General features: G+C 69.6%; 59 protein-coding genes and 1 tRNA gene (2 of these 60 running past the window's edge). 33 read left to right on the top strand and 27 right to left on the bottom strand.

The annotated features are described in order from the left end of the window. The 4 genes from gyrA to ACQE3C_RS02790 form a co-directional block, all read left to right on the top strand. Window positions 1-2278, top strand: partial view of a DNA gyrase subunit A gene (gene gyrA, locus ACQE3C_RS02805; RefSeq protein WP_434537682.1) — the 3' portion only. The gene continues 377 nt to the left of window position 1, outside the view; 2278 of the gene's 2655 nt are visible here — the last part of the coding sequence; the start codon falls outside the window, past its left edge; its stop codon occupies window positions 2276-2278. Beyond that, window positions 2271-3056, top strand: coding sequence for a DUF3566 domain-containing protein (locus tag ACQE3C_RS02800; RefSeq protein WP_434537681.1), 786 nt, complete (start codon window positions 2271-2273; stop codon window positions 3054-3056). The genes gyrA and ACQE3C_RS02800 overlap by 8 nt, the downstream gene beginning before the upstream one ends. Window positions 3057-3131: 75 nt before the next feature. Further along, window positions 3132-3205 (top strand) — tRNA-Ile (locus tag ACQE3C_RS02795). A gap of 117 nt (window positions 3206-3322) precedes the next feature. Continuing rightward, window positions 3323-4297 (top strand): helix-turn-helix domain-containing protein, encoded by a 975-nt coding sequence (locus ACQE3C_RS02790; RefSeq protein ID WP_434537680.1) that lies wholly within the window; start codon window positions 3323-3325, stop codon window positions 4295-4297. 141 nt (window positions 4298-4438) lie between these two features. Here ACQE3C_RS02790 and ACQE3C_RS02785 read toward each other — a convergent pair whose 3' ends face one another. The 13 genes from ACQE3C_RS02785 to ACQE3C_RS02725 form a co-directional block, all read right to left on the bottom strand. Beyond that, on the bottom strand, window positions 4439-4885 hold the full coding sequence (locus ACQE3C_RS02785; RefSeq protein ID WP_434537679.1) for a hypothetical protein: 447 nt from the start codon (window positions 4883-4885) through the stop codon (window positions 4439-4441). Between the two features lie 1333 nt (window positions 4886-6218). Continuing rightward, the gene (locus ACQE3C_RS02780; protein WP_434537678.1) at window positions 6219-6911 is read right to left on the bottom strand and encodes a hypothetical protein; all 693 of its coding nucleotides are present in this window, start codon (window positions 6909-6911) and stop codon (window positions 6219-6221) included. 6 nt (window positions 6912-6917) lie between these two features. Next, window positions 6918-7493 (bottom strand): hypothetical protein, encoded by a 576-nt coding sequence (locus ACQE3C_RS02775; protein ID WP_434537677.1) that lies wholly within the window; start codon window positions 7491-7493, stop codon window positions 6918-6920. Beyond that, window positions 7490-7843, bottom strand: coding sequence for a hypothetical protein (locus ACQE3C_RS02770; protein WP_434537676.1), 354 nt, complete (start codon window positions 7841-7843; stop codon window positions 7490-7492). Before ACQE3C_RS02770 ends, ACQE3C_RS02775 begins: the two co-directional genes overlap by 4 nt. Continuing rightward, entirely contained in the window at window positions 7840-8025 is a 186-nt protein-coding gene (locus ACQE3C_RS02765; RefSeq protein WP_434537675.1) for a hypothetical protein, read from the bottom strand. The genes ACQE3C_RS02770 and ACQE3C_RS02765 overlap by 4 nt, the downstream gene beginning before the upstream one ends. Before the next feature lie 188 nt (window positions 8026-8213). Next, on the bottom strand, window positions 8214-8516 hold the full coding sequence (locus tag ACQE3C_RS02760; RefSeq protein WP_434537674.1) for a WhiB family transcriptional regulator: 303 nt from the start codon (window positions 8514-8516) through the stop codon (window positions 8214-8216). Beyond that, window positions 8516-8779, bottom strand: coding sequence for a hypothetical protein (locus tag ACQE3C_RS02755; RefSeq protein ID WP_434537673.1), 264 nt, complete (start codon window positions 8777-8779; stop codon window positions 8516-8518). The genes ACQE3C_RS02760 and ACQE3C_RS02755 overlap by 1 nt, the downstream gene beginning before the upstream one ends. Window positions 8780-8913: 134 nt before the next feature. Next, entirely contained in the window at window positions 8914-10254 is a 1341-nt protein-coding gene (locus tag ACQE3C_RS02750; protein WP_434537672.1) for an AAA family ATPase, read from the bottom strand. Beyond that, window positions 10251-10568, bottom strand: coding sequence for a hypothetical protein (locus tag ACQE3C_RS02745; RefSeq protein WP_434537671.1), 318 nt, complete (start codon window positions 10566-10568; stop codon window positions 10251-10253). Before ACQE3C_RS02745 ends, ACQE3C_RS02750 begins: the two co-directional genes overlap by 4 nt. Further along, window positions 10565-10858 (bottom strand): hypothetical protein, encoded by a 294-nt coding sequence (locus ACQE3C_RS02740; protein WP_434537670.1) that lies wholly within the window; start codon window positions 10856-10858, stop codon window positions 10565-10567. The genes ACQE3C_RS02745 and ACQE3C_RS02740 overlap by 4 nt, the downstream gene beginning before the upstream one ends. A 115-nt stretch (window positions 10859-10973) precedes the next feature. Next, window positions 10974-11168: a helix-turn-helix domain-containing protein gene (locus tag ACQE3C_RS02735; RefSeq protein ID WP_434537669.1), complete on the bottom strand. Its 195-nt coding sequence runs from the start codon at window positions 11166-11168 to the stop codon at window positions 10974-10976. Between the two features lie 194 nt (window positions 11169-11362). Then, window positions 11363-11812, bottom strand: coding sequence for a hypothetical protein (locus ACQE3C_RS02730; RefSeq protein ID WP_434537668.1), 450 nt, complete (start codon window positions 11810-11812; stop codon window positions 11363-11365). Window positions 11813-11822: 10 nt separating this feature from the next. Next, a complete protein-coding gene (locus ACQE3C_RS02725) occupies window positions 11823-13265 on the bottom strand; it encodes a tyrosine-type recombinase/integrase (protein WP_434537667.1) in 1443 nt (480 codons plus the stop codon). Window positions 13266-13986: 721 nt separating this feature from the next. Between ACQE3C_RS02725 and ACQE3C_RS02720 the strand changes: the two genes are divergently transcribed. The 15 genes from ACQE3C_RS02720 to ACQE3C_RS02650 all read left to right on the top strand — a co-directional run bounded on the left by ACQE3C_RS02720 (window position 13987) and on the right by ACQE3C_RS02650 (window position 27407). Next, window positions 13987-14406 (top strand): hypothetical protein, encoded by a 420-nt coding sequence (locus ACQE3C_RS02720; protein WP_434537666.1) that lies wholly within the window; start codon window positions 13987-13989, stop codon window positions 14404-14406. 3 nt (window positions 14407-14409) lie between these two features. After that, on the top strand, window positions 14410-15663 hold the full coding sequence (locus ACQE3C_RS02715) for a phage tail sheath family protein (RefSeq protein ID WP_434537665.1): 1254 nt from the start codon (window positions 14410-14412) through the stop codon (window positions 15661-15663). A gap of 1 nt (window position 15664) precedes the next feature. Continuing rightward, on the top strand, window positions 15665-16129 hold the full coding sequence (locus tag ACQE3C_RS02710) for a phage tail protein (RefSeq protein WP_434537664.1): 465 nt from the start codon (window positions 15665-15667) through the stop codon (window positions 16127-16129). A gap of 646 nt (window positions 16130-16775) precedes the next feature. Continuing rightward, window positions 16776-17324, top strand: a complete 549-nt coding sequence (locus tag ACQE3C_RS02705; protein WP_434537663.1) for a hypothetical protein — start codon at window positions 16776-16778, stop codon at window positions 17322-17324. Window position 17325: 1 nt separating this feature from the next. Next, window positions 17326-18075, top strand: a complete 750-nt coding sequence (locus ACQE3C_RS02700) for a hypothetical protein (protein ID WP_434537662.1) — start codon at window positions 17326-17328, stop codon at window positions 18073-18075. Next, window positions 18072-19562, top strand: a complete 1491-nt coding sequence (locus tag ACQE3C_RS02695; protein WP_434537661.1) for a phage baseplate assembly protein V — start codon at window positions 18072-18074, stop codon at window positions 19560-19562. Before ACQE3C_RS02700 ends, ACQE3C_RS02695 begins: the two co-directional genes overlap by 4 nt. Further along, the gene (locus tag ACQE3C_RS02690) at window positions 19559-19903 is read left to right on the top strand and encodes a hypothetical protein (protein WP_434537660.1); all 345 of its coding nucleotides are present in this window, start codon (window positions 19559-19561) and stop codon (window positions 19901-19903) included. The genes ACQE3C_RS02695 and ACQE3C_RS02690 overlap by 4 nt, the downstream gene beginning before the upstream one ends. Further along, on the top strand, window positions 19900-20397 hold the full coding sequence (locus ACQE3C_RS02685; protein ID WP_434537659.1) for a GPW/gp25 family protein: 498 nt from the start codon (window positions 19900-19902) through the stop codon (window positions 20395-20397). Before ACQE3C_RS02690 ends, ACQE3C_RS02685 begins: the two co-directional genes overlap by 4 nt. Beyond that, on the top strand, window positions 20394-22967 hold the full coding sequence (locus ACQE3C_RS02680; protein WP_434537658.1) for a putative baseplate assembly protein: 2574 nt from the start codon (window positions 20394-20396) through the stop codon (window positions 22965-22967). The genes ACQE3C_RS02685 and ACQE3C_RS02680 overlap by 4 nt, the downstream gene beginning before the upstream one ends. Beyond that, complete coding sequence (locus ACQE3C_RS02675) at window positions 22960-23499, top strand: hypothetical protein (protein ID WP_434537657.1); 540 nt, start codon at window positions 22960-22962, stop codon at window positions 23497-23499. Before ACQE3C_RS02680 ends, ACQE3C_RS02675 begins: the two co-directional genes overlap by 8 nt. Beyond that, window positions 23496-24365, top strand: a complete 870-nt coding sequence (locus tag ACQE3C_RS02670) for an META domain-containing protein (RefSeq protein ID WP_434537656.1) — start codon at window positions 23496-23498, stop codon at window positions 24363-24365. Before ACQE3C_RS02675 ends, ACQE3C_RS02670 begins: the two co-directional genes overlap by 4 nt. Before the next feature lie 18 nt (window positions 24366-24383). Then, window positions 24384-25265 (top strand): hypothetical protein, encoded by an 882-nt coding sequence (locus ACQE3C_RS02665; protein WP_434537655.1) that lies wholly within the window; start codon window positions 24384-24386, stop codon window positions 25263-25265. Beyond that, window positions 25265-25723 (top strand): hypothetical protein, encoded by a 459-nt coding sequence (locus ACQE3C_RS02660; RefSeq protein WP_434537654.1) that lies wholly within the window; start codon window positions 25265-25267, stop codon window positions 25721-25723. Before ACQE3C_RS02665 ends, ACQE3C_RS02660 begins: the two co-directional genes overlap by 1 nt. Continuing rightward, entirely contained in the window at window positions 25689-26498 is an 810-nt protein-coding gene (locus tag ACQE3C_RS02655) for a hypothetical protein (RefSeq protein ID WP_434537653.1), read from the top strand. Before ACQE3C_RS02660 ends, ACQE3C_RS02655 begins: the two co-directional genes overlap by 35 nt. A gap of 75 nt (window positions 26499-26573) precedes the next feature. Beyond that, a complete protein-coding gene (locus ACQE3C_RS02650; RefSeq protein WP_434537652.1) occupies window positions 26574-27407 on the top strand; it encodes an alpha/beta fold hydrolase in 834 nt (277 codons plus the stop codon). Here the strand turns inward: ACQE3C_RS02650 and ACQE3C_RS02645 are convergent. Then, window positions 27396-28631 (bottom strand): MFS transporter, encoded by a 1236-nt coding sequence (locus ACQE3C_RS02645; protein ID WP_434537651.1) that lies wholly within the window; start codon window positions 28629-28631, stop codon window positions 27396-27398. The two genes, ACQE3C_RS02650 and ACQE3C_RS02645, sit on opposite strands and share 12 nt — an antisense overlap. A 90-nt stretch (window positions 28632-28721) precedes the next feature. Continuing rightward, a complete protein-coding gene (locus ACQE3C_RS02640) occupies window positions 28722-29477 on the bottom strand; it encodes a Rossmann-like domain-containing protein (protein WP_434537650.1) in 756 nt (251 codons plus the stop codon). Window positions 29478-29535: 58 nt separating this feature from the next. Between ACQE3C_RS02640 and ACQE3C_RS02635 the strand changes: the two genes are divergently transcribed. Continuing rightward, complete coding sequence (locus tag ACQE3C_RS02635; protein WP_434537649.1) at window positions 29536-29892, top strand: pyridoxamine 5'-phosphate oxidase; 357 nt, start codon at window positions 29536-29538, stop codon at window positions 29890-29892. On the opposite strand, the gene ACQE3C_RS02630 is transcribed toward ACQE3C_RS02635, so the two are convergent. Continuing rightward, on the bottom strand, window positions 29813-31756 hold the full coding sequence (locus tag ACQE3C_RS02630; protein ID WP_434537648.1) for a DUF2339 domain-containing protein: 1944 nt from the start codon (window positions 31754-31756) through the stop codon (window positions 29813-29815). The two genes, ACQE3C_RS02635 and ACQE3C_RS02630, sit on opposite strands and share 80 nt — an antisense overlap. Before the next feature lie 112 nt (window positions 31757-31868). Here ACQE3C_RS02630 and ACQE3C_RS02625 point away from each other — a divergent pair, with 112 nt between their 5' ends. From ACQE3C_RS02625 to ACQE3C_RS02615, 3 genes are all read left to right on the top strand, one after another. Next, window positions 31869-33566: an endonuclease III domain-containing protein gene (locus ACQE3C_RS02625; RefSeq protein WP_434537647.1), complete on the top strand. Its 1698-nt coding sequence runs from the start codon at window positions 31869-31871 to the stop codon at window positions 33564-33566. Between the two features lie 129 nt (window positions 33567-33695). Next, entirely contained in the window at window positions 33696-34355 is a 660-nt protein-coding gene (locus ACQE3C_RS02620) for a hypothetical protein (RefSeq protein WP_434537646.1), read from the top strand. 138 nt (window positions 34356-34493) lie between these two features. Further along, window positions 34494-35462, top strand: coding sequence for an LLM class flavin-dependent oxidoreductase (locus ACQE3C_RS02615; protein WP_434537645.1), 969 nt, complete (start codon window positions 34494-34496; stop codon window positions 35460-35462). Between the two features lie 55 nt (window positions 35463-35517). Here ACQE3C_RS02615 and ACQE3C_RS02610 read toward each other — a convergent pair whose 3' ends face one another. Further along, window positions 35518-36072: a hypothetical protein gene (locus ACQE3C_RS02610; RefSeq protein WP_434537644.1), complete on the bottom strand. Its 555-nt coding sequence runs from the start codon at window positions 36070-36072 to the stop codon at window positions 35518-35520. A gap of 153 nt (window positions 36073-36225) precedes the next feature. Here ACQE3C_RS02610 and ACQE3C_RS02605 point away from each other — a divergent pair, with 153 nt between their 5' ends. From ACQE3C_RS02605 to ACQE3C_RS02590, 4 genes are all read left to right on the top strand, one after another. Continuing rightward, a complete protein-coding gene (locus ACQE3C_RS02605; protein WP_434537643.1) occupies window positions 36226-36837 on the top strand; it encodes a hypothetical protein in 612 nt (203 codons plus the stop codon). A 401-nt stretch (window positions 36838-37238) separates the two neighbouring features. Continuing rightward, entirely contained in the window at window positions 37239-37553 is a 315-nt protein-coding gene (locus ACQE3C_RS02600; protein WP_434537642.1) for a hypothetical protein, read from the top strand. A gap of 47 nt (window positions 37554-37600) precedes the next feature. Then, a complete protein-coding gene (locus ACQE3C_RS02595) occupies window positions 37601-38197 on the top strand; it encodes a hypothetical protein (RefSeq protein ID WP_434537641.1) in 597 nt (198 codons plus the stop codon). Next, window positions 38190-38453 carry a hypothetical protein gene (locus tag ACQE3C_RS02590; RefSeq protein WP_434537640.1) on the top strand — a complete coding sequence of 88 codons (264 nt, stop codon included), beginning with the start codon at window positions 38190-38192 and terminating at the stop codon, window positions 38451-38453. The genes ACQE3C_RS02595 and ACQE3C_RS02590 overlap by 8 nt, the downstream gene beginning before the upstream one ends. A gap of 3 nt (window positions 38454-38456) precedes the next feature. Here ACQE3C_RS02590 and ACQE3C_RS02585 read toward each other — a convergent pair whose 3' ends face one another. The 4 genes from ACQE3C_RS02585 to ACQE3C_RS02570 form a co-directional block, all read right to left on the bottom strand. Next, the gene (locus tag ACQE3C_RS02585) at window positions 38457-39260 is read right to left on the bottom strand and encodes a MerR family transcriptional regulator (protein ID WP_434537639.1); all 804 of its coding nucleotides are present in this window, start codon (window positions 39258-39260) and stop codon (window positions 38457-38459) included. A 56-nt stretch (window positions 39261-39316) separates the two neighbouring features. Next, window positions 39317-39655 carry a hypothetical protein gene (locus ACQE3C_RS02580; RefSeq protein ID WP_434537638.1) on the bottom strand — a complete coding sequence of 113 codons (339 nt, stop codon included), beginning with the start codon at window positions 39653-39655 and terminating at the stop codon, window positions 39317-39319. 177 nt (window positions 39656-39832) lie between these two features. Next, window positions 39833-42325: a lamin tail domain-containing protein gene (locus ACQE3C_RS02575; RefSeq protein WP_434537637.1), complete on the bottom strand. Its 2493-nt coding sequence runs from the start codon at window positions 42323-42325 to the stop codon at window positions 39833-39835. Window positions 42326-42456: 131 nt separating this feature from the next. Next, the gene (locus tag ACQE3C_RS02570) at window positions 42457-42807 is read right to left on the bottom strand and encodes a metallopeptidase family protein (RefSeq protein ID WP_434537636.1); all 351 of its coding nucleotides are present in this window, start codon (window positions 42805-42807) and stop codon (window positions 42457-42459) included. 211 nt (window positions 42808-43018) lie between these two features. Between ACQE3C_RS02570 and ACQE3C_RS02565 the strand changes: the two genes are divergently transcribed. The 4 genes from ACQE3C_RS02565 (at window position 43019) to ACQE3C_RS02550 (ending at window position 46639) form a co-directional block, all read left to right on the top strand. After that, a complete protein-coding gene (locus tag ACQE3C_RS02565) occupies window positions 43019-43831 on the top strand; it encodes an FGGY family carbohydrate kinase (protein WP_434537635.1) in 813 nt (270 codons plus the stop codon). After that, entirely contained in the window at window positions 43828-44568 is a 741-nt protein-coding gene (locus tag ACQE3C_RS02560; RefSeq protein WP_434537634.1) for an FGGY-family carbohydrate kinase, read from the top strand. Before ACQE3C_RS02565 ends, ACQE3C_RS02560 begins: the two co-directional genes overlap by 4 nt. Before the next feature lie 39 nt (window positions 44569-44607). Beyond that, entirely contained in the window at window positions 44608-45669 is a 1062-nt protein-coding gene (locus ACQE3C_RS02555) for a galactitol-1-phosphate 5-dehydrogenase (protein ID WP_434537633.1), read from the top strand. 88 nt (window positions 45670-45757) lie between these two features. After that, on the top strand, window positions 45758-46639 hold the full coding sequence (locus ACQE3C_RS02550; RefSeq protein WP_434537632.1) for a sugar-binding transcriptional regulator: 882 nt from the start codon (window positions 45758-45760) through the stop codon (window positions 46637-46639). A 13-nt stretch (window positions 46640-46652) separates the two neighbouring features. On the opposite strand, the gene ACQE3C_RS02545 is transcribed toward ACQE3C_RS02550, so the two are convergent. Continuing rightward, window positions 46653-47294 (bottom strand): NAD(P)-dependent oxidoreductase, encoded by a 642-nt coding sequence (locus ACQE3C_RS02545; protein WP_434537631.1) that lies wholly within the window; start codon window positions 47292-47294, stop codon window positions 46653-46655. 192 nt (window positions 47295-47486) lie between these two features. Here ACQE3C_RS02545 and ACQE3C_RS02540 point away from each other — a divergent pair, with 192 nt between their 5' ends. After that, complete coding sequence (locus ACQE3C_RS02540; RefSeq protein WP_434537630.1) at window positions 47487-48452, top strand: DUF368 domain-containing protein; 966 nt, start codon at window positions 47487-47489, stop codon at window positions 48450-48452. A gap of 3 nt (window positions 48453-48455) precedes the next feature. Here the strand turns inward: ACQE3C_RS02540 and ACQE3C_RS02535 are convergent, their stop codons facing one another. From ACQE3C_RS02535 to ACQE3C_RS02515, 5 genes are all read right to left on the bottom strand, one after another. Next, the gene (locus tag ACQE3C_RS02535) at window positions 48456-49295 is read right to left on the bottom strand and encodes a pseudouridine synthase (protein WP_434537932.1); all 840 of its coding nucleotides are present in this window, start codon (window positions 49293-49295) and stop codon (window positions 48456-48458) included. 116 nt (window positions 49296-49411) lie between these two features. After that, entirely contained in the window at window positions 49412-50494 is a 1083-nt protein-coding gene (locus ACQE3C_RS02530; RefSeq protein ID WP_434537629.1) for a DUF2332 family protein, read from the bottom strand. Window positions 50495-50524: 30 nt separating this feature from the next. After that, the gene (locus tag ACQE3C_RS02525; protein ID WP_434537628.1) at window positions 50525-51151 is read right to left on the bottom strand and encodes an MBL fold metallo-hydrolase; all 627 of its coding nucleotides are present in this window, start codon (window positions 51149-51151) and stop codon (window positions 50525-50527) included. Next, entirely contained in the window at window positions 51148-52233 is a 1086-nt protein-coding gene (locus tag ACQE3C_RS02520; protein ID WP_434537627.1) for an S-(hydroxymethyl)mycothiol dehydrogenase, read from the bottom strand. Before ACQE3C_RS02520 ends, ACQE3C_RS02525 begins: the two co-directional genes overlap by 4 nt. 240 nt (window positions 52234-52473) lie before the next feature. Continuing rightward, a complete protein-coding gene (locus ACQE3C_RS02515; RefSeq protein ID WP_434537626.1) occupies window positions 52474-53472 on the bottom strand; it encodes a LacI family DNA-binding transcriptional regulator in 999 nt (332 codons plus the stop codon). Window positions 53473-53663: 191 nt separating this feature from the next. On the opposite strand from ACQE3C_RS02515, the gene ACQE3C_RS02510 reads away from it, so the two are divergent. Continuing rightward, window positions 53664-54684 carry the 5' portion of an ABC transporter substrate-binding protein gene (locus ACQE3C_RS02510; RefSeq protein ID WP_434537625.1) on the top strand. The gene runs 314 nt beyond the window's last position, so the window shows 1021 of its 1335 coding nt (coding positions 1-1021); its start codon is at window positions 53664-53666; the stop codon falls past the right edge of the window.

Below are 54684 nucleotides of genomic sequence, written 5' to 3'. Positions count from 1 at the left end.
CTTCGGCTCGCCCGGCAACGACCCGGCGGCCGCCATGCGGTACACCGAGTGCAAGATGGCGCCGATGGCCATGGAGATGGTGCGCGACATCGAGCAGGACACCGTCGACATGCAGCCGAACTACGACAACCGGGAAGAGGAACCCTCGGTGCTGCCGGCCCGGTTCCCCAACCTGCTGGTCAACGGTTCGACCGGTATCGCGGTGGGCATGGCCACCAACATCCCCACCCACAACCTGCGCGAGGTGGCCGAGGCCGTCCAGTGGTCGCTGGAGAACCCGGAGGCCAGCGCCGAAGAGCTGCTGGAGGCGGCGATCGCCCGCATCAAGGGCCCCGACTTCCCCGGCGGTGCGCAGATCGTCGGCCGCAAGGGCATCGAGGACGCCTACCGCACCGGGCGCGGCCTGGTCACCATGCGGGCGGTGATCAACATTGAGGAGGACGACAACGGTCGCACCAACCTGGTGGTCACCGAGTTGCCCTACATGTGCAACCCCGACAACCTGGCCCGCAAGATCGCCGACCTGGTCAACGCCGGCAAGATCGGCGGCATCTCCGAGATGCGCGACGACACCTCGGCGCGCACCGGCCAGCGGCTGGTCATCCAGCTCAAGCGTGACGCGCAGCCGCGCGTGGTGATGAACAACCTGTACAAGCACACCCAGCTGCAGGACACCTTCGGTTGCAACATGCTGGCGCTGGTCGACTCGGTGCCCCGGACGCTGCGGCTCGACCAGTTCATCAGCTACTGGATCGAGCACCAGCTCGAGGTCATCCGCCGCCGCACCGCCTACCGCCTGCGCGAGACCGAGAAGCAGGCCCACATCTACCGCGGCCTGGTCAAGGCGCTCGACGCGCTGGACGAGGTGATCGCGCTGATCCGCGGGTCGCGGACCACCGACATCGCCCGTGAGGGCCTGAAGGACCTGCTGGGGATCGACGACGAGCAGGCCAATGCCATCCTCGACATGCAGCTGCGGCGCCTGGCGGCCCTGGAGCGGCAGAAGATCGTCGACCGCCTGGCCGAGTTCGAGCGCCAGATCGCCGACTTCAAGGACATCCTGGCCCGTGAGGAGCGCCAGCGCCGGATCGTCAGCGAGGAACTGGCCGACATCGTCGAGCGCTACGGCGATGACCGGCGCACCAAGATCGTGGCCCCCGACGGTGATGTCAGCGAAGAGGACTTCATCCCCGACTTCGACATGGTGGTCACCATCACCCACGGCGGCTACGCCAAGCGCACCCGCACCGACCAGTACCGCGTGCAGAAGCGCGGCGGCAAGGGGGTGCGTGGGGCCGCGCTGCGGGCCGACGACGAGGTGCAGCACCTGTTCACCACCACCAACCACCACTGGATCCTGTTCTTCACCACAATGGGGCGGGTCTACCGCACCAAGGTGTGGCAGCTGCCCGAGGCCAACCGTGACGCCAAGGGCGGTCACGTGGCGGGCCTGCTGAGCTTCCTGCCCGATGAACGCATCGCCCAGGTCGTCACCATCCGCGACTACGAAGAGGCCGACTACCTGCTGCTCGCCACCCGCCGCGGGCTGGTGAAGAAGACCGCCCTGACCCAGTACGACTCGCCGCGCCAGGCCGGTGTGATCGCCATCAACTTCCGCGACGAGGACGACGAACTGGTCGGGGCCGGCATCTGCTCTGCCGAGGACGACGTCCTGCTGATCTCGCGCAAGGGCCAGGCGATCCGGTTCAGCGCCACCGACGAGCAGCTTCGTCCGATGGGACGCGCCACCTCGGGCGTGACCGGCATGAAGTTCCGCGACGACGACGAACTGCTCAGCATGGCCATCATCGATGCCGACATGCCCGAGGACGACCGGTTCGTGTTCACCGTCACCGACAACGGCTACGCCAAGCGCAGCGCGGTCAGTGAGTACCGTGAGCAGAACCGTGGCGGGCTGGGCATCAAGGCCATGAAGCTGAACGAGGACCGCGGCCGCCTGGTCGGCGGGCTGGTGGTCAGCGAGCAGGACGAGGTGATCGCGATCCGCCAGTCGGGCCAGATCACCCGGTCCGCGGTGGCCGAGGTGCCGAGCAAGGGCCGCACCACCATGGGCGTGCGGTTCGTCCGGGTCAACGACGGCGACGAGGTCACCGTCATCGCCCTGAACCCCGAGGCGGACGACGAAACCACCACCAGCGACGTGGACAACACCGAACTGGAAGGTACCGTTGACCAGAGCAATGACGTTGAGGAAGCCGTGGTCGACGACCAGGCCGACGACGTCGAGGACGAGGAACAGGAGACCGACGGTGAGTGAGACCCCCCGCGGATCGGGCAACGCCCAGGCCTCGCCATTCTCACGAGCAGCCTCCAGCGAGGACACCAACACCTTGTACCGCCCGGCGTCCTCGGCATCCGAGCGCTCGTCGGGGGCCCGGTTCAGCGCACCGACCCAGACGCCCACCGCCCCCGCCGGCAGCAGCACGGCCAGCGGCACTTCGGCCGGCGGTACCTCGAGCACCGGTTCGGCTAGGGCGCGGGCCGCTGCTTCGCAGGACACGCCCCCGTCGCGCCCGGCGGCCCGGCGGGCTGACGAGCCCACCGCGGTCCCGAGCCCGGCGAAGGCGAGCAAGACCCCCAGCTCGACCCCGGCCTCGGCGGCGAGCGCCGGTTCGGCGTCGAAGCCCCGAGGGGCCTCGTCCGCGGCCGCTTCCCCGGCCCGGCGGACCCGCAAGGCACGCCTGCGGCTGGCCCGGCTCGACCCGTGGTCGGTGATGAAGACCTCGTTCCTGTTCTCCATCGCCTTCGGCATCCTGCTGATGGTCGCGGTGTGGGTGCTGTGGGCGGTGCTGCAGTCCTCAGGCACCTTCGAGGCGATCAACCGCGCGGTCAACGACCTGCTGGCCACCCCGAACTCGGCCAGCACCTTCGACCTGGGCCGGTTCATCACCGGTGACCGGGTGCTCGGCTTCACGGCCCTGATCGCGGCCGTCGACGTGGTGATCTTCACCGCGCTGGCCACCCTGTTCAGCTTCCTGTACAACCTGTCCGCGACCGTGCTGGGTGGCCTCGAAGTCACCCTGGCCGAGGACTGAGACCCCCGATTTGGGCGTTCGTCGCGTGGTCCGCTAGAGTCTTTTCTTGCGGTCAGGCGTGTGAACGCCCAGCCCGGGCCTATAGCTCAGACGGTTAGAGCGCTGCCCTGATAAGGCAGAGGTCACTGGTTCAAGTCCAGTTAGGCCCACAAACGAAGTAGCCTCCCACTAGGGGGAACGCTTCACTCCCGCCGAAGTGTGCGGGATATGCGCGGGATGAGCCCCCGGTTTGGCGGTGTTTCCACCACTTGGATGGAGACAGACCCATGATCACCACACATAGCAGCCAGCCCCACGCAATGCGTGAGGTGAAGCTTGCCGGGCTCGGCTTCACCGCCACCATGAGCGACTGGGCCGGCGAGTTCGCAGACGACTACGACTGGGCCGCGATCCGTGAGGCCTACAACCGGGAGTTGGACGCCAGGGCACCCGAGGGGGTGCACTGGGGCTGGTCGGAGCACGCGCCATGGTGCTACGCGCCGGTCAGCGTCCAGTACGACACCATTGCCGAGGCCTGGGCCGCTGCCATCGCTCCGGGCGGTGAGGGCGGCATCGACTTCGAGGCCATCGCGGTCGAGCATGAGTTCAGCCTCCCGATACACCCGTTCGCGGTGGCGCTGGGGCACCGGGTTCGGGATCGGCGGCAGGCGGCGGGCATGACCGGTCGCCAGCTTGCCGACCTGCTGGGGGCCACCGAGGAACGGCTCGTGGCGTGCGAGGCGGGCCGGGTGGGGTTCCTGCTCACGGAGGCTGTCGACGCCGCGGCCGCGCTCGGCACCGGCATTGTGGAGTTGATGGCCGAGGCCGAACGGTCGGCGCTCGTCCGTCCCGAGGCGGCGCCAGCCCACGGGGTGCGCACGGGCGGGCCAGTCTCGGCGGGCGGACCTGTGCGACCGGTGCCGCACTGCCCGAGGTGGTGCACCCGAGTGGCGGCCCATGCCGCCGAGGCCGTCGGGGATGAGTCGTTCTTGCATGCCAGCGATGAACTGTCGGGGGTGGCCGGCTGCGTGGTCATGGTCGCCTGCACCGAGCCGTTCGACCCCGGCGAGCGGGGCGATGACAGCCATGTCTACACCGACCTGGACCCCGATGGGATCGATGCCGATGGTGCGCGTGCGGTCGCTGCTGCGCTGGTCCATGCGGCGCAGCTGCTGGAGCAGGCCCCCAGGGTGTCACTGGCCACCCCGATCGAGATGGGCCGGGTGTTCGAGGTCGGTGGGCCGGTTCGGGTCGGTCCCTGACTCGTCAGTCCCAACAGCACACCCCCGGGGCCCAGTGGGTCTCGGGGGTGTTGCGTCCCGCTTGCAAGTCTTCTCAGAGGTATGTCGCGGGTCTCGGGCGACTTCACGGACGAACGTTGACTCGGACTGCTCAACGTCGGGTCAGTGATTGCGGGCTCGGTGTGCGTTGACGCGACAGGCTGTTGAGCAATACACAGCATCTGAGCGACCCGTAACACTCTTGCCACAGACCGGACAGGCTCGGGCTGGTTCACCGCCCTGTAACGCGTCTAGCCGTTGTCTCAGCTTGCGTAGCTCCGCTTCCCCAGTTCGGAGCTCATGCATCAGGTCAGCAACATACTCGGGCTCCAAGCCAATCACGGCCGCCTGAACGTCTATGTCGTCGGCCAGGTGCGAACTTGCCTGAACTGCCATCCGAGTCAGCGTCTCTGCGGGGGTTGCCAAGTCGACCATGTTGCGGGTCCTGATGCCGTGCTCGGTGGCCACCCGAGTTACCTGAGTCTCGGTGATCGAAAGACGCTTGGCAATCTCCACGCGGGCGCAGCCCTCGGCTGCTAATCGGGCAATGTCCTTGGCCTGCTGTTCCATGTAACGATTATAACAGTAACGGTTGAATGTCGCTTCGGACCTGGATCGTCTTTCACGTGTCTCACCGCGAGACACCTGGAAAGTATGTTCTCCGCGCGGCACAGGACGCTGAGTGGTCCGTCGATGCCCCCGTTCACCACGGCCACATGGTGGGCTGCGGTGAGGTCGGTGCAGGTGGGGGGGTAGACCCCTTGATGCCACTCTCGCGACCCTCCGGCGGGACCGAGTTGCACTCTCTCGTCGCGACGGTCGAGCTGGATAAAATCCAGCCTCCAGGGGCTGGTCACTCCTCGGGTGTTCCATCGGTTGCCGCACAGCCCTGAGGGTGTCGCTTGAGTCGACACCCCTAACGACGCGGGCAGTTCCCAAGGTGGGCGGCGCCCGTGAAGGCGTCCCAGACGCCGCAGGAGGCCACGAGTCGTCGTTGACCTTGCGGACGAGGTTGGCGCGGGACAGGTTGCCCTCGGCGCGGGCCTCGGTCAGCGCGGCCTCGAACTCGTCATCACTTGCTTCGGCCATGGCGTAGATGTCGTCGCGCTCTTGACCATTTGGGACGAGACCGACTGGGGACGACAACGTCTGATCCAGAAATTGTCGATGGTTGGGCCCGCTGTAGTTACAGCGGATGGCGCGACTGGTCAGCTTGTCGGGATGCTGTCGCAGGCAGGGATGTCCACCAGGGCGATTCGCGAGACCGGCGAGCTCGTGCCCGAGACCCTGGACGAGTTCCGCGGCCGCGCCCTCCATGAGGCCGAGCTCAGTTGTCCAGCAGTTGCGAGTACTGGATCTCGTCGGTGTCGGGCCCGGCGGCACCCTGGGGCCCGTCGATGGTGGGGATGCGCAGGTCGATCAGTACTCGTGTCATGGGCTCCTTGCCTTGTGGTCGTGTGGCACGGTGACGTGGCGCACGATGCCGGTGGGCACGTGCTCGGATACGGCCCAGCACCCCGGCCTGACCTCGGGGGTGGCCTTGCCGTCGACCAGGGCCACAGTGAACGGCTGGGGCAGCACGACCCAGTCCGGGCCGGCCACGCGGCGCTCAGGGGTCGTAGAAAAATCCAGCCTGTCGGAACGGGACACTGCCGGTGGCTAGTTTCCTCCCTCCCTGGGTAGGGGTACCCCCATCGCGTACGCGCGCGCGAGGCGTTCCAGGTGCCGGGTTCGGAGCCGTGGGGCCCCGCACTGGGCTTGCAGTGCGGGGCCCCGGTGCCCGTGGCCCCTGTGGGCTACGGGCTGTGGGCTGGTGCGCAGGCAGGGTCTGTGCCGCCGGAGTCGGTGGCGGCTCTCCTGCCTTCGCTGTGTCCGTGCGTTGACGCACCAGCCCGGGTCCGTGTCAGCCGGGGTTGATCGGGTTCAGGTGCAGGTCGTTGGCCACCGCAAGCCATCGCTCGTGGCGCCGGCCGGGGACTTCCTGCCCGAGTCGTCGGAGTGGTTTGGTGACGGCCACCCCCCAGTCGTACTCCTCGGTGTCGGGATGGGTGTATTCACTCTTGTAGACCAGCGGCGCCAGGCGGAACACTCCCGACAGTGCCTTGCGGACACCGAGGACGGCATCGAGGGTGCGGGCGTGCTGCGTCTTGAACTCCTTCCAGGCATCGCGTGGCTCCACCGGCAGGTCGAGGAACATCTCGGCGGTCGCGGTGGGCGGGACACCCATGGCGACGACCTCGCGGGCCTTGTCCGCGGCCGCGTCGAACGCGGGGCGCAGCCGGTCCAGCACGACCTCGTCGAGCTGGCCGACCAGTTGATCGCACAGCTCGTTGTAGGCCTGTTTCCGGAGCTGGGACACGTGGTCACCCAGGTGGGCGTTGTGTGCCATCAGGGAATCGAGCGTCCAGCGCCGCAGCTCGTCGGGGGTGGCTTCGATCACCCTGATGGGCTCCGGCTCGAGCCCGGCCTGAGCCTCGTCGGTCCATGCCTTGACGCGCTGGATCTGGTCCAGGCAGGGCAGTTCGATGCCGTGGGTGTTCTTCAGGTCGATGGCGAAGGTGTGCAGGCTCACCAGCCCGGCGGCGATCTGTACCATGGCCGATCACTTCCACTTCAAGATGGAGGCGATCTTGTCGTAGAGCGGATCGCGGGTCGCTGCAGTGAGGCGGTTCTGGGCTGGCGCTGCAGGGGTGGCCCGCTGCTTGGGTGCCTCGTCGCTGCCTTCCAGTGCGGTGGTCAGGTTGTCCCTGACATTGCGGGTCGCCTCGACCAGTGCGGTCTCGTCTGCGTTCTTGTGGAAGGCGACCAGCGCCTCGACAATGTCGGTGAGTGCGGTCAACATGGCCGCGGCGACGTCGCTCGAGCCTCCTTCGGCCGCCTCCAGCGCCTTGCGCAGCTCGGTGGCCGTCGTGGCACTGGGGCCCTTGCGTGACGCCCCGGCGGTGTGCCGGCGGCTCTGGGTGGTGCTCATGGTGGTTTCCTCTCGGGTGCCAGCTGTGCTGGGTTCGGTTGCCGACGCGGTCTGGTCGGTCTGGTTAAGGAAGGCAGCTACCTGGGCCTTCTGTTCGGGGTGCGCACGGAAGTCGCCCGTGAGCTGGTCGAGGGTGCCCAACCCGCGCTGGGCGGCTTGGTGCAGGAGGCGGTACCGGGCTGCGCCCTGGTTTCGCTGGTCGGTCACTGGAGGTGCTCCTTTCGGGGGGCGCGTCGTGTGCGGGCCTGTTCGTGCTCGCGGGCGCACCTGGGGCAGCCCTTGCCGCGGGGGTCGACCCCGTGCTGGGGATGATCGCGGCAGACCCACCGGGTGGCCTGCCTGCCTGCCGCGGGCACCACCTCGATCTCGACCTCGGCGAGCTGCGGGACGATGACGTGCTTGTCGACCAAGTACTTGCCGCAGGTGTCACAGCGCTTGGCGGGGTGGCCCTGGTCGTTGACGTAGTAGGTCAGGCGGGACTCGTCCGGGGTGGGGCAGCCGTTCCAGTGCTCCAGCGGTCGCGGATCGATGGGCACGCCAGTGATGGGTACGTTCATCGGTCCTGCCCCCGGTCGGGGTCGAGCAGCTTCTCGATGAAGTCGGCGGCGGCGTCCTCGCAGCCGGGGAAGGCTTCGAAGCTGGTGCCGTCGGCGATGCCGAAGCCTGCCTTGTCGGCCTGCTGGAAGACCCAGACGAGCAGGCCCTGAATTGCGGGCGGGGATGGGGTGGTGGTGGACATGATCCTCCTGTTGGTGGTGGTTGGTCTGGGGGCTACTTGCGGCGGCTTCGTGCCTTGGCGCGGTGGGTTGGCCATCCGGGGCCCCGCGGGTGTGGTCGCACGGGGATCGGTGCAAGCTGCTTCGTGGTCACGGGGTGCCCCTCTGGTGGGTGATCGGGTTTCGAGTAGGAGGGTGAAGGTTCTGGTCATCAGAACAGTGCTTCGGCGTCGTCGGTGGTTGCGGCCAGGTGCTTGGCCCGCAACCTGCTGCGGGTGGCCTTCGGCATGTTCGTCAGGTCGTGGCCACCCCAGACCCCGTGGGTGGCCTTAGTGGTCAGCCCCTCGTCGAGGCACTCCCGCAGCGCTGGACAGCCACGGCAGCGCCGCTGGGCAAGGGCCCGTTCGTCGGGGTCCTCGCTGGTCCAGTAGCCCGAGGTGTCCGGATCCCCGCATGGTGGCCGGTGGCCGGCAGCGGCAAGGGAGACCAGGCGCAGGATCAGTTCGCTGTTCATCACGCCTCCCTGACCAGAAGGACCACGTCATGGTGGCCGCGACACCTGCCACCACAGCCGATCGAGTCGATCTGGCTGCGGGCCTGCTGGGCATCGGCAGCATGTTGGTGGAGGGTGACTGTCGGCACCTTGCACCACGCGATGGTGGCGTAGTGCCCCTCACCCATCACCCAGGCAGCGGTCGGGATCATGCAGCGCACCAACTTGTTGAACGTGCGGTGCTTCGAGCTGCACCGATGGCGGCGGTAGGTCTTGGTGGGCATCTCGACTCCCTGGGTCGGTGCGATTACTGGGCTCGGGGGCAGGCCTGAGATGGACCCTCGATAGGTCGACCCCGGGGTCTGCCCTTCGATGGGTCCAGCCGGTATCGCCGACAGTGCGATGGATTGGCTCTCGATCACCGGGGGCCTCCTGATGGGGTTCCTTCTGCCTGCTCTGGGGAGTTGGTTGGAGTGGTGTTCTGAGGTAGCCCACCTACCCCCTCCCCCCTATAGGGGGTCGGGCTAGGTGGGTTGACGTCACCCGGGGCTAGGTCGGGGTACGTCGGGCTAGGTTGGACATAACCCCTAGTCAGCCCGGGAATTTCGTCATTTTGCGCGTCCGGGCTAGGTGGGAGCTGACCTAGCCCGGGGCTAGGTCGAGCGATTCGGTAGCACTTGGCCCCTCGCTTGCCTTCCTCAACGACGAGCAGACCGCGCTCGACAGCCTCGGCCAGAGCCTTCCTGGCATCCCCGTTCTGGGCAGGGAAACCGTCGGTCTTCAGTCGGCGTCCGACCTCGGATCCATTCGCTTCCGGCATCAGGGTCACAACATTCACGACGGCGTCCACCAGTGACTCGAACTTGTCGCTGGCAGCGGCCTGCCTGCGTGAGCCGGTCCCGCTGAGGGAGAGCCGGCGGGTTGCCTCGTCGAAGTCCAGCCGGTCCTCGTCCACCTCGACGTCGCGACCGAAGGCGGAGAAGAAGCGGGCAGGGTCGGTCTCGTCGGGTCGCACGAGCCGCCACAGCGAGTCTGCCCAGTCCTCCAGCGCGGTCGAGCCGCGGCTACGCTCCCCGTTCCAGCCTGCGTGGTTGGTGAGGAACAGGTCGACGGCGCCGACCTCGGCACGGGCGAACACGTCCAGGTCGGTGAGGAACTTCGTCACCTGCCCGGCATCGTTCTGGTTGTCGCCGGTGAACGCGCGGCCGAACGGGTCAACGATCAGCGTCTCGACCTGCCGGGAGCGCAGCGCCTCGGCAAGGCTGGCCCTGTCGTCCGGGTCGGCCAGCGGGTTGGATCGGCCGCGCAGGTTCACTGTCACCAGTCGCTCCCGGTCCACGTCGAGTTCGTCGAGCCAGCGGGCCAACTGGGCGGCGCTGACCTCGTAGTTCAGGAACCCGATGGCGCCCTCGACGGGTCGGACCGGGAACCGGTCGAGGAAGTCCTCCCCGGTGAACAGACAGCGAGCGAGGTTGCCCAGCGTGGTGGTCTTGCCGACCTTGCGCTGGGCGGTGATGAGCGTGGAACCCTCCCATGGCGCCAGACCCGTGATGCGGTCGCGTGGTGGGCGTGGGCGATGCAACACCTCGCTGAGGGTGGCCACGTCGATCGGCGTCGGGGCGGGTCGGGCCTCAAGATCCAGCAGTTCCCGTGCCCTGCGGTCGATCCTCAGTTGTCGCAGGCGCTGGTCGAGCTGGTCCTGGAAGGCCCGGCTCTCCTGCGCGAGGTCCTCGAGGATCTCGTCGACCTGCGCGCTCATCGGTCCTCACCCCCAACCCAGAGGGCGGCCTGGCTGCGGCAGGCCTCGGCGGTCTCGCGGCACCGACGGTCGAGTTCGGCGAGCTCGGCAGCAGTGGCGCGGCCGGTGAAGTCTCCGGGGCGTGGACGGGCGTCCTCGAAGGCCCGGGCCCGGCGGAGCCAGTAGCTCGCGGTGGCGCTGGTCATGGCGTCGGCCAGCACTCGGCGCCCGAAGTCCTCGACCCAGTTCGGCGGGGTGTTGGAGTGGAACCAGCGTGCCACCAGCGGGTCGGGGACGACCATGGCGGAGGTGCGCGGCATCGTCGTGGCGGTCATGCCCCCACCTCCAGCGCCGCGCACGCCGCGCACAGTCCACCGCACAGCAGCAGCCAGGGGGTGGGCTGGGTGACCAGCAGATGGAAGCCGGGGCCCTCGGGCACGTAGGTGCCACACCTGTCGCAGCAGCGGTCCTCGCGGCTGCCGCTGCGGGTGGATCGTCCGGTCAGCGGCGCCACCATCACGTCATCCGGGCCGAGCAGCCCGGCCAGGTGGGCAGCGTGGCGCAGCGCGTCAGCGACCATCCCCCGCAGCCATGCCGAGGGTTCGTGGTCCGGGCCGAGGGACACGGTCCCGTCGTGTGGGGCACCGGGAGCAGGTTCGGGTAGACTGGGCTTCAGAGCCGCGAAACTCTTGCGGGTGCCCCGATCCTCGCCAGGTCGGGGCACTTTTCGTTCCGTCACGTCACGCCACCTGCCGGATGAGGGCAGCCACATCGGCTGTGCGCAGGCGCAGGGTGCGGGTGCGGCCGATCTGGTAGCAGGGCAGCTCGCCTGCCTGCGTGAGCCTCTTGAGTGTGCGTACGCTGGCGGTGGTGACCTGTGCGGCCTGCGGGTAGGTGAGGTAGCGGCCGAATTCGGATTCGAGTTCGTCACGCAAGGAAGTGGTTGTGGCCCTGTGGACCTGGCCCTTTTCGGGCATGGCTGCGTTCCCCCTCTTCGGGTCTCACGCAGCCCACTACGTTTGGTACTTAACCCTGTACCGGGTCCGCATCGCGCGGTAGAGCAAAACTATGTTCTGATGGTCAGCGTAGCAGGACTAGGGAGGCTCACGCGGCAAGACATGCGGAGTCGTCATGTGTTCTCAATGTCGCGCACATCGATCACGGGCACTCGTCCGCTGCGACGCCTCTGGTTGGAGAGGGCTGTTCGGAGGCGGCCACCATTGATGGTGTGGGTCATACCGCAGCGACATGTCACATTGAAGTCAGCGCCGAGTGAGACCAGGGGGCCCTCGCCTGAGGCGGGGTCCATCATCGGCGACCACACGAGGTAGTCCACCAGCACGAGAGCCAGGGTCTCCCCCCGTCGACCCCCACGGTTGTTGCAGATGACCCGTGCGGTCTGCTCCACCCCATCTGGTGGCCCCTCACCCTTGCGGGCACGGTCGTACAGGACTCGTCCAGTCTCGGGGTCAAAAGACCTGGGGAGGTCGGTGGTGGGGACGCTCCTGGGGGTGCCGCTTGACAAGATGGAGACGACCTTGTCGTAGAGCGGATCGCTGGGTGTTTCGTTCGTGGTCATGGGGATGTCCTCACATCTCAAGTGCGCGAGCAAGTACGTGTGGTGGCAGCTCTGGGACGGTGGCCGCCAACTGGGCGTCGGTCAGGCCCGCCAGGGTGTCCCGCAGCTGCTCGGGAGTCATCGCGGCCAGGAGCCGGGGGTGGATGGCGGGGGTACCGGCTGGTGCGGTGGCGGGTCGCTGCCAGCCGGCCAGTTCTGACACCTTCACCGCATGGGGCCAGACGTGGTCGAGGTCGAGGTGCGCGTACGTGCCGACCACCATGGGCAGGGTGTGCCCGAGCAGCATCTCGACGGACGCGAAGTCGAGGCCCGTGGAGTTCCAGACCCCGCGGGCCCAGTGCCGCAGGTCGTACAGGCGCAGGGTGGGCCTTCCGATGGCCAGACGTGCTGCTGCGAAGCCGCTTGCCTGCCGCTGGCGGGCGCTGCGGCCCGGCTCTTGCCTGTTGCTGGGGTAGGTGCCCATGACCTGCTGGGTGGTCGCGTAGGGCACGCCGGGGTTGGTTGAGGGGAAGATCAGCCCGCCCTCGCCGGGGTCGGCATGCTCGGCCTCGTGGCGGTCGAGCACGCTGGCCAGGTGGGGCGGCAGTGGGACTGTGCGGATGCTGTCTTCGGTCTTGGTGTCGCCCAGGGCGCGAGTGCCGTCCTCCCCGGTGCTCACGCCCTTGTGGATGGACAGCAGGTAGCGGGGCAGGCCAGCCGTGTCGGCCTCGCGGCGTATGTCCTTGCGGGTGAGGGCGAAGGCCTCGCCGGGGCGCAGCCCGCAGAATGCGACCAGCGAGACGAGGAACTGCCAGCGGTCGGGCATGGCCCTGGTGAGGGCGTCGATGTCCTCGGGGCGCAGGTTCACGACCAGTTGGGAGCGGACCTGCTTGGGGGTGGCGCGGGCCCGGCGTGAGGCGTTGGCCACCTGGCAGGGGTTGGAGTCGACCAGGCCCCGGCTCACCGCGTCCTTGAATACCGACTTGGCGAACAGGTAGGCGTGCTGCCGGGCGGTGAGCTTGTCGGCGTTGGCCCTCCACCACTGGTCGAGGTCATCCCGGGTGATCTTGACGAGCGGTCGCTCGGCGAGTCCGGCGAGGCGACCGCGCAGGTAGCCGCGGTACTCGGTGGCGGTCTTCGGGGCCAGCGGTCGGCCGGTGCCGGTGGTGCGGTTCGAGATCCAATTCTCGGCGTACTCGCCAAAGGTGGTCGCGTCCTTCACTGCCTCGGCCTCGGCCTGCTTGGCCTGGGCGCGGCGCTCGGCGGGTGGCGTCCACTCGCGGGCGTCGATCAGCGCTTTCTCGTCCTTGAGCCACTGCACGGCCTCTTTGCGGCTGGCGAACAGGTTGTCGGGGTAGTGCCGGGAGCGCTTGCCGCCGACGCCACCACGCTCGTACTCGGCGCGCCAGGCACCCGAGGCCGTGACCCTCACCGTGCCGATGGGCGGCCGGTCGTCTTCCTTGCGTTTCGCCATGTGTCCCCCTCCAGGATGTGCGGGATATGCGCGGGATGAAGTGTCCAGTTCTGCCCGTTTTGCCCTCTGTGTCATGCTACCCTAGGGACACAACAACACACCGAAACACCTAGCCAAGATGGGGTTTCACCTAGTCATCCCGCGTTTGGCCCGCCGATTTGGGCGTGAGTCGCAGACCTGGTTCAAGTCCAGTTAGGCCCACAAGTGAGACCCCGCCGTTGAGGCGGGGTTTTTTCATATGCGGTGGGGTTCCCCGGGCCGCCATTCCCAGCTGCCAGGCCCCCGTCCTCAGCTGTCGGGCCCCGTCCTCAGCTGCCGGGCCCCCATTCCCAGGTCGCCTCGCGCTCTCCCCACCCGCCGCGCCCCTCGTGTGTCCGCCGCGCCCCTCGTGTGTTCGTCCCGCACCCCCTTCCGTCCGCGGCGCCCCTCCTCCGTGCATGGCGCCCCTCGTAAACCCGGGCCGGAGGGGGGCGCCGTGCACGTGAGAGGGGCGTGATGGACACAAGGGGGGTCGGGAGTGTCCGGACATGTGGCCGGAACACCCCGCGTCCGCCGCCTGTGCGCATCCGAAGAAGTTTCATAATCATGTTTCAGGTGAAGTCGGCCCGGGTTATGATCGGGAACATCCCCTGCCCGAGGACGGTCCCGATGACCACCTGCTCGACCTCGTCACCCACAGTGCGCGACACCACCCGCACCCCGGCCCCGCTGCGGAGCAGCGATGATGGCGCGTAGGGCGCTGGATTCGCTGCGCGCCACGATCACCGACGCGGTGTCACCCGCCGTCGTCGGTCTCGCCGATGCCCCGAACGATGGGATCGAACCGGCAGTCCTGCTGACGCCCGTCGCCCTGCGACGAGTCGGACGATCGCGTCGCCACGGGGCCCTGCTCGATCTGGAACTGACGGTCGCGGTGCTCACCCGGGGGCCGGATGCCCTCGACCACCTCGAGAGCCTGCTCGTCCTGGCCGAGACCACCGGCCTCACCGCCACGCCAGCCGACAGCGCTGGCGACCAGCCGGGGCTCGGGCTGACCCTCACCCTGCCGGTCACCGTCCCCCTCGATGAACCGACCGGGCCGCCCGTCGAGACCGTCGTCGTCGAGCTGCAACCCACCACCAGCCCTCCCGAAGGGAACTGAGCCATGGTCAACTATCGAGCCCCCGGCGTCTACGTCCAGGAAGTGCCCAGCGGCACCCGCATGTTCGGTCGGGCCGGCACCAGCAGCGCCGGGTTCGTCGGGGTCGCCCCCAACCCCGAGGCCCCCCGCGACACGGTCGAGACGATCGACAACTGGAGCCAGTTCGTCCGCATCTTCATCGGCGAGGCCACCGAGGGCACCCACCTGAGCACCGCGGTGCACGGCTACTTCGCCAATGGCGGCAGCCGCGCCTATGTCGTCAACATCGGCCAGGCCAGCAGCCTCACCGGCACCGCCGCCCACCCCACCGGCCTCACCCTGCTCGAGGCCATCGACGACGTCGCGATCGTGGCTGCCCCCGGCTACACCGACCCGGGTTCGCATGACGCGCTGATCGCCCACTGCGAGCACCCGCTGCGACAGGACCGGGTGGCCATCCTCGACCTGGCCGACGTCGACGACCCCGGCCAACTGCTCGAGGTGGGCACCGTCGGCGTGCCCACCGTGGCGCCCACCACGGCGAGCAGCGAGGACGAGACCGACACGCCCGCGCCGGGCCCCGCTCCGGCGGCACCGGCCTCCCGTGGGCGTCGGCCGAGGAACTCCCAGGATGGCTACGCCGCCGCCTACCACCCCTGGCTGGTGGTCGATGACCCGGTCACCGGCGGGCGGACCACCGCACCCCCCTCGGGGCACATGGCCGGGGTGTGGGCGCGCACCGACGCCACCCGCGGAGTGCACAAGGCACCGGCGAATACCGGCATCGCCGGGGCACTCGACCTGGTCCGCCGGGTCAGCAAGGGAGACCAGGAACTGCTGAACCCGGCCGGCATCAACTGCATCCGCTTCTTCCCCGGCGAGGGAATCCTGGTCTGGGGCGCCCGCACCCTGGCCGCCGAGTCCAGCGAGTTCCGCTACATCAACGTGCGCCGGCTCACCAACATGATCAAGGAGTCGGTGCTCGACGGCACCCGCTGGGCCGTCTTCGAACCCAACCACCACCCGCTGTGGGCCGCCCTGCGCCGCGACATCAACGCCTTCCTCACCAATGTCTGGCGCGATGGTGCCCTGGTCGGGCGCACCCCGCAGGAGGCCTTCTTCGTCAAGTGCGATGAAGAGACCAACCCGCCCGAGGTCCGCGACGCCGGCATGGTCGTCACCGTGATCGGCATCGCCCCGGTCAAACCGGCCGAGTTCGTCGTCTTCCAGCTCATGCAGTCGGCCGAGTCGGCCACCAACGAGACCCCAGGAGCCTGAGATGTCCGTGCAACCCGGTGCGCGTCAGGACCCCTACCGCGCCTACAACTTCAAGTTCGAGATCAACGGCACAGTGCAGGCCCACTTCGTCAAGATCGAGGGCTTGGGCTTCACGATCCAACGCATCCTCTTCCGCGCCGGCGGGGAGCACGCCGAGGTGCGCTCGGTGCCCGGCCGGGTCGAGTACAACCCGGTGACGCTGCGCTACGGGCTGACCGATTCCGCAGACCTGATGACCTGGCTGTTCGCCACGGTCGAGGGGCGGGTGCAGCGCCAGAACGTCTCGATCGCGATGCTGGACGACACCGGCTCACGCGAGGTTCGCCGGTGGAACCTGCTCGGCTCCTGGCCCTGCGGCCTCGACTGCGCCACCCTGGACGCGCTGGGCAACGAACTGGCCATCGAGTCGCTGACCCTGGCCTATGACCGCCTGGAGTTGGACAGTGCCGCGGCCCCGGTGGCGTAGCCGCCTCGCGCGCCTGCTGCGCACCTGGGCCGAGACCGTCGATCCGGTCCCGACCGGCTTCGACCTGTCCGGGGCGCCACCCTTCTGGGCCGAACGAGTCCGCGCGGCGGCCCGGCAGCAGGGTGGGCTCAGCCGAGTCTCCGTCGGCCGCGACCCGGTCAGTGGCCCAGACCCGACGGCGGACGACCGCGAGCCGCTGCCCGCCGGGCCCGGGCTCGAGCCCCCGGGTCCCCAGTTCGTGGGTTCCCAGACGCCCGATCCGTCCTGGAACTCCGAGTCTTCAGGGTCCCGCTCCTCGGGGTCCCGCTCCTCGGTGTGGCGTCCGCGGAGTGGTCCGCTGGTGTTCGGCCGACCGCGCAGGGGTGGTCCGCTGCGCCGCACCGCACCCGACCATCCAGTCACACCCCACCCCGGCATGGCATCGGGGAGCGAGGCCGTCGCCGAGGGCTCCTGGCCGCCCGACGCCTGGTCGAGTGAGGCCTCCACTCGCGACGCCCGGGCTCGTGACCCCGGGGCTCGCGACGCCTCCACTCGCGATCCCCGGGCGCGGGGCACCGGCCGTCCACCGTCCGTGCCACCTGAGCCGAGCCCATCGTCCGGGCTCGGGCTGGGCGCTGCCCGCCAGGGAGCGGTGCCCCCTCAGCCGGTGCCCCCTCAGTCGACTGGACGAGCAGCTGCGGCCGCCGACCCGTCTCGCCGGCCCGTCGCCAACCCGCCCAACCCCGCCACTACCCCCGCTGCTGCCTCCAACGCCACCGCCGCCACTGCCCCCGATGCGCCCCCGCGCGGTCCGTTCGTCCGCCCCGCCACGGGCCGCTCGGCCCGGCTGGTGCCGCCCGGGTCCCGCCTGCATCCGGTGACCGAGGCGGCCGGCCACCGCGGCACCGAGACCGGGGCACCGCTCGAGGTGCCGATGTCACGACTCGCGAGTGGCGGGCACCCCCTCGTCCCCCCGGCGTTGATCGCTGGTCGGCACCTGCCCGACCCACGCCTGCCCGACCCCCGGCGCGCGGGGGAGGGCCCCGCTGCGGGGCACCCGGCCCCCGTCGCCCAGACCCCGACCGCGCCGGCGGCGCTCACCGGCTGGTGGCCCGAGCTGCCGGCCACCCCGGTGCCCACCATCGCTGCCGGCCCGCCACTGGAACCGTCCCTGCGCCGGCTGGAGCGACTGAACAGCGAACAGGCGGCGACCTGACATGGAACGCGTCGCCTTCCTCATCGAGGACACCGGCCAGCACATCACCTGCCTGCTCAACCCCGAGACGGTGGTGATGACCCGCACCGCCGGCGTCGCGTCCCGCCAGGTCTCCGGCGGGCGACTCACCGGCGCCGGGCTGGCCGACGACCCGCTGATGTTCACCGGCGGTGGTCGCACCGAACTGAAGCTCGACCTGCTCTTCGACGTCGACCTCGCCCCCGCCCACCTCACCGTCCGCGACGTGCGGCAGATGACCCGGGCGATCTGGGCCCTGGCCGAGAACTCCGCCGAGGTCGAACGCCAGTTCCGCCCACCCCTGGTGATGCTGCTGTGGGGGTCGGCCTGGTCGATTCCCGGCATCATCACCGAGGTCGCGGAACGTTTCGACAGGTTCGCCACCGACGGCTCACCGCTGCGGTCCTGGCTGCGGCTCACCCTCGTCCGGGTCGGCACCGCCGCCGACCGCGAGGGCGGGGAGGCCTGGGAACTGCAACAGCGACTGCCACCGGTCGACCTGGCCGCGCCGCCGGTCGGCACGCTGGGCATCGCCGGCGACGGTGCCCCGGCAGACCCGACCACCGGCGCACCGACCGGGGCCACCATCGACCCGGCCCAGCTGGGGCTGCTGTCGCGGCGGGCCTTCGGCACCGAACTGCTGTGGAAGCAACTGTTGCACTACAACGGCGTCGAGGACCCCCTCGAGGTCAGCGGACCACTCGCCGTGCCGCCCCTGGGGGAGACGCCATGAAGCAGGTGCAGGGGCTTCCCGAACTCATCATCACCCTGGCCGGGCGTCGGCTCAGCACCGCCGAGGCCGCCCGGGTGGTCACCCTGCGCGTGCACTCGGTGCTCGCGCAACCGGCCCAGTGCCTGATCGCCTGGGCGACCGACGAGTTGGGCATCGACCCCGCCACCGGCGACTCGCTGCGCGTCGAGATCGGCGGCCACCACAGCCCGCTGTTCGTCGGCGAGGTCACCGTGGCCGAGTACAGCCTGCGCGCCGACACCGGGCAACAGGTGCGGGTGCGCGCCTATGACGCACTGCACCGGTTGCGCAAACGCCAGTTCACCCGCCTGCACCCGGGGGTCGGCCTGCCCGACCTGGTCGCCACGCTGGCCAACGGCTGCGGCCTGACCGTCGACGCCCCGAACTTTGACCTGGGTGACGTCTACCAACTCGCCCGCTCCGACCTCGACCTGCTGGTCAGCCAGGCCGCCCGCCTCGGGCTCCACCCGGTGGTCCGGGAGGGACAACTCCGGTTGGTCACCCTGGCCGGTGAGGGCACGGCGGTGCGGGTGGAATACGGCACCACCCTGCACTCGGCCGAGATCGAGGTCAGCCAGGAGCCCGCCTTCCGCAGCGCCGCCTCCACCTGGTGGCGGGCGGCCGATGCCGCGGCCGACCAGCACACCGCCAGCGATGCCCGCGCCACCCCGGGCGTCAGCGCCGACCCCGACCCGGCCCGGGTCGGCGGCGGTGGGGCGCTGCTGCGCGCCGATGACCTGGGCACGCCGCACGAGCTGGCCCAGGCCGAACTCGACGTCCGCCGGATGGGCGAGGTCACCGCGGTACTGGTCGTCGAGGGCAACCCTGCACTGCATGCCGGCGGCCGGGTCGAGGTGCAGGGCGTGCGCCCCTCGCTGTGTGGCAGCTACGCGATCGCCGAGGTGACCCACGAGATCAGCAGCACCGGTTTCCAGACCACGGTGGGCACGCTCCCGCCACCGCCACCCCCGACCCGCCCACCCGACCAGGTCACCCTCGGCATCGTCGACGACGTCACCGACCCCGAGGACCACGGCCGGGTCCGGGTCCGGCTGCCCGCCTACCCCGACCTGGTCAGCGGCTGGGCGCCGGTGCTGCTGCCGGCCATGGGCGCCGACAAGGGCATCATCGCGCTGCCCGAGGTGGCTGACACCGTGCTGGTGCTGCTGCCCGGCCACGACCCGGCCCAGGCGATCGTGCTGGGCGGGCTGCCCGGAACCCTCACCCCGCCCGCCGCACCCGGCGGCGAGCGGGGCCAGTCGATTATCCTGCGCACCCGCGACGGGCAGCAGGTCACCCTCGACGGGCCCGAGCACAGCCTGAGCCTGACCGACGGCGCCGGCTCCCGCATCGACCTGGGCCCGAACCTGCTGCGCATCACCGCGGCCACCGACCTGCTCATCGAGGCACCCGGACGAGCACTGCGCATCAGGGCGAAGAGTGTCGACTTCGAGGAGGCCCCCGCATGACCAGCACCGTGAAACTGCTCGTCCTGCCCGGCATGCTGCGCTGCGGCCACGACGGGGTGGTGGCCAACACCCACGCCCAGCACTGGGTGCGCATCGGCGGGGCACCGGTGCTGGTCGCCACCGACCCCGAGGGCCGCTCGATCTCGATGTGCCCCAACATCAGCACCAACACCAAGCAGTGCACCTCGACGCAGGTCGTCACCACCGGCTACTCCACCTGGCTGCGCATCGACGACAGGCGCATCTGCCTGGCCACGGTCGAGGGCTGGACCGACGGGGTACCGCCCTCGAAGTACACCGTGCGCGACCCCGGGCAAGAGTTCGTGGGGGCAGACCGATGACCGCCCGGCACCGCGCACCAGCCTTCATCGTCGGGGGCTTCGACGCCGGGGGCTTCGAGGACGGCCTGCCCGGGCTGCGGCTCGACCCGCTGCGCCGGCTGGCCACGGTCACCGACGCGGCCTCGGTGCGCCAGGCCCTGTTGCTGCTGCTCAGCACCCGCCCCGGCGAGCGGGTGAACCGCGCCTCCTACGGCTGCCACCTGTTCCGGCTCGCCTTCGAACCGGCCGACGACACCACGGCCGGTCTGGCCATCCACTACGTCTCCCGGGCGGTGGAGACCTGGGAGCCGCGGGTCACCGTGCTCGACATCGACGCGGGCGTGCCCGAGGACGACCCCGCCGTGCTGGAGGTACGGATGCGCTACCGGATCAAGGCCACCCAGGGCGAGGACGAGGTTGCCGTCGCCGTGCCGATCCTCGATGCCCGGCGCCGGCCAGATGCCGGGGGCCGGCCAGATGCCGGGGGCCGGCCAGAAACGGGGGGCCGGCGATGAGCATCCCGGTTCCCAATCTGGACGACCGCGACTTCAGCGACCTGGTCGCCGAGGCGATCGCGCGCGTTCGCCAGGTCGACCCGGAATGGACCGACCTGTCGGTGCACGACCCCGGGGTGGTGCTCATCGAGGCCTTCGCCCACCTCACCGACATCCTGTTGTACCGGCTGAACCGGGTGCCCGACCGGCTCTACGCCACCTTCCTCAACCTGCTCGGCGCCACCGTCGGGCCACCGGGGGCCGCCACGGTCACCCTCGACTTCAGCCGGGTCGCGCCCGGCGGGCCGCAGCTGCGGATACCCCGCGGCACCCGGGTCACCTGCCCGCCCGCGGCGCCGGGGGTGCCGCTGCCGGTCTTCGTCACCCTCGCCGACGCGGTGCTGGCCGAGGGCCAGGGCAGCGTGCAGGTGGAGGCCGCCGACGTCGTCCTGCACGACGCGGTCGCCCTGGGGGTCGGCACCGGCGGCCCGGCGCAGAGCTTCGTGCTGCCCGAGGCGCCGGTGGTGGGCAGCCCCGGCGTCGGGATCGGCGTGCAGGTGCCCGCCTCGGAAACCCTCACCAGCGGGCAGGCGGTCGTCGTCGACGGGCTGGCCTTCCTCGGCTTCCGCGAAGTCAACGTGTTTGCCGATGCCCGCCCCGGTGAGGGCGTCTACGTGCTCGACCGCAGCGCCGGAATCCTCACCTTCGGTGATGGCGCCCGGGGGGCACGGGTGCCCGGCGCCGGCATGCAGGTGAGGGCCTGGTACCGCACCGGCGGTGGTGCCCGGGGCAATGTCGCCGCCGGTGCGCTGAGCGTGCTGCGCGACCCGATCACGGGCGTCAAGGTCACCAACCCGGCACCGGCCAGCGGTGGACGCGACGCCGAACCGCTGGCCGCGGCGCTGCGGCGTGGCCCGCAGGAGTTCCAGGCCCGCGACCGGGCCGTCACCGCGCGCGACTACGAGGTGCTCGCCACCCGCCACGGCGGCGTCGAACGCGCCAGCGCCGTCACCCGCCGCGAGGCCTGGGCCTTCGCCGAACCGGGCGAGGTCGAGGTGGTACTGGTGCCGCACGTGCCGCTCGACCAACGCCCCGAGGGGCGGGTCACCCTGGCCGCGCTGGCTGCCCATGCCCGCGAACAGGTCCGGGCCGAGGTCGCCAACCACCTGGCCGGCCGTGCGGCGATCGGGGCGGTGCCCGTGGTCGGCTGGTGCCAGTACAAGCAGGTCACCGTCGACGCCCGGGTCGTCGTCCGTCCCGACGAGAACCCCGAGGCGGTGCGCTCCCGGATTCTCGCGCGGCTCGCCGACACCATCACCCCCATGCCCAACCCGGCGGTCGACACCGGCGCCGGCTTCGGGCACCCGCTGCGGGTCTCGAACCTCTACCGCGCCCTGGAACAGGCCGAGCCCGGGGTGCGCTACGTCGAGCGGCTGCGCCTCGAACTGGCCGAGGTGCCCGACACCGACGCGAGCGACCTCGTCCGTGCCGAGGGGCAGCCCGACACCTGGTTCGTCGGCCAGGGCCCCACCGTCTTCCGGACGACGAATGCCGGCGACGGCTGGGAGGCCTGCGCCACCTTCGCCGACGAGACCGTGCAGGCCATCGCCCCCTGGCCCGCGACCTCGGCCGGCGGGGACGCCGCGCGGCCTCGTCCGGGGTTCGTGGCGGTGGCGACCGACGCTGGGGACGGCGGACGCATCCACGTCAGCACCGACCTGGGCGGCAGCTGGCAGCAGGTCGCCGAACTGGGCTTCGGCATCGCCGCGCTGGCCTGGCTCGACCGGGCCGGGGTTGCCACCGTGCTGGCCGCCGGTGAGAAGGGTCTCTACGAGATTCCGCTCAGCCCGGGCGCGGTGCCGGTGCAGAACCTGGTCGACGCCCAGCAACCCGACCGCGGTTTCCAGGCGATGGCGACCTTCGTCGACCTGCGCGGACGAGTGGGTGTCGCCGTGGCCGCCGAGGCTGCCGGCGGCCTCTGGCTCTCGGCCACCGGGGGAGCCCCCGAATCGTTCCGGATGGTGCGGGCCGCCGGGGAGGAGATCCGCTCGCTCAGCGTCCAGTACGACGGGGCGACGGTGTTCCTGTGGGCACCGCGGGCCGCCCCCGAGGGGGAGGGCAGCGGCTGCATTCGGCTGGCGATCGACGAGCTGGGCCGGGTGGACGCACCGACCCTGGCCGGCCGCTGGGAGGAGCTGTCCGCCGGCTGGACCGGTGGCAGCTGTTGGGGCGTGCAGGTGGTCGGCGGCCTCGCCCACGCGGCGAGCCAGAGCAGCGGGGTGCTCACCCTGCAACTGGGCACCCCGGGCGCGACCTGGCAGCAGCCCGACGTCAACTGCGGCCTGCCGCTGCGCGACCGGCGCCGGTTCAAGCCGATCTCGTCGGTCTCGGGGGTGCTGGGCGAGGACGGCGAACCGTACCTGCTGGCCGCCGGCGCCGGGGGAGTGCACCGCTCCCGGTCGCCGGGCACCGGTGAGGCGATGACGTGGCAGTCGTGCGCCTCGCGAGTGGTGGACGACGTGGTGACCATTCCCCCGTCGTGGCTGTTCTGCTCCGGTGAGCACCGGGTGGAGGTGGTCCACGATGGCTAGGACGACGCTGTTGGGCTGCCTGCCCGAGGTCTTCACCTCGGCCTGCCTGCCGGGCAGCCCGCTGGCCGCGCTGGTCGCCGCCGCCGACGGCATGCACCAACCGATCAGTGACGTGCTCGACAGCCTGGACGCCCAGGTGGACCCCTTCCGGGCCTCGGAACCGATGGTCGCCCACCTGGCCGGTTGGGTCGACCTCGACTGGCTCACCCTGCCCGAACCGGGCGCCTCGGCCCGCTCGTCGCTGCCGCTGGGCAGCGCCCCGCTGCGCGACCTGATTGCCGCCTCGGCCGAGTTGGCGGCCCTGCGGGGGACCGCCGCCGGTCTCGTCCGATTTCTTGAACTGGCCACCCGGACGAGCGGCTTCGTCGTCGAGGACGCCGGTCTGTTCCACGTCAGGGTGCTCGTCCCCGAGGCCGCCCGGGCGCAGGCCGCGACCGTCACCCGGATCGTGGCCACCATCAAACCCGGGCACGTCACCGCAGAGGTCGTGCTGCCTGACCAGCCCGACCCGGACGAGGGAGGTGTGACATGAGCATCACGTTGACGATGACCCATGCAACGGTGACCGTCGTGGACGGGACGGCGGTGCTGACCGCCTCGGTCACGAACGACGGTGGGGCCCCGGCCCGGATCGTGCTCGGTGCCTTCGGGCCCACCGACCAGGCCACCGATGCTGGTGCCCCCGCGGGCCCGGCACTGTCGGCGGCCGGCTGGACCGACATCGATCGACCCCTGCGCGAGGTGCCGGCCGGGGCCTCGGAGCAGTACCGGGTCACCTTCACCCCTCCGGAGGGCACCCCACCCGGTTCCCACCCGGTGCGATTCATCGCCTACTCGGCCGACCAGGCCCCCGAGGAGCACGCCGACCGGGCCAGGCAGGTCGACGTCATCGTCCCCGCAGTGCCCGTCGTGGCGCCGCCGCCGAAGAAGCCGTGGTGGCCGTGGGCCGCGGCGGCTCTGGCGCTGCTGCTGGTCGTCGGGGCAGTGGCCTTCCTCGTCCTGCGGGGGGAGCCGGTGCCCGCCGACACGCCGTCGCCACCGCCACCCTCGAGCCCGGTGGAATCGCCCCTGCCGCTCAACGGCACCCCGTGGACCCTGACCCAGTTCGAGGACGGCACCCTGCCCGTGGCCGGCACGAAGGTCAGCCTGGTCTTCCAGCCCGGGCGGGTGTCGGGACGAGCGTGCAACAGCTTCCAGGGGCCGGTCACCATCAGCGGCGACAAGATCACCGTCGGTGCGCTGACCAGCACCCTGATGTTCTGCGTCGCGGAGGGCGTGATGGACCAGGAGCGACGGGTCTTCTCGACCCTCGGGGATGCCACCACCGTCACCGTGGTGGGTTCGACACTGACGCTGCGCACCGACGACGGCCGGTCGCTCACCTTTGCGGCACCCTGACCCCACGAGGAGATCGAGATGAGCACCATCACGCTGACCCTGACCGCCACGACGGTCACCCTGGTCGACGGCCGGGCGACGCTGACCGCCTCGGTCACCAACGAGGCGCCGGTGACGGCCAAGGTCGTGCTGGGTGCCTTCGGGCTGCCCGGCACGCCCCCTGCGACCGGGGCTGCCGGGTGGGCCACCATCGACCGCCCGTCGCGTGACATCGCCGCCGGCGCCACCGACCAGTTCACCGTGACCTTCGAACCGGTCACCGAACCGGCGGCCGGCAGCCACCCGGTGCGGTTCATCGCCTACTCGGCCGACCAGGCGCCGGAGGAGAATGCCGACCAGGCCCGGCAGGTCGACGTCATCGTCCCGGCCGCCCCGGTGCCGGTGGTGGCGAAGCGGACGCCATGGTGGCCGATCGCGGCGGCCGTCGCGCTGTTGCTGGTCGTGGGGGTGGCGGCCTGGTGGCTGCTGCGCCCCGATGCCGGCCCGGCCACCCCGCCGGTGACGCCACCGGTGACGCCGTCGCTGAGCCCGTCCCCGTCGGAGCCGCCCAGCACGCCCGCCCCGCCCTGCAAGGAGCCGCTGGTGCCGCGGTTGACCCGACCGACCGACCTGGTCTGCGTCACCAAGGTGAGCGCGGCGCAGGTCATCATCGACAACGACCCCGACACCCAGGCCCAGCGGCGGGCGGGGGGTGGCCCCTATGGCCCGGACACCTGCAAGGTCGGCTGGGTGTGGCGTGACGCCTTCCCCGGCGACCACGTCTGCGTGACCGGGGAGACCCGCGCCCGCACCGCCGCCGAGAACAAGGCCGCCACCCAGAAGATCGCCACCCTGGTCGGCACTAAGGGGCCGGTCGTGACCAAGATCGGCACCCAGATCGCGACCAAGGTCGAGACCTGATGGACCGCAAACCGGTGATCGTGCTGGTCTGCCTGGCCGTGCTGGTGGTGGTGCTGGCGATCATCGGCGCGGTGGCCGTGGCGCGCAGCCCGACTGGCGGGGTGCGCGAGTCGTGGTTCGGGTCGCCCCAGGGCGGCCGCCTCGACCCGGCCGACCTGCGGGTGGCATCGGGCGCGTGTGACGTGTCGGGGCTGGTGCTGACCTTCACCGGGGCCTGCACCCTGGCCGTCACCCCGGTCGACGGCGGCCTGCCGTGGGCCGATGCGGTGCGCCGGGTGCGGCTGCAGGCGAGCACCGGCCGGGTCGTCGTCGCGGTGCAGGTGCAGGACCGGACGATGAGGACCACCCTCGACCCCGGGGAGGACATCCGGCTCGTCTTCACCCGCGATGGTGGGCCGCTCTCGCTGGGCTGTCTCGCGGTCGGTGGCTGCAGCGCCGCGCTGGCCCAGGACCCGTGAGGCGGTGGTGACGGTGCTCGGGGAGGTGCGGCGGCCATTCCTGTTCCTGGCCGGGTTCGCCCTGCTGCTGGTGGTCCTGGTCGAGGTCGGGGCCGGGCCCTCGCTGGGCGGTGGGGCGGCCGGACCGATCGGCGATGCCGCGGCCGGGGTACCCGGGCTGGAGCCGGAGATGCTCGAGGACGTGTCGACCGAGGTGCCCCGCGGCAATGGCATCCCCTACCTGGTGCTGGTGGACGGGTTCCTGCTGTTCTCGGTGGTGATGCTGACCGTCAGCGTGCTGGTCAGCCAGCGCGCGTACGGGCGGGTGCAGGGGGTCATCACGCTGGTGTTTTCGTTCCTGTGGTTGCTGATGACGCTGGTGATGGCGCTGGTGGCGTTCGTGCTGCTGATGGTGATGGTGGGGCTGTTCCTGGCTCCGCCATTCGGGACGATCGCGTACCTGGCGATCTGGGGGTACTTCCCGCGCGGTGACTCGGCGGTGGTGCTGGGGTTGTTGCTGTTCCTGAAACTGGTCTTCCTGGGGTGTCTGGTGCTGGCCCAGCAACGGTTCCTGCGGGTGGTGCCGCTGATGGCCCATGTGGCGGTGTCGTTCCTGCTGCAGGTGCTGCTGGGTCTGGTGCACGGATTCCTGCCGTCGGTGGTGGTCAGCATCGGAGACCAGTTGTGGGCGCTGGTGATCGCGATCGTGGCGGCGGTGGGGTCGATCATCACCCTGGTGGCATCGCTCCCGGCGGTGGTGAATGCGGCCCGGGTCTCGGCGTCGCGGCGACAGTGAGCGTTGAACTCCTTCCGGCCAGCCCTGCGGGTGGCTAGGGTCGGGTCATAGTTCTTCACCGAAGAGGAGGCTGTCATGCCGCACGTGACCATCCCTGGCGAGACCGACCTGCAGTTGTACTACGAGGACTCCGGCGGCGATGGCCGCCCGGTCGTGCTGATCCATGGCTGGCCGCTGTCGGCCGAGGCCTGGGCCGCCCAGGTGCCCGCCCTCACCGGGGCCGGCCACCGCGTGATCGCCTATGACCGCCGCGGGTTCGGCCGCTCGTCCAAGCCTGACGGCGGCTATGACTACGACACCATGGCCGACGACCTCGACGCGCTGCTCACCCACCTCGACCTCACCGACGCGGTGCTGGTCGGATTCTCGATGGGCGGCGGCGAGGTGGCGCGCTACATCGGCAACCACGGCGAGTCACGGCTGGCCGGGGCGGTGCTGGCCGCCGCCATCACCCCGGCGCTGTGCATCACCGATGACAATCCCGACGGCGGCATGCCGATGGAGGGCTTCACCGGCCTGCGCGACGAGTGCGCCGCCGACCGGGAGGGGTTCCTGAAGAAGTTCATGACCTGGTTCTTCTCCAACCCCAATGACCTGGCCATTTCGGACGAGCAGTTCGCCGAGGTGCTCACGATCACCGAACAGGGCTCCGACCGTGCGCTGCAGGACACGATCATCGCCTGGGCGACCGACTTCCGTGACGACGTGGCGAAGTTCAGTGTGCCGACCCTGGTCATCCACGGCGACTCCGACAACAACGTGCCGTTCCCTCCCTCGGGTCGCCGGGCCCACGAGATGATCGCCGGTTCCCAACTGGTGGTGGTCGAGGGCGGCCCGCACGGCATCAATGTTTCGCACACCGACCAGTTCAACGCGGCGCTGCTGGAGTTCCTCGCCTCACTCGACTGAGCGCCGGGCCCGCGACCGGGCCAGCGCCACCCCGACGAACCCGACCGCGAACAGCGCCAGCTGGGTCGCCCACGCCAACCGGAAGTTCCTGGCCGAGTAACCCCCGGCCAGGTCCAGGGCGAGCCCGAACACGGCCATGCCGGTCACCCCGAAGATGAAGGCGCCCATGATGACCACCCCGGCGGCGGTGCCCATCCGGGTCGGGTCGTTCTGGGTGCGCGCGACCTCGATGCCGACATTCGACCCGGCCGCATTGGCCGACATCGCCACCATCCACAACACCAGCGCCCACAGCGGCGGGCGTTCGAAGCACAGCACCAGCACCAGGGTGGCCACGTTCGCCGCCGCGACCACCAACGAGAACCACGACAGGTTCGTCGGGAAGCGCGGGGCCAGTGCCCCCACCAGCGGTCCGAACAGCAGCCCGGCGACCACCAGCACCGTGAACAGCCCCGAGATCACCGTGGGTGACAGACCCACCCCACCCTCCAGGTAGGGGTAGCCCCACATCATCGCGAAGACCACCCCGGGGAACCCGGCCACCGCGTGCAGGAAGAATCCGAGCCGGGTGGCCGGGGTGCGCCAGACCTGGCGGGCGGTGCTGATGAATCCGAAGTCCCCGTCCGAGGCGGTGTGCACCCGCTGCCCGTCGGGCCGGTTGCGCACGACGCCCCAGGCCAGCACGCAGGCCCCCAGCGACACGACCGCCAGCAGGGTGAACGCCGGGGTCCAGCCCCGGCTGCGCAGGAAGGCCGCGAACGGAATCGTCGAGAGCAACTGCCCGGCCTGGCCGAGCATGCTGGTCAGCTGCACCAGCATCGGCACCCGCACCGCCGAGAACCAGAACGGCAGCAGCTTGATCACGCTGGTGAAGGTCATCGAGTCGCCGGTGCCGATCAGCACTCGCGCCACGATCGCCGGCACCAGCGACGACGAATGGGCCAGCGAGATCTGGCCCAGCGCCATGATCAGCGCGCCGGTGCCGATCACCACCCGTGAGCCGAACCGGTCGGCAAGCAGCCCGGCGGGCACCTGCATCACCGCATAGGTGAGCAGTTGCACCACCACGAACATGCTGAGCACCGTGGCCAGTACGCCGAACCGTTCGGTGGCGGCGAAACCGGCCACGCCGAACGACGAGCGCTGCCAGATCGCCGAGATGTACGCCAAGCCCGCAGCGCCGAAGACGATCCGGCTCATGGCGGAGTTCTTGGCGTAGGGCACCCCCAAAACCCTAGATGAAACCCGGACGAGGCCGTCGGCCTCGTCCGAGTGCCGACCCCGGGTGCGGGTCTGCGGCGGGGACGTGCTGGGTCAGCGGCGCAGGCTGAACACCTGCACCGCCGCCGAACCGTGCTCGCGCACGCCGAGCGCGGCCAGGCGAAGGTACTCGTCCGGGTCGACGACCACCGACCCGTGGATGGCGCGTACGCACTGCGGGTAGACGCCCAGCGCCGGCACGGTCGAGGGGCCGACCAGCGCCACCTCGGCGTGGCGTGACAGTTCGAGCAGCCGGGGCAGGGTCTTGTTGACCAGCGTCGACCCGGTGATCGCGACCAGCCGGCTGGTCGGCAGCACGTACTCGGCGGCGGTGTCGGGCAGGTCGTCGCCGCGGGGCAGGCGTTCGAGCACGGTGATGTCACCGCCCAAACCCTCGGTGTTGGTGAAGTGCCCGACGATGGCCGTCGGCACCCGGCCCAGCTCGGGGCCGCGGCTGGTGAAGAACTTGGTGTGCTCGCCGAACTCGACCCCGGGCAGCTGCCGGACCACCTCGGGTGAGCTGTACCAGGCATTCATCGCGGCCACGCCCAGGCTGGCCAGGCGCAGGTCCCACGAGGTGGCGTGGGCGGCGACCTCGCGCAGGGTCCGGCCGCGGATCCGCCAGGCATCCAGGTCGGCCCGCGGGCCGCCCTCATAGGTCATCGCGACCCCGACCGCGCCCTGCTCGCTGCGCACCGCGGCCCAGCGGTTGACCACGGCGTCGACGACCTCGATGCCCTCGGGGATGCCGTCGACGAGGGCCTCATAGAGGGCCCACGGATTGTTGGATTCTTCATGGTGGTGTGCCATCGCGGCGAACCTAGCAGCCCCGCCCCGGCACGGGAGGGGCGTGTGGTGAAGTGGGGCCATGAGCATCGAAGTTCAGTTGGACGAGTTGGCCGCGGTCGTGGCTCGGTTCGGTTCAGCCGTGCTGGTCACCCTGCCGGCGGGGCAGCATGCCCGGTTGGCCACCGTCGACCCGGTCGTCGAGGGCCACACCGTCGTGGTACGCGGGGCGCGGGCCTCGGCGCTGGCCAACGTCGAGACCAATCCCAGGGTGACGATCTACTGGCCGGCGGTCGAGCACCACGGCTTCGCGCTGATTGTCGACGGCACCGGCCTCGCGCAGGGGCCGGACCTGCGGGTCACACCCGACCACGCGGTGCTGCATCGTCCCCGGGAGCACGCCGACGGGCCGCCCGCTCCAGTGCCCGGGCGTAGCTGACGCCCAGGCCGAGCAGCAGCAGGCCGACGACCACGAAGGCCGCTCCCCGCCAGATGCCGCTCAGGGCGGCCAGGTCGTAGAGGAACAGTTTCGCGACCGCCACCCCGGCCAGGCCGAGGGCCAGTTTCACGCCCAGGTCGGCGTGCTCGGCGCGGGTGAGACCCCGGACGAGGAGGACTGCGGCGGCCAGCATCCAGATGATGGTGCCGATGGCGTGGCCCGAGGTGAACCCGGCGTCGGGGTTGTCGATGCGGTGGCCCATCGCCGCGCCGGTGGCGACGGCGGCCATCATCAGCCCCAGCAGCCCGACCAGCACGGCGATGACCAGCAGCGGGCGCAGGGCCGACTGGGTGCGGGGCAGTCGGGTGGTGGCCCACAGGGCGAGCCCCGCCAGCGCCGCGGCGAGCAGCCCGGCCAGCAGCAGCGGCAGCCACGACCGGCCCAGCACGGCCGGGCGCGAGAAGCTCGCCATCGCCAGCGGCAGCATCACCAGCAGGGCCACGGTGGTGAGCAGCGCCGCCCAGCCGGCCAGCGGTTCGGCGCGCAGCCACCCGGCCAGCAGGCACACCAGGGCGGCCACGCCGAGCAGCCCCGCCACCCAGTAGGCGCTCGGCCAGGGCAGCACGAGCACCAACAGCGCCAGCGCCAGGACAGGGGTCGACAGCACGGCCCAACCGAAGCCGTCGCCGCTCGTCCGGTCGCGGGGGGCGAGCACGAAGGCGAGTAGGCCCACGACGGCGGCCATGCCGAGCAGCGCCGCCGCCGTCCAGGACTCGTGGATCGTGGCGACCATCAACCAGGGCAAGCCGCTCGCGATCACGATGAACATGCCGGCGCCCGAGGCCCGGCCGCGGCGGGCCTCGGCGATCGCCACGCCCGGGCCGGCCGCCCACAGCATCGCCGAGACGACGGTGACCAGCCACAGCTCCTGGCCCGGGCGGGCGTCGAAGCCGGCGACCAGCTGGGCCAAGGTGGCGATGCTGAAGCTGGTGATGCCGAGCCGCTTCCAGGTGTGCACGTGCACCGGCGCGAGCCCGATCGTGACCAGCACCACGAAGGCGCCGGCCGAACTGGGCTCGCCGGTCAGCGGCAGCGCCAGCAGGCCGATGCAGACCACCTGCAGCGCGGCCATCAGCTGGCTCTGCCAACGCACCGCGGTGATGATGCCGATCACGGCGACGATGCCGGCCAGCAGCAGCCCGGCCCACAACGGCACCCAGCGGTAGAGCTGGGTGATCGCCAGCACGACCAGGTACAGACCGGCGTGGCCGGTGGCAGCCAGGGCGACCGCGCTGGTGGTCGCTCGTCCGGCCCGGTGCAGGCGGTGGCGCAGCAGCCAGGCCGCGGCGATGAGCCCGACCGACAGCGCCGTGCCCAGGCCGACCCGCAGCGTCGGGGTGAACCAGTTCTGCTGCACGGCCAGCACCAGCAGCAGCGTCAGCCCGACCAGGGTGACCAGTGCCCCGGCGATGCCGAGCACCCGTACGATCGTCGACTCGCGCTGCCACCACGCGGCCAGGGCGCTCGGTGGACGAGGGGGTGCGGTGGGCTGTGGGCGGAAGGCCGGATGGATCGGGGCGACGGGGTGGGGGCCCCGGGTCGGGGCCGGGAGCGGGAGCTGGAGCGGGGGTGTGGACGGGGGCGGGTAGGGCAGCGGCCGCGGTTGTGGGTGGCCCAACGGTGGCGCGGCGGGCCCGGGGTGCAGTGGCGGTGCGGCGACCGGCGTCGGTTGGCCGGCGGCGTGTGGACGAGCCAGCTGCTGCTCCAGGCCGTCGAGGCCCTGGCCGACCCGGTCGATGGTCCGCATGGCGGTGGCCAGCTCGGCCTTCAGCCGGCGGATCTCCTCCAGCGGTGAGTTGCTCATGCGATTCATCATCGCCGTCGTGGGGGTCGGCGGGACGGTGCCTCGCCAGCTGACTGGGTGGAGAGGTGGGGGTGGTCGCATGTCGTGGCGGGTTCGCGGCTACATTGCTGCCATGGTCACTGATGACCCACGGCGCGGTGACAAGTTGACCGTCTGGGACATGATGGCGCGCGCGGCGGCGGAACTGCGAGAACCGTTCAGCCGCCAGGATGTGCTGGCCTGGTTCGCGCGTCGGTATCCCGAGGTGCCCCAGGGCACGGTGAGCGCCCAATTGCAGTTCGCCACCTCGAATGCTCCTGAGGAGAGCCGCGGCTACTTCGCGTCCCGGACGCCTCTGGTGACCCGCATCGGTCGAGGCAGGTACGTGCGGTACCGGGGCGACCCAGCCACGGACTCCCAGCCCTCGTCAGTGGGTGACATCGATGAGCAGGACCCGGCACCCTCGCCCCTGCCCTCGTCCCGGGAAGGCGCCACCCCGATGGCGCCGGGGCTGCGGGACGACCAGTTCGACATCGTGCTGGTCTCGTGTGGGCGGGCGAAGCGGCCCACGCCGAGTCGGGCCGCTGACCTGTACACGTCGTGGGGTTTCGCCCATCGACGGACGCTCGCCGAAGCCCTCGGTCGGCAATGGTTCATCCTTTCGGCAGACCATGGCCTGGTCATGCCGGACGAGTGGCTTGCGCCCTACGACGTGGCCCTGGCCGGGTGCTCGTCGGAGTATCGGCGCGAGTGGGGGCGCTGGGTCGCCGCGAGGCTGATCAAGGTGAGCGGTGGTCTTCGTGGACGGCGCGTGCTCGTGCTCGGCCCAGCGGCCTACGCCGAGGCCGTCCGAGTACCCCTGGGCGACGCCGGGGCGATCCTCAGCACACCGTTGGCGGGAATGCGTCAGGGGGAACAGGGCGCCTGGTTGTCGGCGGAGGTTGCCCGACGAGGGCTGGGGATGGCCAGCCCGCCGAGGGTGCCCACTGGTGAAGGGATCAGTGGTGAAGCGATGCGTACTGGCGCAGTGATTCGCACTAGGGAAGCGATTCGCACCGGCGAGACGGTTCGCACCGGCGACGCGGCGGGCGCTCAAGCCGTGGTGCAGGCGCTGCTCGACTACCGCCGCAGCCACTATGAACGCTCGGCCGAATCGCCACTCGGTTTCGCCCATACCCGGCAGGCCGATGACCTGCTCCGAGCCAACCCCTTCGCCTTTCTCATCGGGGTGGTCTTCGACCATGGCATCCGGGCGGAACGGGCGTGGGAGGCGCCGATGGACCTGATCCGTCGACTCGGCACGCTCGACCCCTCCTGGCTGAGCAGCCACCCACGGGAAGTGGCCGCGGCGATTGCCCAGCCGCCGGCCTTGCACCGGTTCACCGACATCATGGCCACTGCGACCGTGGCGGCGGCCGAGTTGGTCTGCCGGAAGTATCGCGGTGATGCGGGTCGGTTGTGGGCGCCCGGGTCGACGGCCGCTGAGGTGGATGCCCGCTTCCGTGAGTTCCCCTGGGTGGGACCGAAGAAGGCGGCCATGGCGGTGGAACTGTTGGTGAGCCGGTTCGGGGTGGAGCTACGGGCGCTGGAGGGGACCGATGTCGCCTATGACGTGCACGTGCGGCGAGTCTTCCTGCGCACGGGGCTGGTCAACGAGGACTCTCTCGCGGCCGTGACGGCTGCGGCCCGGCGGCTGAACCCCGAGCGGCCCGGTCTTCTGGACGGCCCCACCTGGTCCGTCGGCCGGGACTGGTGCCATCGGACTGCACCCGACTGCCCGGCCTGTCCGCTGACCACCGTGTGCCCCAAGCTGGTGCACAGAAATGTGTAGCCCCAGCACTGACGCTTAGCTGTGAATCCCGGGAATCGCACCGGGCGGCCGACGGTAGCACTGTTACAGTCTGCGGGTGGCGCCAGACCGGGCGCCCGCCATGGTGCAACACGGGAAGCTGGAACGTTCATGGACACCTCGACCGAGCCCGCCGCGCGACCGGCCTCGTCCCCGAAGAAGCGGTCGGCCTGGCCGATTCTGCTGCTGGCGCTGGTGATGCTGGCCGTCGGTGCGGGCGTGATGACCGCGGTCAACCGTGCCATGGCGCCGCTGGCTACGCCGATCACGGTGGAGACCGAGAAGAACGACACCCGCATCATCGAGTCGATCACCCGCAAGGAACAGGTCGTGCTGCTCAGCCTGGGCATCCAGGGCATCGCCGAGCAGACCCAGACGACCAAGCTGTTCGGCAAGAGCATCCCGGGCAGCAGCCGGGCCATGTTCGTCCAGTACAACTTCCACGCCAAGCTCGGCATCGAGGGCAAGGACGTCGAGATCCAGCAGACCGGGGACGATGAGTACCTGGTCACCATCCCCGAGTTCATCTTCATTGGCCACGACAAGGAGAGCTTCAAGCTGGTCACCGAGGACAAGGGCGTGCTCGGCTTCGTGACCCCCGAGATCGACCCGGTCGAGATGATCAACGGCATTCTGAACGACGACGCCAAGCAGCAGTACGTCAACACCAACCGCGAGGTGCTGCGCGACCAGGCGCAGGCGTTCTACTCGGGCATCATCCTGAGCATCGACCCCGCCGTGAAGGTCAAGTTCGCCTTCGAAGGCAACTGAGCGGGGCAACTCTCCGCGATCCCGGACCCACCGGGAGCACCCGCGGCGGCCTCCGCGGAATACTCCTCGGCCCGACGAGGTTGGCCCCAGGGAGCCCCTCGTCCATGAGTCAGGAAGCGACGCCCCGTGTCAGTCCCGTTGAGCATTCTCGATCTGGTCTCCATCTCTGAGGGCTCAACCGCCCGCGACGGCATCGCCGCCTCGATGTCGGCGGCCCAACTGGCCGACCGGCTCGGATTCACCCGGCTGTGGTTCGCCGAGCACCACAACACCGAGAACCTCGCCGCGAGCGCGACCACCCTGCTCATCTCACAGGCAGCCTCGTGCACCGAGCGGATTCGGGTGGGCGCCGGTGGCGTGATGCTGCCCAACCACTCCCCGCTGATGGTCGCCGAACAGTTCGGCACCCTGGTGAACATGCACGGCAACCGCATCGACCTCGGCCTGGGCCGAGCCCCCGGCACCGATCGGATGACCGCCCAGGCGCTGGCCCGCTCGTCGGCCGAGCCACAGGCGTTCGCGCAGAACATCTACGACCTGCAGGGCTGGTTCGGTGCCGAGGGCATGGGCCGTTCCCTGCCCATCGTTGCGGCGGTTGCGGCCGGCACCGAGGTGCCCATCTGGGTGCTCGGGTCGACGGTCAACGGTGCCGCCATCGCCGGCCAGCTGGGCCTGCCCTTCTCACTGGCGTCCCACTTCGCTCCCGACCAGATCGATGACGCGATCAGGATCTACCGCGACAACTTCACCACCGACGTGCCGACCGCCCAGATCGAGCAGCCCTATGTGATGGCCGGCATCAACGTGCTCGTCGCCGAGACCGACGCGGCAGCCGAGCGCGAGTTCACCACCCTCACCCAGATGTTCGCCGACACCGTCAGCGGCAAACGCCGACGTTTGCAGCCGCCGGTCGACCCTGCCGACGTGCCCGGTCGCGACAACCCGATGCTGACCATCAGCGCCGTCGGGTCGCCGCAGACCGTGAAGCGACAGATGGAGGAGTTCGTCGCCCGCACCGGTGCCGATGAGCTGATCACCGTCACCTACGCCTTCGACCCGGCAGTGCGGGAGCGTTCACTCGAGTTGCTGGCCGAGACCTGGTTCTGAGGCGGACGAGGGTCGTCCGGCTTCACCGCGACTGGACCCCCGGCCGCGGCCGCCCTCAGGACGCCCGGTCCTCGCCGGCGAGCTTGCGGGCGAGGCGCTCGACCAGTTCGCGGATCTCGTCCAGTACCAGGTCGAAGAAGTCACCCTCGAAGATCGACGGTTCGTCCTCCAGACCGGGGATGAACATGGCCAGCTCGCCCTCGGCGTTGATCGTCCACATCAGCGGGTCGCTGGACCGCTTCAGCACCGGCAGCCGGCCGGTCAGGTCGGGGAAGTACTCGCGGAAACGGTCCAGGGCGGTTCGGGTCTGCATCCACTCCGGTGCCTCCTCGGACAGGCTGAAGGCCATCAGCCCGTTCTGGAACGTCCACGCCGGGCCCACATCATGGGCCTGCGGCTGGGGCCACAGCTCTTCCTTGGCCTCGATGAACAACCCGCCCAGCGGGTGGAAGGCGAGCTCACGCACCTGGTCGGGCAGCCGGAAGCCGATCTCGGCCTCGAGGTCGGCCACATCCTGCTCGCTCGGAACATCCGCGCCCTGGGCAAAGGCATCCCAGGCCTCGCGGTCGCGGTCGGTGAACCAGTCGCCAATGTCATCAATGGTTGCCATGACGAGAACAGTAGGTGACCGGGAGGGTCTGGCCGACCGGCCCCAGAGCCCCTCGTCCGCCCCGTGACCGCCAACCACCCACGGCCTGGGAGCCGCTGGCAAGGATTGGCAACCGCTCACCCCGGGCTGGGGTTCCTGTGCCATGGTGATGCCATGGCACTCCTGCGCAAGAACCCGAACTCCCTGGCGACGACACTGCTCGTCTGCGCCGCCGTGGTCGTCCTCAACATCGCCGTCGGCTGGGCGGTGGGCCTGTTGACCCTGTCCTTCCTGTTCCTGGACACCATCGGCACCTTCGTCGCGGCGGCCCTGTTCGGCATCCGCTGGGGCGTGGCCGTGGGTGTGCTCACCAATGTCATCCTGGCGCTGACCTTCCGTCCGCCGGCGATCTGGTTCGTCATCATCCAGATCGCGATCGCCGTCGTCGTCGGCGCCGTCTCGCGCAAGTCGGGCTACACGGCCGTCTCGGCCCCGATCGCGGCTGCGATCCTGGCCGTGCTGGTGCCGCTGCTCTCGACGGTGATCGTCGTCGCCGTCTTCCAGGGTGCGCACGGCAACCCCGTGGACGATGCGGTCGCCGGCCTGCAGTCGGCTGGGAACTCGCTGTTCAGCGCCGCGTTCTGGCCCCGGGCCGGGCTCGAGCTGGTCGACAAGGCCGTGACCGCGCTGATCGGGCTCGTCCTGGTCAAGGCGCTCACCCCGGGCGTGGTGAAGCCGCGACACGAGGTGGAAACCGAGGACCGCGAGGCTGCGCTCGTCCCGTGACAACAGGGGGGCGCCCAGCTTTTCGTGACAATGTTACCAAAAGTTGGGTTGTTTCCCCGTCAGGCCTGGTGTCACATGGGGTCAACCCCCCGATGACTTGGGGTTCCACCCCTCAAGGAGTGCACCATGGAAAGCGCAGAACACCTCTACATCGGCGACCGGATCACCCTCCAGTTCGACTCCTCCCGCGAGAAGGCGAAAGATCTGCAGTTGGCCCTGCCCCTCAATGGGCAACCCACCCAGCGCACCCTCAGCTACGGCATGCTCGTCGCGCTGGCCGGGGACTTCTTCGGGGTCGTCGGCCAGCCCATCAGCACCTCGGCCTCACCCCGACGACCTTCCGTGCGGCCTTCCAGAGCCTGGGCCAGGACTGGGCGCAGAACCTCAAGATCATCAGTGTCATGGGTGAGGAGGTGGCCGCGGTCGAGCGGGCCATCGCCGATGGGCACCAGGCCTCTGATGCCTATGTGCTGCTCGGTGACACCCTCTCGTTGAAGTGGAACAGGATCACCGGCGGTGACGACGTCGGGGGCCTGCCCTACAAGATGGGTCGCTACCTGGCCCTGGCCGCCGAGAACTGGGACCACTTCGCGCCTTTCGCGGTGACGGCCTACAAGGTCGGCCACCAGATCGCGATGGAGCAGCGGCCTCGATTCGCGGTGCCGGGCTCTCCGAGGCCGATCGTCGCACCCGCCTCGAACAGGCCTATGCCCTGAACGCCTTCGCCGACCACTTCCTCACCGACCTGTACTCGGCCGGGCACATGCGGGTGCCGCGTCGTGAGCTCTACCAGGAGGTGGCCACACCGATCCCCGGGTTCAGTGGCACGCTGGGCAGCCTGCTGGCCCGATGCATGCACGACGAGGACTGCCGCAACGGTCTGACGGTCCACAACGCGTCCGGCCAGACGTGGCAGGCCTACGGGGACAAGCGGCTGCTCGACGACGTCAGCCGGGACAATCTCGCGCACGCGGTGGCCGCCACCCGGGCCTCAGCCAATGACGTGTGGACGGCCTACGATTCCGGCGACTTCAACTTCTCGGCAGCCCAGTTCATCCCGGATCTGAACAAGGTGGCTGATGTGACCTCCCACGAGAACTACTCACCGTTGTTCCTGAAATGTGGGGGCAAGACCGACCGGCGCAAGGATGTCCGCGACCGCCAGGACTTCAGCTGGACCAATGACTGGTGGGGCTGGAGCACCTACTACGAGTTGATGGCTCAGTCCTACGCACCGGCCCCGGTCTACCGCGTCTCGGACAACACCCCACTTGGGCTGGCTGGGCGTGGGCGGCAACAACTATGCCTATGTCGTCTCCAACCTCCAGGATGCAGCCCAGCTGAACTGGTACGTGGGTGAGAACGAGTTGTACCTGCGCAAGCAGACCGCCTCCACCTACGACTGCTATCTGGGGGAGGGCTACCAGGACTACGCCGACGAGGGTCTGTGGACCGGCAACTTCGCCGCCCCGGTCTTGTACCACGCCGACCAGACCATCACCTTGAAGAACTCCCCCGAGCGCAAGCTATACCTGGACACCGGCAATCAGCTGCGCTGGTCGAAAGGCGAAAGCAACCGCGACTTCGTCCGCCTCGAACTGCCCTTGGGTGGCTGACCCTCAGCGGCGCCGCACCGGCTGCTGCAACTCGGTCACCCAGTCAGCCTGGTCGTCCGACCCGGCCTGGACGTACAACTCGCGGCAGGGCCCGGTCGGCTCGAAGCCGCGGGCGATGATCTCGGTGTGCACCGCCTGCCAGCTGGCGCCGATCGTGTCCATCGCGCCCAGGTGGACCCCGCAGATGGCGGTGTCCACGGCGGGCAGTTCGACCACCTCTACCCCCTCGCGTTCAGGCCCCGAGTAGGCGTAGCCGATGACCATGGACACGCCTTGTTCGGCGAAGTCGTACTGGGCGATCGGCGTGTCCAGCGCGCCGGGTTCGTTGCCGATGACCGAGGCCACGGCATCGAAGGAGGGTCCGACGACGCCGGCGACCTCCGGTTGGGTAGCGACGGTGACCAGGCGGGCCGCCAGCCGCAGGGCGGGCAGCGGCTTCTCAATGATCTCAATGGTGGACATATGATTCTCCTTCTCGATGAGGCGGAGCCGGCGGCCCACGTCGATGAGTCGTTCAGCTGCGATCCGGTGTTCCTCTTCGACCTCGGCCCGCCGCACGCGCAGCAGGGCGCTGATGCGTTCGGCGTCCACCCCCTCGGCCAGGATCATGGCGATCTGGTCCAGACCGAAACCGAGGTGGCGCAGGGCGATGATCCGGTGCAGCCGGTGCAGCTGCGCAGGATCATAGGAACGGTAGCCACCGAACTCATCCACGTGGGCCGGTACTAGCAGGCCGGCGGTGTCCCAGTGCCGCAACTGGCGGTGAGTCACCTGGCCGATCTGCGCGAAGGCTCCGATAGACAACATGGTTCAGTTCTCCCATCTGCCACTGTGTCAGGGTCAAGCGCCGGCGCGAACTCGGGTCACTCGGCCACATTGGCGAGCACGTGGAAGGCCGGCTCCTCATAGGGATGCGCCTGCTTCAGCGTCTCGACCACGGTTGATCGCAGCCGACGGGGGAAGGTCAGCTCGACCCGGTTCTCGTTGACCTGTTCCAGTTCGCCGACGCCCCCGATGGTCGGGTTGGCTCCGGCCAGTGGGCGGAACTGTCCGGTGCCGGCGGTGAACCAGGCGCAGCGGTCGTAGTCACCGATCCGCCCGGCGCCGACCGCGAACAGCGCCTCCAGCACCGCATTGGTGTCAGCAACGGGCACGTAGAAGACCAGCACGTCCAGAGGTTCGGCCAGGGGGCGTTGGGTCATGGCGCCAGCATAGGCGTCAACAAACAAGTCACCAGCAGCACGTGCCCTGTCATATGACAGACCGCATGTCGGCTGGTGACTTGTTTGTTGACACCTGATCAACCACACGACCCCCATCACCCGAGCTGGGTGCTGGGGGCCGCGGTGTTTCTGGCTGGGCTTCAGCCCAACGGATGATCAGCCGCGGTGGCGACGGGTCACTGCCGCGACGCCGAGTCCGGCGAGGGCCACCAGGCCCCACAGCCCGACCATGGCGTTGGTGCCACCGGTGTTCGGCAGCTCCGGCGGGTTGTTGCGGTCGTCGTCATCGTTGTCATCATCGTCGTCGTCACCGGTGGTGGCCGTCGGGGTCGCTCCCGGGGTGGTCACCGGCGTGGTGGTGGCGGGCGGGGTGCTGACCGGACCAGTGGTGGCCGGCGGGGTGCTCACCGGGGTGGTCGCCGGGTCCTCGCAGGGCAGGGTGCCGGTGCGCAGCGGGTCGACCTCGTTGCCGTCCTGGAACCACCAGACCGGACGAACGCCGTTGCTGCACAGCTCGCGGGTGGCAGTGGCGAAGCCCTCGAAGTTGCCCACCGGCAGACCCTGGGGGGCGTCGAAGAAGTCAACACCCGGGGTGTCGGTGCCGTTGAAGGTGACCTGTGCCGAGGCGTTCTCACAACCGTCGTCACAGACGGTCCACAGCACACCGAGCACCGAGTCCCAGTCGAGCGCCATCACGCCGCCCAGCCCGGGGCGGAACTCGCCGACCAGGGCATGGGTGCCGTCATCGTTCAGCGCGAAGGCGTAGACCACACCGTTGTCCTCGACGGCGACGAAGAACAGCCCGTCACCGTGGCCGGGGTAGTCGGCCGGGTCGTAGGCCTTGCCCTTCGAGGAGTCCCACAGCTTGCCGGCGAGCTCGGTGTCGGGGATGTACTCGACAGCCTCGATACCGGTGTTGGCGGTCACTGCGGGCAGGGCGGTGGTGATGTCCCATTCCTGGTCAGCCACGACATCGGGTCCGGCCTTGTTCGGGTCGACCTTCAGGATCGTGTTCTGGTTGATGCCCTTGTCGGAGTTGTCCCGCTCGGAGGCGATGTAGACGAAACCGTCGGGGCCGGCGGTGACACCTTCGGCGTCCGGTCCGTCGGCGGCGGGGTTGCCGGCGTCGCGGATGAAGCGGATCCGCTTGCCGTTCTCCCAGCCGGCGACCGGGGTGGCCTGGCCGTCGGAGGTCACGTTCAGCTTGAACAGGGTGCCGGTGCCGTTGTCGATCGCCCACAGCACACCCTGGGTGCCGTCCCACTGGAAGTCGAGGCCAGAGGAGTCCTCAAGGAACGACAGCGGCAGGGCGTCAGCCTGGTCGCCGCCCGGCCACGGGGCCAGAGTCTGGCCCGGGGGAGGAGTGGTCGGCGGGGTGGTCACCGAACCGCAGTTGTTGGCCGACCCGAGGGTCAGGCCAGCGGTCTGGACGAAGTCGCCGGTGCCATCGGGGCAGCGGCCCCAGCTCGGGGCGCCATGGCTCGGGAAGGTGTGCCCGTCGACCAGGGTGAGGCCGTCGGGCAGGACCAGCCGCGCCGCGTCACCATTGCCCAGGCCGAAGTCGAAGCCATTGCCCTCACTGAAGACCAAGTAGCCCTTGGGAGCGATCACGCTACCGGCGGGCAGCGGCAGGTTCCGCGAGTCGTTGTCGTCCTTGAGGATGTAGCCGCTCAGGTCGACCTCGAAGTCCTCGTTGTTGTAGAGCTCGATCGAGTCGGGGGTGCCGGTGACGTTGGTCACGATCTCGTTGACCACGACGTTGGGCACCGGGCAGGTGTTGGCGGCGTTCTTGGTCGGGGTGGTGGTGTGGACGAAAGAGCCGATGCCGTCGGCACAGCGACCCAGCGAGGTGGGGGAGTGCTGCGTCCACGAGTGCGAGTCGACCAGCACCAGGCCGCCGGGCAGGTACAGCCGCACCGCGTCGGCCCCGCCCAGGCCGAAGCCACCCTCCGAATCGGGGATCTCGGCGATGTCGACGGTCCAGTACCCACCGGGAGCGATGACGGTGCCGGTCGGGACGACGTAGTTGTGGTCGTCGGAGTTGTCGCGGATGACGTAGCCGGAGATGTCGATCGGCGCGTCACCGATGTTCTTGAACTCGATCCAGTCGTCGGGTGAACCACCCTGCGACTCGATCTCGTTGATCACGACGACCCCGGTGGCCACCGAGCAGTCGTTGACCGCACCCTTGGTGGGGCTGGCGGTCACCGCGAAGGCGCCCAGGCCCGAGGGGCAGCGGCCGAAAGTGGTGGCGGCATGCCCGCCGGTCCAGGAGTAGGAGTCGATCAGGTCGGCCCCGTTGTAGAGGCGCACCATGTCGGCGGAGCCCAGGCCGAAACCATTGGGGACGACGTCGATGTCGACGGTCCAGAACTCGCCCGGTCCCAGGGTCGTGCCCGCGGGGATGGTGTAGGTGCGCGAGTCGTTGTCGTCCTTGATCCCCAGGCCACTGATGTCGATGGTCTCGGTGGTGCTGGTGTTCACCAGCTCGACCCAGTCCGGCCCGCCCGAGGCGTCGTTGGACTCGATCTCGTTGATCTTGATGTCAGTGATGGCCGCACTGGCTGGGTTGGCCGTGCCGGCCCAGACCAGTGAGCCGAGCATCGCGGCGCCCAACAGGGCACCGCCGAGCCGGCGTGGGGTACTCATGGGATCTCCTCCTTGGGCTGCCGCTGGTGCGCGGCACAGGGCCCAACAGGGAGATCAAATCGGGTCGTCCCACCAGTTCGGCGACGTCACGATGACTTCTGGGTGAACGCCTCCGTCCAGGTCAGCGGGGTTCAGGCGTAGCCGAGTTCGTGCAGCCGTTGGTCGTCGATGCCGAAGTGGTGGGCGATCTCGTGGACGACGGTGGTGTGGATCTCGTTGACCAGTTCCTCCATGTTGTCGCACTCGTTGATGTGCGGCTGGCGGAACAACACGATGCGGTCGGGCAGCACCCCGGCGTAGTCGGAGCCCCGCTCAGTCAGGGGGACCCCGTCGTAGTAGCCGTAGAGGTCCTCACAATGCGGTGGTTCGTCCTCGACGAGGACCACACAATTGTCGACCAGCTGGGTCAGCTGCTCAGGGATGGAGTCCAGTGCCTCAGAGACACACTGGTCGAACTCCTCCTCAGTCACCTGCAAAGGCATGTGCACCACCATAGCCCTGTGCCCGGGCAACGGCCAATGGGTCTGGGAAGCCCCGGTTTTCACCCCGTGAAGACCCCTATTTCGCTCATCTGAGCGAAGATCGCACAGGGCGCCCGGAACCCTTGGTGAGCGGGGACCACGCGTCGGATTCTGGTGTCAGGGCAACGGTGCCCGACCCGCCCCGACGGGCGAGGACTGTGAGGAGCAAATCATGGCTGAAGGACCGTACCTGCTGGGCATTGACATGGGCACCGGCGGCGCCCGCGCCGGGGTGTTCGACACCGAGGGCAACGAGCTGGCCTCCGTGGCGACCGAGTGGTCGACCGACTTCCCCCGCTCGGGCCGCGCCGAGCAGAGCCCGAAGGAATGGTGGGAGTGCGTCATCGCCTCCGTCCGCGGTGCAGTCGCCCAGTCGGGCGTGGCCCCGGACGCGATCGTCGGCATCGGCGTCGATTCCACCTCGGCCACCGTCGTCGCGGTGGACAAGAACAACAACGTGCTGCGCCCGGCCCTGCTGTGGATGGACGTGCGGGCCGCCTCGGAGTCGGACACCCTCGCCGCCACCGGTGACCAGGCGCTGCAGTACTCCGGCTTCGGGCCGGTTTCGGCCGAATGGGGCGCACCGAAGTCGATGTGGTTGCGCAACAACGAACCCGAGGTCTTCGAAGAGGCCGCCGTCATCGCCGACTGCACCGACTGGTTGGTCAACAAGCTCACCGGTGAGTGGACGATGTCGATCAACCATGCCGCCTGCAAGTACTTCTACGACTCCGACAACGGTGGATGGCCGACCAGCCTCTATGAGTCGGCCGGTGCCGCCGAGATCCTCGACAAGTTCCCCAAGACCCTGCTGCCGTTGGGCGCCAAGGTGGCCGGGCTGTCGCTGGCCGCCGCCAACGAACTGGGCCTCAAGCGTGGCACCCCGGTCGCCGAGGGCTGTATCGACGCCTACGCCGGGGCCATCGGCCTGGGCGTGGTCGAGCCCGGCAAGATGGCCCTGATCACCGGCTCCAGCCACGGATGATCGGCCAGTCCCGCACCCGGCTGCACGCCAAGGGCCTGTGGGGGTCGTTCACCGACGCCATCATTCCCGGTGAGTACACCGTCGAGGGCGGCCAGTCATCGACCGGTTCGGTGGTGGCCTGGTTCAAGAACAACCTGGCCCCGAAGGCCTGGGCGAAGGCGCAGGAGACCGGCCGTGACCCCTACGACGTGCTCAACGAGGAGGCCGAGAAGATCCAGATCGGCTCCGACGGCCTGGTGCTGCTCGACCACTTCCAGGGCAACCGGGCGCCCTACTCCGATGCCCGCTCCCGCGGTGTCTTCTGGGGCCTGTCGCTCGGCCACACCGAGTTCCACATGTACCGCTCGATCATCGAGGGCATCTGCTTCGGCACCGAGTCGATCTTCCAGACGATGCGCGACAACGGCTACCCGCCCGAGCAGATCGTGGTCTCCGGTGGCCCGGCCAAGTCGGACTTCTGGATGCAGATGCACGCTGACGTCTCGAACGTGCCGATGGTTTTCACCCGCAACACCGAGGGTCCCATCCTCGGCTCGGCCATGATGGGAGGCATGGCAGCCGGCCTGTTCGACGACCTGCCGAGTGCCGCGAAGTCCATGGTGCACACCGTCAAGGAGATCCAGCCCAACGCCGAGGCGCACGCCGACTACCAGTACTACTACCAGGCCTACCTCGACACCTACCCGGCGATGAAGGACCTGATGAACAACATGGTCCGCCACATCGACGGCAACTGACCACACCACCACACGACACACCAACAAGGATTGATCAAGATGACCGAGAAGATGACCGCAGCGGTGATGCACGCCGTGGGTGACATTCGCGTCGAGGAGGTGGACAAGCCCAGCGCCGGCCCCGGCGAAGTGTTGATGCGGGTGGCCTTCTGCGGGGTGTGCGGCTCCGACCTGAGCCGCATGTTCGAGTCCGGCCCCTACAACCTTCCGCTGATCTGCGGCCACGAGTTCTCCGCCTGGATCGAGGAACTAGGTGAAGGGGTCACCGGCCTCGAGGTCGGCGACCTGGTCACCGTGCCGCCGATGCTGCCCTGCTTCGAATGCCCGCCCTGCGTGCAGGGCGAGTTCAGCCTGTGCGAGAACTACGACTACTACGGCTCGCGGCGCGACGGCGCCTACACCGAGTTCGTCGTCGGCCCCGCCCACCTGCTGCTGAAGGTGCCCGGCGACCTCGACCCCCGGGCCGCCGCCATGGTCGACCCCGCCGCGATCTCACTGCACGCCATCTACCGGACGAAGCTGGGCATCGGTGACCGGGTCGCCGTGCTCGGCGGCGGCGGCCCGATCGGGCTGTTCTCGGTGCAGTGGGCCAAGCTCGCCGGTGCCAGTGAAGTGGTGGCCATCGACGTGTCCCCCGAGAAGGCGAAGCTCGCCCTGATCGCCGGGGCCGACCACGCCACCAGCTCGGACGAGGAACTCGAACCGCTGGTCGGCAAGGGCTTCGACGTGGTCATCGAGACCACCGGGGTCGCTGCGGTGGCCGACCAGGCGGTGCGCATCACCGCCCGTCACGGCCAGGTGGTGCTGATCGGCATCCCGCACACCGACGTCGTGCTGAAGGAGAAGACCTGGGCACGGCTGATGCGCTTGGAGATCGACATCCAGGGCTCGTGGAACTCCTTCTCGGCCCCGTTCCCGGGCAAGGAATGGGAGACCACCGTCGCGAAGATGGCCTCCGGTGAGCTCAAGTGGGAGTTCATGATCACCCACAACGAGCCGGTCGACAAAGTGCCCGAACTGATCGGCCAGATGGCCCGCCGCGAGGTCGTCTCGTCCAAGGTGCTGTTCCACCCTGTTCCCCGCGGGGCCGACCAGGGCTGATCGGTGCCGGCCAGGGACTCCGACCGTGACCACCTGCTGCTGCGGGTCTGCCAGTTGCACTTCGAGCAACAGGCTGACCCAGCAGCAGGTGGGTGAACGGCTGCACCTGACCCGCTGGCAGGTGGGCCGACTGCTGAAGGAGGCCCTGGCCAAGGGCATCGTCCGGATCGAGATCGTGCACCCGCGGGCTCGTTCGCACACCCTCGAAACCGACCTCGTCGAGCGTACCGGGCTGCGCGAGGCCATCGTGGTGCCCAGCGACACCGACCCGGCCACGACCCGGCAGGCGGTGGCGCAGGCCGCGGCCGACTACCTGGCCGACCTCACCACCACGCCACGCACGTTGGCCGTGTCCTGGGGCCAGACCATGAGCGAGTTGGCCCGTGCCATCGCACCTTCGTGGGCCGACGGGGTCACCGTCGTCCAGGCCAATGGGGGGCTCAGCCGCCCGGGGCCAGGTGACCCGGCCGCCATCATCACGACCCTGGCCCGGCAGGCCCGGGGCTCGACCCTGTTCCTGCCCGCCCCGGCCGTGGTGGAGTCACCCGAACTGGCCGCCGCACTGCTGCGGGAACCCTCGATCGCCGAGGTGACCGGGGTCGCCCGCGGGGCCGACGTGTTGCTGTTCAGCCTGGGGGCGGTCACCCAGGAGTCGGTGCTGGTGCAGTCGGGCTGCCTGAGCCTGGCCGATGTGACGCACCTGCTGGCCGAGGGTGCGGTGGGTGATGCCGTCGGCCGGTTCATCGGCGCCGACGGGGCGATCGTGTGTCCGCACATCGATGCCCGCAGCGTCGGTCTTCAACTGGCCGACGTCGCGGCCGCGCGGCTGGCCATCGCGGTCGCCGCGGGCAGCGCGAAACACGCTGTCGCCGAGGCCTGTGTGCGCCGCGGGCTGTGCCATGTGCTGGTCACCGATGAGGACACCGCGGTCGAACTGGGGCGGCGCTTCATCGCCGCGCCGATCAGTTAGCCCCTGACCTGCCTCAGCCGTCGACGACGCAGAAGCGGGTGTTGCGGTGGGCCGGGTCCTCGATCTCGTCGAGCACGGCGATCGCCATGGTGCCGGTCGAGGTGCGCGAGTTGCCGGCCTCGTCGGCCAGCAGTTCGTCCTTGCCGAGCCGCACGCCGGCGGCGGGCCCGGGCTCGAACAGGGCACCGGGGGAGATGCCGACCCAGTTCACGCCCTGGATGTCACGCAGGTACTTCAGCTCACGCAGCTGCGCCTGGGGGATCGCGATCCAGGCCTCGGAACCGGGCGATTCGGCGATGTCCTCGACGAACAAGTGGCGGTCCTCGCCCGTGCGAAGGCTGCCCGCGCCCAGGATGAACACCAGGCGCGGCTCCTGCGCGTCCACGGTCTCGACGAGGTGGCGGGCCAGGTCGACATGCTCGAAGGCCTGGTCAGGGGTGGTGCCGAACGCATTGACCACGACATCGAACCCGGCCAGGTCGGCCTGGGTCAGGTCGAACGCATCGCGCTCCAGCACCGCGGCATCGCTGCCGAGCACCTCGGCGGCGCGGTTGGCGTCACGCACGAGTGCGGTGGTCTCATGGCCTCGACGGACGGCCTCGGCGAAGATGTCTCGCCCGGCCTTGCCGGACGCACCGATGATGCCGATTTTCATGTGTTTCTCCTGGCGGGTGTAGGAAGCCAAACGGGTCGAGCCTACCCTGACGTCACACCCGGCCCATTGGCCCAGGGGTGGTGGAGTGGGTAGCACCATGGTCCCTGATTCGCGCTCCCGACCGCAGTCGATGCGGCAATCGGCGGCCGGCCAACCTAGGATCGTTCGGTGACCCTGCCCGAAGGAAGGCCCATGACAGACACCACCACCGTCGTCCAGCGCGACGAGCACTACGCCCACCTCGACGAGCGCGAGTCGCCCGGGGCGTGGCTGATGCGCATGGTCAAGGGCATCCTGGTCGGTATCGGTTTCATCCTGCCCGGGTTGTCCGGCGGGGTGCTGGCGGTCATCTTCCGCATCTACGACCCGATCATCCGGTTCCTTTCCAGACCTTTCCACGAGTTCTGGAAGCAGGTCCGTTACTTCCTGCCGATCGGTATCGGCGCCGGCATCGGCATCCTGCTGTTCTCGATCGTGGTCGAGGCCGCTTTCGGACGATTCGAGGCCCAGTTCATCTGCCTGTTCATCGGCTTCGTGATCGGCACCTTCCCGTCGCTGTTCCGCACCGCCGGTAAGCAGGGACGCACCGGTGTGCACTGGGCGATCATGGTCATCGCCGCCATCGCGATCTTCTTGGTGATGCTGGTCGGTGGTTCCATCGCCCTGAACGTGACCCCGAGCATCCCCGCCTGGTTCGGCTCGGGTGCCCTGATCGGCCTGGGTGTCATCGTGCCCGGCATGAGCCCCTCGAACTTCCTGATCTACTTCGGGCTCTACGACAAGATGGCCGCCGGCATCGCCTCGTTCGACCTGGGCGTGATCATCCCGCTGTTCATCGGCCTGGTCGCCTGCGTGCTGCTGTTCGCCAAGGCCGCCGCCTGGGCCTTCGACCGCCACTACGCCGGCATGTACCACTTCATCCTGGGCATGGTGGTCGGCTCGTCGCTGGCCATCTTCCCGACCGTGGTCTTCCCGGCCTTCGGGGACGAGGGGCTCGCCTCGATGGGGCTGTCGCTGTGGCCCGCGATCCTGTTCGCGGTCGCGCTGCTGGTCGTCGGCGTGGTCGCGTCCTGGCTGTTCAGCAAGGTGGAGGACCGGGTCGGCGAGCAGCGTGAGCACCTCGACAACGAGGCCCCCATCGAGGTCGCCGGCGAGTGAGCCTCACGGCAGCTGCAGTACCCGCCGCGACTCATACCGTCGGGGGCTGCCGTCCACCGGGTCGTCGAACTCGAGCCGGTGGGCCAGCAGCTGCAGTGGGTCGGTGAAGTCGTCCAGGTCACGGTCGAGGTCGACCGGGTACAGCGGGTCGTGGCGGATCGGGATGCCCAACGAGTTCAGGTGCAGCCGCAACTGGTGCGTCCGCCCCGTGTGCGGGCTGAGCCGGTAACGCGCCCACCGGCGTCCCTCGGCATCGAGTGGGCCCACCTCGTCCAGCTCGACCAGGGTGCGGGCATTCGGCTCCCGGTCGGGCAGCTCGACGGCCTGCATGACCCCGCGCTGCTTGTGGATGTGCGACTCGACCACCCGCGGCAGCGCCAGGTCGGGGTCGAACCGGGCCACCGCGGTGTAGGTCTTGGTGACCAGCCGCTGGGCGAACAGGTCCTGGTAGGCGCCGCGCCAGCGCTGTTCGGTGGTCAGCACCAGGACCCCGGCGGTCTGTCGGTCGAGCCGGTGGGCTGGGCCCAGTTCGGGCAGGTCGAGCTGTTCACGCATCCGCACCACCACCGACTGGCGGATGTGCCGGCCGCGGGGAATGGTGGTCAGGAAGTGCGGCTTGTCGACCACCACGATGCGCTCGTCGCGGAACAGCACCTCGATTTCACCGGGCACCTCGGGTTCGTCGCGCAGCTCGCGGTGGAACCAGACGAAGGTGTGCGGGGTGTAGGGCTCCTCACCGGTCAACCGTCGCCCCTGCTGGTCGACGAAGTCACCCCGGACGAGCATGCGTTCCAGCCCCTCGAGCCCGAGCTTGGGGAACCGTTCGCGCAGGTAGGCACCCAGGGTCGGCCACGGCGCCGGGTTGTCGGGGTCACGGTCGGGGGTGCGCATCCACGCGGCCTGCAGCCCGAACCGGGGCGGCAGTGGGGACTTCGGGGGCACCGGCCCAGTCTAGGAGCTCACAGCACCCAGCCGGCGTGCCCGTCGGCCTGGTACAGCGGACGACCGTCCAGCGAGACCACGAACGCCCCGCGCCGCAGCCGCCGGCGGAAGTCGGGTCGGGAGTCGAGGGCCTCAACCACCTGCGGGATGACGTACTGGCCCTCGTTGCACACCCAGCGCAGCTCACCGGCCTTGACCCGGCGCAGCATGTCGGCGGCGAAGGCGGCCCGGGCCGCGGTGGACAGGTAGGCGAGCACCGCCCCGTGGAAGACCACCGGCAGGTAGTCACGCGGCACCAGCCGCAGCACCTCGTCGATCGCCTCGGGGTCGGTGATGTCGTGCCTGAGCACCAGCACCGGGTCGTGGCAGGCCGCATCGATGGCGGCATCCAGGCGGGTCAATCGGTGCGACTGGCCGGGCCAGACCAGGGTCCGGAGCCACTCGGCGTCCTCGGGGTGGGCGGGGTTGAGCGGGTGCTGGTCGACCCCGAGCCGCCACATGATCGGCGGCAGCTCCGGGGGTACCACCACCGGCGGCACCTCGGCGGGGTCGGGGTGGTCGAAATGGTTCTTCACCACCACGGTGATCGCTTCCCGCCCGGCCGGTCCGAACTCGGCGATCGGCACCTGGTCACGCCTGACGTAACGGAACCGCCACCAGTGCGGATGCAGCGCCAGCCCGGCTGAGGCACCGAGCTCGATGAGCGCGAGTTCTCGTCCGGTCTCGGTGGCGACCTGGTGCAGCACCGGTAGCACCACGGCCAACCGCCCGGCCTCATTGGTCTGGGTGTGCCGTTCGGCGGTGATGGTGCGGATCTGCTCCCAGTGGCCCAGCAGTGATGCGCGGAACAGCTCGTACTCACGGTCGCGGGCCACCCGCTGGTGCGGGTCGACCAGGTCGGGGTCGGCCAGGCGGGTGGCGGCGAAGATGAGGTTCGGCTGGCGTTCGCGGCTGGGCAGGGTCTCGATCAGCTCAGCGACCTCCGCGTCCTGGGCGACGCCGGCCGCCCAGGCCTGCAGGACCGCGGAATGGGTGCTGGTCTCGCGCTCGGCGAACCGGGCATACCGTTCGGTGACGTCCTCGGTGTCGGCGGGTTCCATGGGGCCAGCCCCCTTTCGTGCTGGTCGATGTCAGTGGCCGCGGTCGATCCACTCCTGCAGGTGCGGGGCCTCCTCACCGATGGTGGTGGTCTCGCCGTGGCCGGTGTGCACCACGGTCTCGGCAGGCAGCACCAGCAGCTTGCCCGTGATGGACTCAATGATGGTCTCGAAGCTGCTGAAGGAACGCCCCGTTGCGCCGGGGCCGCCCTGGAAGAGCGTGTCACCACTGAACAGCGCACCCAGGGCCGGCACATACAGGCAGCAGGCGCCGGGGGAGTGGCCGGGGGTGTGCAGCACCTGCAGCTTCACCCCGGCCACCTCGATCTCGTCGCCGTCGGCCAGTGACACGTCGGGGCCGACCTCGTGGACGTCGTCCCACAGAATCCGGTCGTCGGGGTGCAGGTAGGTCGGGGCACCGGTCGCCTCGGCCAGCTCGACGGCGGCGACGATGTGGTCGTCGTGGGCGTGGGTCGCCACGATCGCGACCACCTTGCGGTTGCCGACCAGCTCGAGGATGGCGTTGGCGTCATGGGGGGCGTCGATGACCACACATTCGGTGTCGTCACCGACCACCCACACGTTGTTGTCGACGTCCCAGGTGCCCCCGTCGAGGCTGAAGGTGCCCGAGGTGATGGTGTGGTCGATGCGCGCGTTCACAGCACGACCACCGATCGCAGCACTTCACCGCGGCCCATCTTGGCGAAGGCCTCTTCGATGTCGCCGATGCCGATGGTCTCGCTGACGAAGGCATCCAGGTCGAAGCGGCCCTGCTGGTACAGGTCGATCAGCATCGGGAAGTCACGCGAGGGCAGGCAGTCGCCGTACCAGCTCGACTTGAGCGAGCCCCCTCGTCCGAAGACGTCGAGCAGCGGCAGCTCGAGGGTCATCTCGGGGGTCGGCACGCCGACCAGCACCACGCGACCGGCCAGGTCGCGGGCGTAGAAGGCCTGCTTGTAGGTTTCGGGACGACCGACTGCGTCGATGACCACGTCAGCGCCGAAGCCGCCGGTCAGTTCCTGGATCGCCTCGACCGCGTCGCGGTCGGCGGAGTTGACGGTGTGGGTGGCGCCGAATGCCTTGGCTGCCTCGAGCTTGCGGTCGTCGAGGTCGACGGCAATGACGGTGGTGGCCCCGGCGATGGCCGCCCCGGCGATGGCGGCGTTGCCGACCCCGCCGCAGCCGATGACGGCCACGGACTCACCACGGCGCACGGCGCCGGTGTTCACGGCGGCACCGAAGCCGGCCATCACGCCGCAGCCGAGCAGGCCGGCGGCGGTGGCAGGGGCGGCCGGGTCGACCTTGGTGCACTGCCCGGCGGCCACCAGGGTCTTCTCGATGAAGGCGCCGATGCCCAGGGCGGGGGTCAGCTCTGTGCCGTCGGTCAGGGTCATCTTCTGGGTGGCGTTGGCGGTGTTGAAGCAGTACCACGGCTCACCCTTGGCGCAGGCACGGCACTGGCCGCACACGGCGCGCCAGTTCAGGATGACGTAGTCGCCCGGCGCCACCTCGGTGACGCCCTCGCCGACCGCCTCGACCGTGCCGGCGGCCTCGTGGCCGAGCAGGAAGGGGTAGTCGTCGTTGATGCCGCCCTGCTTGTAGTGCAGGTCGGTGTGGCAGACGCCGCAGGCCTGGACCTTCACCACCGCCTCGCCCGGGCCGGGGTCGGGGACGATGATGTCGACGACCTCGACGTCGGCGTCCTTGCTGCGGCTGATGACTCCCTTGACGGTGCTGGGCATCGTTGTCCTCCTGGGGGGTGGTGGCGGTCGCCTGATGGTGCCCAATCTAGGCCGTGACAGGGCTCGTCGTCATCGGGTCCGCGGGTTGTCCACAGGTGAGCCGGGTTGTCCACAGCCTGTGCACAAGGGACTCGTCCCCGCGCTCGCGACCTCGTCCACCCGCCGATGCGCAAGTTCCTGCACAGGCCCATCCCTGCCGGTGTGTCTTCTGGGCAGGAACCTGCGCATCCGCGGTGGCGGCTACCCGCCCGTGCTCTCCCGGACGACGATCTGCCAGGGCACCTGCACGTCCTCGGCCTCGGTGCGGCTGCCGTCGATGCGGGTCAGCAGCAGCCGCAGCACCTCGCTGGTGAGCACGTCCAGGTCGGGGGCGACGGTGGTGAGGGTGGGCGCGGTGTAGGCCGACTCGGCGATGTCGTCGAAGCCCGCCACCGCAATGTCCTCGGGCACCCGAACGCCCGCCTCGCGGCAGGCCTGCAGCGCACCGATGGCCATCAGGTCGTTGAAGGCGAACACCGCATCGGGGGGTTCGGGCAGGGCCAGCAACCTGGCCATCGCCAGTTTGCCCTCGCTGCGCAGGTAGTCACCGACCCCCTCTTCGTACTCGGAGCGCCGCCCGAGGCCGGCTGCCGCCAGCGCCTGGTGGTAGCCCTCCATGCGCACCGAGGCAGTGCCACTGTTCGACAGGCGGCCGATGGCGGCGATCCGGCGGCGCCCGAGCCCGATCAGGTGCTCGGTCATCGCCTTGGCGGCGACCACCGAGTCCACCGAGACGTGGTCATGGTCAGAGGGCACGGCACGTTCACCCAGCAGCACCATCGGGGTGGTGTCAGTGCGGGTGGCGATCTCTTCGGCACTCAGGGCCAGGGGTGAGAAGATCAGCCCGTCGACCTTGCTCGGCTGCACGCCGGCCATCAGCGCCGCCTCGGCCTCGTGGGTCGCGCTGGTCACGTCGAGCAGCAGCAGGTAGCCGGCCTCGGTGGCCGCCTCGGTCAACCGGGCCGCCAACTCGGCGAAGTAGGGCCAGTCGATCTGGGGGATGGCCAGGTTGAGGAAGCCCGATCGTCCGTACTTCAGTTGGCGTGCGGTCAGGTTCGGGCGGTAGTGCAGTTCGGCGATGGCAGCCTCGACCTTGGCCCGGGTCGAGGGCTTCACGTGCGGGCGGTCGTTGATCACGTTGGAGGCCGTCTTGGGGGAGACCCCGGCCAGCAACGCGACGTCGCGCAGGGTCGCTGCCATGCCACCACCCTATCGGGGAAGATCTCGGTTTGGTCACTGTGATTTGCTCCCGTTGTAAAACTTTTACTCCCGTTGTAACTTGGTGTCACAACTTGACCGCGGGGTTCGATGCCGAGCACCGCTGCGCTCCACCACGGCACCGCTGCCGTTGGGCGTGCCTACCCTCCGTTCGTCCCTGAAAGGGAACCTCAATGACCAATTCCCGCACCCCGGCGTTCAGCCGTCGGGGCATCCTCACAACCGGCATGGGCCTGGGAGCCGTTGGCGTGCTCAGTGCCTGTGGCGGCAGCTCGGCCACCGACACCCCCACCGCCACCGGCGACGGCGGCAAGGGCGGCTACGACGGACCCAAGGTCGACCTGGCCTTCTGGAACGGCTTCACCGGCGGCGACGGCGCCTTCATGAAGAAGCTCGTCGACCAGTTCAACGGCGAGTACCCGAACATCGCCGTCTCGATGCGCGTGATGCAGTGGTCGGACTACTACACCACCCTGCCCACCGCGGTCACCGCCGACAAGGGCCCTGACATCGCCGTCATGCACGTCGACTCGGTCGCCACCAACGCCGCCCGCAAGGTCATCCAGCCGCTGGACGACGTGGCCAGCGCGCTGGAACTGTCGGCCGACGACTTCGCCCCCGTGCCCTGGGAAGCCGGCATCTACAACGACGTCCGCTACGCCATCCCGCTGGACGTGCACCCGCTCGGCTTCTTCTACAACAAGACCCTGATGGAGACCGCCGGGCTCGACCCCGACAGCCCGCCGCTCGACCTGGACTCCTACATGGACGCCCTCGACAAGCTCAAGGGCAAGGGCATCCAGGGCCACTGGGCCAGCCCGCACCTGTTCACCGGCGGCCTCAGCATGCAGTCGCTGATCGCCCAGTTCGGCGGCTCGATGTACAGCGAGGGCGCCAAGGAGGCCACCTACAACTCCGAAGAGGGCGTCAAGGCCTTCACCTGGTTCCAGGACCTCATCAAGCAGGGCTACTCCCCGGCCAAGGTCGACCAGGACGCCGACTTCCTGGCCCTGCAGAACGGCCAGAACGCGTTCAACTGGAACGGCATCTGGTCGCTCAACACCCTCGCCGAGAAGACCGACCTGCAGTGGGGTGTCTCGCGCCTGCCCAACATCGGCGGGAAGAACGCCGCCTGGGCCGGCTCGCACCAGTTCGTGCTGCCCACCCAGAAGACCCCCGACGCCAACAAGGACC

Source organism: Aestuariimicrobium sp. Y1814, assembly GCF_050113895.1.
Classification (GTDB): domain Bacteria; phylum Actinomycetota; class Actinomycetes; order Propionibacteriales; family Propionibacteriaceae; genus Aestuariimicrobium.
Note: the sequence above shows the minus strand (reverse complement) of the source record. Positions and strands in the feature narration are given on the sequence as shown.

What these genes read in the sequence shown, in the direction of transcription:
- ACQE3C_RS02790 (WP_434537680.1), top strand. Translation starts at nt 3,323, where the DNA reads ATGATCACCACACATAGCAGCCAGCCCCACGCAATGCGTGAGGTGAAG.
- ACQE3C_RS02785 (WP_434537679.1), bottom strand. Translation starts at nt 4,885, where the DNA reads ATGGAACAGCAGGCCAAGGACATTGCCCGATTAGCAGCCGAGGGCTGC.
- ACQE3C_RS02780 (WP_434537678.1), bottom strand. Translation starts at nt 6,911, where the DNA reads ATGGTACAGATCGCCGCCGGGCTGGTGAGCCTGCACACCTTCGCCATC.
- ACQE3C_RS02770 (WP_434537676.1), bottom strand. Translation starts at nt 7,843, where the DNA reads ATGAACGTACCCATCACTGGCGTGCCCATCGATCCGCGACCGCTGGAG.
- ACQE3C_RS02765 (WP_434537675.1), bottom strand. Translation starts at nt 8,025, where the DNA reads ATGTCCACCACCACCCCATCCCCGCCCGCAATTCAGGGCCTGCTCGTC.
- ACQE3C_RS02760 (WP_434537674.1), bottom strand. Translation starts at nt 8,516, where the DNA reads ATGAACAGCGAACTGATCCTGCGCCTGGTCTCCCTTGCCGCTGCCGGC.
- ACQE3C_RS02755 (WP_434537673.1), bottom strand. Translation starts at nt 8,779, where the DNA reads ATGCCCACCAAGACCTACCGCCGCCATCGGTGCAGCTCGAAGCACCGC.
- ACQE3C_RS02750 (WP_434537672.1), bottom strand. Translation starts at nt 10,254, where the DNA reads ATGAGCGCGCAGGTCGACGAGATCCTCGAGGACCTCGCGCAGGAGAGC.
- ACQE3C_RS02745 (WP_434537671.1), bottom strand. Translation starts at nt 10,568, where the DNA reads ATGACCGCCACGACGATGCCGCGCACCTCCGCCATGGTCGTCCCCGAC.
- ACQE3C_RS02730 (WP_434537668.1), bottom strand. Translation starts at nt 11,812, where the DNA reads ATGACCACGAACGAAACACCCAGCGATCCGCTCTACGACAAGGTCGTC.
- ACQE3C_RS02725 (WP_434537667.1), bottom strand. Translation starts at nt 13,265, where the DNA reads ATGGCGAAACGCAAGGAAGACGACCGGCCGCCCATCGGCACGGTGAGG.
- ACQE3C_RS02720 (WP_434537666.1), top strand. Translation starts at nt 13,987, where the DNA reads ATGATGGCGCGTAGGGCGCTGGATTCGCTGCGCGCCACGATCACCGAC.
- ACQE3C_RS02715 (WP_434537665.1), top strand. Translation starts at nt 14,410, where the DNA reads ATGGTCAACTATCGAGCCCCCGGCGTCTACGTCCAGGAAGTGCCCAGC.
- ACQE3C_RS02710 (WP_434537664.1), top strand. Translation starts at nt 15,665, where the DNA reads ATGTCCGTGCAACCCGGTGCGCGTCAGGACCCCTACCGCGCCTACAAC.
- ACQE3C_RS02700 (WP_434537662.1), top strand. Translation starts at nt 17,326, where the DNA reads ATGGAACGCGTCGCCTTCCTCATCGAGGACACCGGCCAGCACATCACC.
- ACQE3C_RS02695 (WP_434537661.1), top strand. Translation starts at nt 18,072, where the DNA reads ATGAAGCAGGTGCAGGGGCTTCCCGAACTCATCATCACCCTGGCCGGG.
- ACQE3C_RS02690 (WP_434537660.1), top strand. Translation starts at nt 19,559, where the DNA reads ATGACCAGCACCGTGAAACTGCTCGTCCTGCCCGGCATGCTGCGCTGC.
- ACQE3C_RS02685 (WP_434537659.1), top strand. Translation starts at nt 19,900, where the DNA reads ATGACCGCCCGGCACCGCGCACCAGCCTTCATCGTCGGGGGCTTCGAC.
- ACQE3C_RS02680 (WP_434537658.1), top strand. Translation starts at nt 20,394, where the DNA reads ATGAGCATCCCGGTTCCCAATCTGGACGACCGCGACTTCAGCGACCTG.
- ACQE3C_RS02675 (WP_434537657.1), top strand. Translation starts at nt 22,960, where the DNA reads ATGGCTAGGACGACGCTGTTGGGCTGCCTGCCCGAGGTCTTCACCTCG.
- ACQE3C_RS02670 (WP_434537656.1), top strand. Translation starts at nt 23,496, where the DNA reads ATGAGCATCACGTTGACGATGACCCATGCAACGGTGACCGTCGTGGAC.
- ACQE3C_RS02665 (WP_434537655.1), top strand. Translation starts at nt 24,384, where the DNA reads ATGAGCACCATCACGCTGACCCTGACCGCCACGACGGTCACCCTGGTC.
- ACQE3C_RS02660 (WP_434537654.1), top strand. Translation starts at nt 25,265, where the DNA reads ATGGACCGCAAACCGGTGATCGTGCTGGTCTGCCTGGCCGTGCTGGTG.
- ACQE3C_RS02650 (WP_434537652.1), top strand. Translation starts at nt 26,574, where the DNA reads ATGCCGCACGTGACCATCCCTGGCGAGACCGACCTGCAGTTGTACTAC.
- ACQE3C_RS02640 (WP_434537650.1), bottom strand. Translation starts at nt 29,477, where the DNA reads ATGGCACACCACCATGAAGAATCCAACAATCCGTGGGCCCTCTATGAG.
- ACQE3C_RS02635 (WP_434537649.1), top strand. Translation starts at nt 29,536, where the DNA reads ATGAGCATCGAAGTTCAGTTGGACGAGTTGGCCGCGGTCGTGGCTCGG.
- ACQE3C_RS02630 (WP_434537648.1), bottom strand. Translation starts at nt 31,756, where the DNA reads ATGAGCAACTCACCGCTGGAGGAGATCCGCCGGCTGAAGGCCGAGCTG.
- ACQE3C_RS02625 (WP_434537647.1), top strand. Translation starts at nt 31,869, where the DNA reads ATGGTCACTGATGACCCACGGCGCGGTGACAAGTTGACCGTCTGGGAC.
- ACQE3C_RS02620 (WP_434537646.1), top strand. Translation starts at nt 33,696, where the DNA reads ATGGACACCTCGACCGAGCCCGCCGCGCGACCGGCCTCGTCCCCGAAG.
- ACQE3C_RS02610 (WP_434537644.1), bottom strand. Translation starts at nt 36,072, where the DNA reads ATGGCAACCATTGATGACATTGGCGACTGGTTCACCGACCGCGACCGC.
- ACQE3C_RS02605 (WP_434537643.1), top strand. Translation starts at nt 36,226, where the DNA reads ATGGCACTCCTGCGCAAGAACCCGAACTCCCTGGCGACGACACTGCTC.
- ACQE3C_RS02600 (WP_434537642.1), top strand. Translation starts at nt 37,239, where the DNA reads ATGGGTGAGGAGGTGGCCGCGGTCGAGCGGGCCATCGCCGATGGGCAC.
- ACQE3C_RS02595 (WP_434537641.1), top strand. Translation starts at nt 37,601, where the DNA reads ATGCGGGTGCCGCGTCGTGAGCTCTACCAGGAGGTGGCCACACCGATC.
- ACQE3C_RS02585 (WP_434537639.1), bottom strand. Translation starts at nt 39,260, where the DNA reads ATGTTGTCTATCGGAGCCTTCGCGCAGATCGGCCAGGTGACTCACCGC.
- ACQE3C_RS02580 (WP_434537638.1), bottom strand. Translation starts at nt 39,655, where the DNA reads ATGACCCAACGCCCCCTGGCCGAACCTCTGGACGTGCTGGTCTTCTAC.
- ACQE3C_RS02575 (WP_434537637.1), bottom strand. Translation starts at nt 42,325, where the DNA reads ATGAGTACCCCACGCCGGCTCGGCGGTGCCCTGTTGGGCGCCGCGATG.
- ACQE3C_RS02570 (WP_434537636.1), bottom strand. Translation starts at nt 42,807, where the DNA reads ATGCCTTTGCAGGTGACTGAGGAGGAGTTCGACCAGTGTGTCTCTGAG.
- ACQE3C_RS02565 (WP_434537635.1), top strand. Translation starts at nt 43,019, where the DNA reads ATGGCTGAAGGACCGTACCTGCTGGGCATTGACATGGGCACCGGCGGC.
- ACQE3C_RS02560 (WP_434537634.1), top strand. Translation starts at nt 43,828, where the DNA reads ATGATCGGCCAGTCCCGCACCCGGCTGCACGCCAAGGGCCTGTGGGGG.
- ACQE3C_RS02555 (WP_434537633.1), top strand. Translation starts at nt 44,608, where the DNA reads ATGACCGAGAAGATGACCGCAGCGGTGATGCACGCCGTGGGTGACATT.
- ACQE3C_RS02545 (WP_434537631.1), bottom strand. Translation starts at nt 47,294, where the DNA reads ATGAAAATCGGCATCATCGGTGCGTCCGGCAAGGCCGGGCGAGACATC.
- ACQE3C_RS02540 (WP_434537630.1), top strand. Translation starts at nt 47,487, where the DNA reads ATGACAGACACCACCACCGTCGTCCAGCGCGACGAGCACTACGCCCAC.
- ACQE3C_RS02530 (WP_434537629.1), bottom strand. Translation starts at nt 50,494, where the DNA reads ATGGAACCCGCCGACACCGAGGACGTCACCGAACGGTATGCCCGGTTC.
- ACQE3C_RS02520 (WP_434537627.1), bottom strand. Translation starts at nt 52,233, where the DNA reads ATGCCCAGCACCGTCAAGGGAGTCATCAGCCGCAGCAAGGACGCCGAC.
- ACQE3C_RS02515 (WP_434537626.1), bottom strand. Translation starts at nt 53,472, where the DNA reads ATGGCAGCGACCCTGCGCGACGTCGCGTTGCTGGCCGGGGTCTCCCCC.